The sequence below is a fragment of the Spongiibacter marinus genome, assembly GCF_016906995.1.
Taxonomy (GTDB): Bacteria; Pseudomonadota; Gammaproteobacteria; order Pseudomonadales; family Spongiibacteraceae; genus Spongiibacter; species Spongiibacter marinus.
This window is the reverse complement of the sequence record NZ_JAFBBD010000001.1, coordinates 283410-340322: the sequence shown is the minus strand read 5'-3', so window position 1 is coordinate 340322 and position 56913 is coordinate 283410. Positions and strand designations below refer to the sequence as shown.

At 55.5% G+C, this 56913-nt stretch carries 55 protein-coding genes (2 of these 55 running past the window's edge); 31 read left to right on the top strand and 24 right to left on the bottom strand.

The window, feature by feature from the left end:
• Nucleotides 1-1470 carry the 5' portion of a putative bifunctional diguanylate cyclase/phosphodiesterase gene (locus HNR64_RS01610; protein ID WP_204994862.1) on the bottom strand. The gene continues 348 nt to the left of window position 1, outside the view, so only the first 1470 of its 1818 coding nucleotides appear in the window; the start codon lies at nt 1468-1470; its stop codon lies off the left edge, out of view.
• 163 nt (nt 1471-1633) lie between these two features.
• Between HNR64_RS01610 and HNR64_RS01605 the strand changes: the two genes are divergently transcribed.
• Nucleotides 1634-2299, top strand: a complete 666-nt coding sequence (locus tag HNR64_RS01605) for a nitroreductase (RefSeq protein WP_204994861.1) — start codon at nt 1634-1636, stop codon at nt 2297-2299.
• Here the strand turns inward: HNR64_RS01605 and HNR64_RS01600 are convergent.
• On the bottom strand, nt 2296-2709 hold the full coding sequence (locus HNR64_RS01600) for a DUF805 domain-containing protein (protein WP_204994860.1): 414 nt from the start codon (nt 2707-2709) through the stop codon (nt 2296-2298). The two genes, HNR64_RS01605 and HNR64_RS01600, sit on opposite strands and share 4 nt — an antisense overlap.
• Before the next feature lie 92 nt (nt 2710-2801).
• The gene (locus HNR64_RS01595) at nt 2802-3866 is read right to left on the bottom strand and encodes an NAD(P)H-dependent flavin oxidoreductase (RefSeq protein WP_204994859.1); all 1065 of its coding nucleotides are present in this window, start codon (nt 3864-3866) and stop codon (nt 2802-2804) included.
• Nucleotides 3867-4536: 670 nt separating this feature from the next.
• On the opposite strand from HNR64_RS01595, the gene HNR64_RS01590 reads away from it, so the two are divergent.
• The 3 genes from HNR64_RS01590 (at nt 4537) to HNR64_RS01580 (ending at nt 6011) form a co-directional block, all read left to right on the top strand.
• Complete coding sequence (locus HNR64_RS01590; protein ID WP_275587295.1) at nt 4537-4821, top strand: SDR family oxidoreductase; 285 nt, start codon at nt 4537-4539, stop codon at nt 4819-4821.
• 164 nt (nt 4822-4985) lie between these two features.
• Nucleotides 4986-5786: a 23S rRNA pseudouridine(2604) synthase RluF gene (gene rluF / locus HNR64_RS01585; RefSeq protein ID WP_204994858.1), complete on the top strand. Its 801-nt coding sequence runs from the start codon at nt 4986-4988 to the stop codon at nt 5784-5786.
• A gap of 21 nt (nt 5787-5807) precedes the next feature.
• Entirely contained in the window at nt 5808-6011 is a 204-nt protein-coding gene (locus tag HNR64_RS01580) for a hypothetical protein (protein ID WP_204994857.1), read from the top strand.
• A gap of 51 nt (nt 6012-6062) precedes the next feature.
• Here the strand turns inward: HNR64_RS01580 and HNR64_RS01575 are convergent, their stop codons facing one another.
• From HNR64_RS01575 to HNR64_RS01550, 6 genes are all read right to left on the bottom strand, one after another.
• Nucleotides 6063-6473: a hypothetical protein gene (locus HNR64_RS01575; RefSeq protein ID WP_204994856.1), complete on the bottom strand. Its 411-nt coding sequence runs from the start codon at nt 6471-6473 to the stop codon at nt 6063-6065.
• Nucleotides 6463-7248: a methyltransferase family protein gene (locus HNR64_RS01570; protein ID WP_239547416.1), complete on the bottom strand. Its 786-nt coding sequence runs from the start codon at nt 7246-7248 to the stop codon at nt 6463-6465. Before HNR64_RS01570 ends, HNR64_RS01575 begins: the two co-directional genes overlap by 11 nt.
• A 104-nt stretch (nt 7249-7352) precedes the next feature.
• Nucleotides 7353-9242, bottom strand: coding sequence for a DNA topoisomerase IV subunit B (parE, locus tag HNR64_RS01565; protein ID WP_027873337.1), 1890 nt, complete (start codon nt 9240-9242; stop codon nt 7353-7355).
• A gap of 61 nt (nt 9243-9303) precedes the next feature.
• Complete coding sequence (locus tag HNR64_RS01560) at nt 9304-9891, bottom strand: YqiA/YcfP family alpha/beta fold hydrolase (protein WP_204994855.1); 588 nt, start codon at nt 9889-9891, stop codon at nt 9304-9306.
• The gene (cpdA, locus tag HNR64_RS01555) at nt 9888-10691 is read right to left on the bottom strand and encodes a 3',5'-cyclic-AMP phosphodiesterase (RefSeq protein WP_204994854.1); all 804 of its coding nucleotides are present in this window, start codon (nt 10689-10691) and stop codon (nt 9888-9890) included. The genes HNR64_RS01560 and cpdA overlap by 4 nt, the downstream gene beginning before the upstream one ends.
• A 122-nt stretch (nt 10692-10813) precedes the next feature.
• Nucleotides 10814-11275: a DUF1249 domain-containing protein gene (locus HNR64_RS01550; RefSeq protein WP_338061799.1), complete on the bottom strand. Its 462-nt coding sequence runs from the start codon at nt 11273-11275 to the stop codon at nt 10814-10816.
• Nucleotides 11276-11395: 120 nt separating this feature from the next.
• Between HNR64_RS01550 and HNR64_RS01545 the strand changes: the two genes are divergently transcribed.
• A complete protein-coding gene (locus HNR64_RS01545) occupies nt 11396-12832 on the top strand; it encodes a TolC family outer membrane protein (protein ID WP_204994853.1) in 1437 nt (478 codons plus the stop codon).
• Nucleotides 12833-12888: 56 nt separating this feature from the next.
• On the opposite strand, the gene waaA is transcribed toward HNR64_RS01545, so the two are convergent.
• Nucleotides 12889-14244, bottom strand: coding sequence for a lipid IV(A) 3-deoxy-D-manno-octulosonic acid transferase (gene waaA, locus HNR64_RS01540; protein ID WP_338061798.1), 1356 nt, complete (start codon nt 14242-14244; stop codon nt 12889-12891).
• Between the two features lie 65 nt (nt 14245-14309).
• On the opposite strand from waaA, the gene trxA reads away from it, so the two are divergent.
• The 6 genes from trxA to HNR64_RS01510 all read left to right on the top strand — a co-directional run bounded on the left by trxA (nt 14310) and on the right by HNR64_RS01510 (nt 20749).
• Nucleotides 14310-14636, top strand: coding sequence for a thioredoxin TrxA (gene trxA / locus HNR64_RS01535; protein ID WP_027873332.1), 327 nt, complete (start codon nt 14310-14312; stop codon nt 14634-14636).
• Between the two features lie 213 nt (nt 14637-14849).
• Nucleotides 14850-16118 (top strand): transcription termination factor Rho, encoded by a 1269-nt coding sequence (gene rho, locus HNR64_RS01530; protein WP_027873331.1) that lies wholly within the window; start codon nt 14850-14852, stop codon nt 16116-16118.
• Between the two features lie 76 nt (nt 16119-16194).
• Complete coding sequence (gene ubiD / locus HNR64_RS01525) at nt 16195-17661, top strand: 4-hydroxy-3-polyprenylbenzoate decarboxylase (protein WP_027873330.1); 1467 nt, start codon at nt 16195-16197, stop codon at nt 17659-17661.
• A complete protein-coding gene (gene hemW / locus HNR64_RS01520; RefSeq protein WP_204994852.1) occupies nt 17658-18809 on the top strand; it encodes a radical SAM family heme chaperone HemW in 1152 nt (383 codons plus the stop codon). The genes ubiD and hemW overlap by 4 nt, the downstream gene beginning before the upstream one ends.
• Before the next feature lie 210 nt (nt 18810-19019).
• Nucleotides 19020-20198 carry a Na+/H+ antiporter NhaA gene (gene nhaA / locus HNR64_RS01515; protein ID WP_204994851.1) on the top strand — a complete coding sequence of 393 codons (1179 nt, stop codon included), beginning with the start codon at nt 19020-19022 and terminating at the stop codon, nt 20196-20198.
• 65 nt (nt 20199-20263) lie between these two features.
• Entirely contained in the window at nt 20264-20749 is a 486-nt protein-coding gene (locus HNR64_RS01510) for an NUDIX domain-containing protein (protein WP_204994850.1), read from the top strand.
• On the opposite strand, the gene HNR64_RS01505 is transcribed toward HNR64_RS01510, so the two are convergent.
• Nucleotides 20750-21838: a mechanosensitive ion channel family protein gene (locus HNR64_RS01505; RefSeq protein ID WP_204994849.1), complete on the bottom strand. Its 1089-nt coding sequence runs from the start codon at nt 21836-21838 to the stop codon at nt 20750-20752.
• Nucleotides 21839-21999: 161 nt separating this feature from the next.
• On the opposite strand from HNR64_RS01505, the gene ilvD reads away from it, so the two are divergent.
• The 4 genes from ilvD (at nt 22000) to HNR64_RS01485 (ending at nt 25932) form a co-directional block, all read left to right on the top strand.
• Nucleotides 22000-23841 carry a dihydroxy-acid dehydratase gene (ilvD, locus tag HNR64_RS01500; protein WP_204994848.1) on the top strand — a complete coding sequence of 614 codons (1842 nt, stop codon included), beginning with the start codon at nt 22000-22002 and terminating at the stop codon, nt 23839-23841.
• Between the two features lie 82 nt (nt 23842-23923).
• Nucleotides 23924-24556 carry a DUF998 domain-containing protein gene (locus HNR64_RS01495; RefSeq protein WP_204994847.1) on the top strand — a complete coding sequence of 211 codons (633 nt, stop codon included), beginning with the start codon at nt 23924-23926 and terminating at the stop codon, nt 24554-24556.
• Nucleotides 24557-24590: 34 nt separating this feature from the next.
• On the top strand, nt 24591-25148 hold the full coding sequence (locus HNR64_RS01490) for a hypothetical protein (RefSeq protein WP_204994846.1): 558 nt from the start codon (nt 24591-24593) through the stop codon (nt 25146-25148).
• Between the two features lie 34 nt (nt 25149-25182).
• The gene (locus HNR64_RS01485; RefSeq protein ID WP_027873323.1) at nt 25183-25932 is read left to right on the top strand and encodes an SDR family NAD(P)-dependent oxidoreductase; all 750 of its coding nucleotides are present in this window, start codon (nt 25183-25185) and stop codon (nt 25930-25932) included.
• A 73-nt stretch (nt 25933-26005) separates the two neighbouring features.
• Here HNR64_RS01485 and HNR64_RS01480 read toward each other — a convergent pair whose 3' ends face one another.
• Nucleotides 26006-28351 carry a TonB-dependent receptor gene (locus tag HNR64_RS01480; protein WP_204994845.1) on the bottom strand — a complete coding sequence of 782 codons (2346 nt, stop codon included), beginning with the start codon at nt 28349-28351 and terminating at the stop codon, nt 26006-26008.
• Nucleotides 28352-28408: 57 nt separating this feature from the next.
• Entirely contained in the window at nt 28409-29581 is a 1173-nt protein-coding gene (locus HNR64_RS01475; protein ID WP_204994844.1) for a hydroxymethylglutaryl-CoA reductase, read from the bottom strand.
• Nucleotides 29582-29957: 376 nt separating this feature from the next.
• On the opposite strand from HNR64_RS01475, the gene HNR64_RS01470 reads away from it, so the two are divergent.
• The 3 genes from HNR64_RS01470 to HNR64_RS01460 all read left to right on the top strand — a co-directional run bounded on the left by HNR64_RS01470 (nt 29958) and on the right by HNR64_RS01460 (nt 34456).
• Nucleotides 29958-31130 (top strand): acyl-CoA dehydrogenase family protein, encoded by a 1173-nt coding sequence (locus HNR64_RS01470; protein ID WP_204994843.1) that lies wholly within the window; start codon nt 29958-29960, stop codon nt 31128-31130.
• 378 nt (nt 31131-31508) lie between these two features.
• The gene (locus HNR64_RS01465) at nt 31509-32687 is read left to right on the top strand and encodes an acetyl-CoA acetyltransferase (RefSeq protein WP_204994842.1); all 1179 of its coding nucleotides are present in this window, start codon (nt 31509-31511) and stop codon (nt 32685-32687) included.
• Between the two features lie 68 nt (nt 32688-32755).
• On the top strand, nt 32756-34456 hold the full coding sequence (locus HNR64_RS01460; protein WP_204994841.1) for an AMP-binding protein: 1701 nt from the start codon (nt 32756-32758) through the stop codon (nt 34454-34456).
• 21 nt (nt 34457-34477) lie between these two features.
• On the opposite strand, the gene HNR64_RS01455 is transcribed toward HNR64_RS01460, so the two are convergent.
• Nucleotides 34478-35407 carry an AraC family transcriptional regulator gene (locus tag HNR64_RS01455; RefSeq protein WP_204994840.1) on the bottom strand — a complete coding sequence of 310 codons (930 nt, stop codon included), beginning with the start codon at nt 35405-35407 and terminating at the stop codon, nt 34478-34480.
• 328 nt (nt 35408-35735) lie between these two features.
• Between HNR64_RS01455 and HNR64_RS01450 the strand changes: the two genes are divergently transcribed.
• The 4 genes from HNR64_RS01450 (at nt 35736) to HNR64_RS01435 (ending at nt 40073) form a co-directional block, all read left to right on the top strand.
• Entirely contained in the window at nt 35736-36968 is a 1233-nt protein-coding gene (locus HNR64_RS01450; RefSeq protein ID WP_204994839.1) for an alpha/beta fold hydrolase, read from the top strand.
• 154 nt (nt 36969-37122) lie between these two features.
• A complete protein-coding gene (locus HNR64_RS01445) occupies nt 37123-39402 on the top strand; it encodes a TonB-dependent receptor (RefSeq protein ID WP_204994838.1) in 2280 nt (759 codons plus the stop codon).
• A 132-nt stretch (nt 39403-39534) separates the two neighbouring features.
• Nucleotides 39535-39693: a YqaE/Pmp3 family membrane protein gene (locus tag HNR64_RS01440; RefSeq protein WP_036255757.1), complete on the top strand. Its 159-nt coding sequence runs from the start codon at nt 39535-39537 to the stop codon at nt 39691-39693.
• On the top strand, nt 39690-40073 hold the full coding sequence (locus HNR64_RS01435; RefSeq protein ID WP_027873322.1) for a DUF4112 domain-containing protein: 384 nt from the start codon (nt 39690-39692) through the stop codon (nt 40071-40073). Before HNR64_RS01440 ends, HNR64_RS01435 begins: the two co-directional genes overlap by 4 nt.
• Nucleotides 40074-40123: 50 nt before the next feature.
• Here HNR64_RS01435 and ahpF read toward each other — a convergent pair whose 3' ends face one another.
• Nucleotides 40124-41719 carry an alkyl hydroperoxide reductase subunit F gene (ahpF, locus tag HNR64_RS01430; protein ID WP_204994837.1) on the bottom strand — a complete coding sequence of 532 codons (1596 nt, stop codon included), beginning with the start codon at nt 41717-41719 and terminating at the stop codon, nt 40124-40126.
• A gap of 57 nt (nt 41720-41776) precedes the next feature.
• Nucleotides 41777-42346, bottom strand: a complete 570-nt coding sequence (gene ahpC / locus HNR64_RS01425; RefSeq protein WP_204994836.1) for an alkyl hydroperoxide reductase subunit C — start codon at nt 42344-42346, stop codon at nt 41777-41779.
• A 142-nt stretch (nt 42347-42488) separates the two neighbouring features.
• Here ahpC and oxyR point away from each other — a divergent pair, with 142 nt between their 5' ends.
• A complete protein-coding gene (gene oxyR, locus HNR64_RS01420) occupies nt 42489-43403 on the top strand; it encodes a DNA-binding transcriptional regulator OxyR (RefSeq protein WP_027873319.1) in 915 nt (304 codons plus the stop codon).
• Between the two features lie 65 nt (nt 43404-43468).
• Here the strand turns inward: oxyR and HNR64_RS01415 are convergent, their stop codons facing one another.
• On the bottom strand, nt 43469-44374 hold the full coding sequence (locus tag HNR64_RS01415; RefSeq protein WP_204994835.1) for a Dyp-type peroxidase: 906 nt from the start codon (nt 44372-44374) through the stop codon (nt 43469-43471).
• Between the two features lie 143 nt (nt 44375-44517).
• Between HNR64_RS01415 and gshA the strand changes: the two genes are divergently transcribed.
• From gshA to HNR64_RS01390, 5 genes are read left to right on the top strand one after another with little or no spacing between them, the layout of a single operon-like run.
• The gene (gene gshA, locus HNR64_RS01410) at nt 44518-46086 is read left to right on the top strand and encodes a glutamate--cysteine ligase (RefSeq protein WP_204994834.1); all 1569 of its coding nucleotides are present in this window, start codon (nt 44518-44520) and stop codon (nt 46084-46086) included.
• Complete coding sequence (locus HNR64_RS17440) at nt 46083-46712, top strand: ACP phosphodiesterase (RefSeq protein ID WP_204994833.1); 630 nt, start codon at nt 46083-46085, stop codon at nt 46710-46712. The genes gshA and HNR64_RS17440 overlap by 4 nt, the downstream gene beginning before the upstream one ends.
• 47 nt (nt 46713-46759) lie before the next feature.
• On the top strand, nt 46760-47254 hold the full coding sequence (locus HNR64_RS01400) for a disulfide bond formation protein B (protein WP_204994832.1): 495 nt from the start codon (nt 46760-46762) through the stop codon (nt 47252-47254).
• Nucleotides 47254-47622: a CidA/LrgA family protein gene (locus tag HNR64_RS01395; protein ID WP_204994831.1), complete on the top strand. Its 369-nt coding sequence runs from the start codon at nt 47254-47256 to the stop codon at nt 47620-47622. The genes HNR64_RS01400 and HNR64_RS01395 overlap by 1 nt, the downstream gene beginning before the upstream one ends.
• Nucleotides 47615-48310, top strand: coding sequence for an LrgB family protein (locus HNR64_RS01390; RefSeq protein WP_204994830.1), 696 nt, complete (start codon nt 47615-47617; stop codon nt 48308-48310). The genes HNR64_RS01395 and HNR64_RS01390 overlap by 8 nt, the downstream gene beginning before the upstream one ends.
• A gap of 19 nt (nt 48311-48329) precedes the next feature.
• On the opposite strand, the gene HNR64_RS01385 is transcribed toward HNR64_RS01390, so the two are convergent.
• From HNR64_RS01385 to moaA, 6 genes are all read right to left on the bottom strand, one after another.
• Nucleotides 48330-49790, bottom strand: coding sequence for a TrkH family potassium uptake protein (locus HNR64_RS01385; protein ID WP_204994829.1), 1461 nt, complete (start codon nt 49788-49790; stop codon nt 48330-48332).
• Nucleotides 49791-49798: 8 nt separating this feature from the next.
• Entirely contained in the window at nt 49799-50437 is a 639-nt protein-coding gene (locus HNR64_RS01380; protein WP_204994828.1) for a DUF502 domain-containing protein, read from the bottom strand.
• Nucleotides 50438-50538: 101 nt separating this feature from the next.
• Entirely contained in the window at nt 50539-51897 is a 1359-nt protein-coding gene (locus tag HNR64_RS17435) for a VWA domain-containing protein (protein ID WP_204994827.1), read from the bottom strand.
• 6 nt (nt 51898-51903) lie between these two features.
• Nucleotides 51904-52827: an AAA family ATPase gene (locus HNR64_RS01370; protein ID WP_204994826.1), complete on the bottom strand. Its 924-nt coding sequence runs from the start codon at nt 52825-52827 to the stop codon at nt 51904-51906.
• A 21-nt stretch (nt 52828-52848) separates the two neighbouring features.
• A complete protein-coding gene (locus tag HNR64_RS01365; protein ID WP_204994825.1) occupies nt 52849-53331 on the bottom strand; it encodes a cupin domain-containing protein in 483 nt (160 codons plus the stop codon).
• Between the two features lie 6 nt (nt 53332-53337).
• Nucleotides 53338-54330: a GTP 3',8-cyclase MoaA gene (moaA, locus tag HNR64_RS01360; protein ID WP_204994824.1), complete on the bottom strand. Its 993-nt coding sequence runs from the start codon at nt 54328-54330 to the stop codon at nt 53338-53340.
• 65 nt (nt 54331-54395) lie between these two features.
• Between moaA and HNR64_RS01355 the strand changes: the two genes are divergently transcribed.
• The 3 genes from HNR64_RS01355 (at nt 54396) to HNR64_RS01345 (ending at nt 56750) form a co-directional block, all read left to right on the top strand.
• The gene (locus tag HNR64_RS01355) at nt 54396-55103 is read left to right on the top strand and encodes a hypothetical protein (RefSeq protein WP_204994823.1); all 708 of its coding nucleotides are present in this window, start codon (nt 54396-54398) and stop codon (nt 55101-55103) included.
• Nucleotides 55104-55288: 185 nt separating this feature from the next.
• Nucleotides 55289-56302: an aromatic ring-hydroxylating oxygenase subunit alpha gene (locus HNR64_RS01350; RefSeq protein WP_204994822.1), complete on the top strand. Its 1014-nt coding sequence runs from the start codon at nt 55289-55291 to the stop codon at nt 56300-56302.
• A 109-nt stretch (nt 56303-56411) separates the two neighbouring features.
• Complete coding sequence (locus HNR64_RS01345; RefSeq protein ID WP_027873305.1) at nt 56412-56750, top strand: hypothetical protein; 339 nt, start codon at nt 56412-56414, stop codon at nt 56748-56750.
• Here HNR64_RS01345 and murI read toward each other — a convergent pair.
• On the bottom strand, nt 56737-56913 hold the 3' portion of the coding sequence (gene murI / locus HNR64_RS01340; protein WP_204994821.1) for a glutamate racemase. It continues 627 nt past the right edge of the window; 177 of the gene's 804 nt are visible here — the last part of the coding sequence; its start codon lies beyond the right edge, outside the window — the gene reads right to left on this strand; the stop codon is at nt 56737-56739. The genes HNR64_RS01345 and murI overlap by 14 nt on opposite strands.

The following is a 56913-nucleotide window of genomic DNA, read 5'->3' as shown; positions in this document are numbered from 1 at the left end:
CTCCAGCATCATCACGCTCTCGGTAATTTCCAACGCCAAGCGACGATTGCACGGCAGTTCGGCAACGGCATCGCGAAGGCTTGCCAGTAAGCGCGGGCTGGTAAATTGCGCCATCGATACGTTCACGGCAATGCAAAATGGCGCATCCCCGGGAATCTCAGCCAGGTGCCTGGCGGCTTGCTGAATCACCCAGTCTCCAAGGTCGTTGATCACCTCGCTCTGTTCTGCAATGGCAATAAACTCGTCGGGCGGTATTGGCCCAAGCTCGGGATGCTGCCAGCGCAACAGCGCTTCGGCACCGTTGATTGCGCCGTCGCGCAGTCGCTTTATAGGCTGAAAGTGCAGCGTTAGTTGCTCGTATAACGCAGCGCCTTGCAGTGCTGAGCGCAGACTGACATCGCGCTGCAGCCGATCCCATAATTCGGGGTGGTACTGGATGATCCGGCTGTGTGGGTTGCGCACGGCAGCCGCCAATTGTGCGTGGCGCAGGGCTTCTTCGGGCGTACCGGCTCCGGGGCTGCTGGCTATTGCCGCCAGACCGATGCCGATATCGAGGGCGATAAGGTGCTCCCCCCAGCTCATTTGTGCGCCGATCTGGCGAAGCAGGTGTCGGCTGCGTTTTTGCCAGAGCGTCGAGTCGGCAACGGCCAGCGGTAGAAAGAATTCGTTTTCGCCAACACGGCCAGTGAGCTTTTGCTGTTCGCTGACATAGCGCAGGCTGTTGGCGCAGTGTTGTAGCACCGCATCGCCAGCGCGATTGCCAAAAGCATCGCAGATGGCGCGATAGTTGTGCAGACGGCAAATAAGCGCGCCGCGCGTCTCTCCCGCCGCGCTTGCCAGAGCGGTAATGCAGGCTTCGCGGTTTAGCAGGCCGGTAAGTGGGTCGCGCTTAACCGCATCCAGGTGCTGTTGAGCCTCAGTGTGGCCGCGACACAGCAGGCTGAGGGTGCCCATGAGTAGCAGCCCCGCCACAAACCACAGTTGCCATGCAAAATCCTGACGCTCGGCCAGCAGCGCCAAAAACGGCAGGCCAAGCATCACAACATCCAGGCAAAACAGCGGGTAAAACCGCGCCAGCATGGGCATCGACATGGACAGAATCACAAACAAAAGCAGCATCACCAAAATCTGCTGCCACAGCGTTAAATGGTCGGCAAACGTCAAAAACAGGCAGCCCCAGGTCAGGTGCCCCAAGACGCTAAGCGCCCCGTAAGGCACCAGCCAGTTTTTTACGGTGTCAGTGCAGCCATAGTGGCGGAATAACATTGGGATCAAGGTTAGGCCGCCTTGGATACACAGCAGGGTGCTCAGCCAGCTGGTAATGAAATAGCGAGGAAGTTCCTGGCTCAGCAGGATCATCAGCGCCGTAGCACCCATTGCTGCCAGAATATGGATATAGCGCACATCCCTTAACAGGCGTGCGGCGGCAGCGTCGGAGTAGTAGTGGTTGAAAAAGCCGCGAAGGGCCATGGGTATGCTCCATAGTGCTGCTGCGGGTCTGCGCGAATTGCCTTTACTGTATTGTAGGAACAAGGTGCTGAACTGTCATAATGATTTTACCGGGCTGTGAACTCTTGCCCATTGTCGCGACTGGTTTAGACTAGGGCGTTTGAGCCAAAGACAGTGAGAGATTATGCGTGTAGCTGAAGCCGTAAAAGCCCGCCGTTCCATTCGGGGCTTTAAGCCCGACCCCGTGCCTGAAGAACTGTTGCGTGAAATTTTGGATATTGCCCGCCACGCCCCCTCAAACTGCAATACCCAGCCCTGGCATATCACGGTGGTGAGTGGCGAGGCGCGCAACAAGCTTGAAGATGCCATTGTCACAGAAATTCTCAGTGGCAAGGCACCCTCGCCCGCCTTTAAACCCGGCGATGCCGATCTAGACGGCGTGTATAAAGAGCGGCAATTCGACTGCGCGATGACCTACTACGGCACCATGGGCATTGAGCGCCACGAAAAAGACAAGCGTCAGGCCCTAATGTTGAAGAACTGGCAGTTCTTTGGCGCCCCGCACGTCGCGTTCATTTCTATGCCCACCGGCATGGGTTCGGTGAACGCGATCGATATTGGCATATACCTGCAGACGCTAATGTTACTGCTCGTCGATTACGGCCTGGCCAGCATTCCCCAGGGCGCGCTGGCCTTTTTCCCCGATCCGGTCAAAGAGATCGCCAATCTGCCTGAGGGGCATGGCATTATCTGCGGGCTGTCTTTCGGCTACGAGCAGCCCGGTGAGCAAATCAATAAGGTGATCATGGATCGCGCGCCGCTGGAGGATGTCGTCACGCTGATTTCCTAGCTAGCGGGGTCGTCAATGCCTTTGGGGTTGGGGCCAAAGGCATTGTCGCCGGGCTCGCTGTCGAGCACGGTAAACACCAAAATAACCAAGGGGCCCAGTAGCGGAATCACAATTAGCAGCAGCCACCATGCGCTGCGGCCGATATCGTGCAGTCGGCGCGCAGCGTAGCCTATTGATGGCAACAACACCGCCAAGCCATACAGGCCGCTAAACAGCCCAGCGCCAATTTCGGCATTGCCCAGGCCCAAAGCGCTGTCGATTATGCTTAGCGCCATGCTGATCAATATATTGAACAGCACAAAAAACCAATATTCGCGCCGCCGTGAGCGACCTCTAAAGTCCGCGTAATGTCGCCATGCGTTTATATAGCAGTCGAAGGGGCTGCGAAGGATAGCGCCTTGTGGCTCCATGGTTGTCTCCCTGACAAGTCTGATAGGCGGTTTGCCGTCAGTCCAATTGTGCAACGATCTGTGTTCGCTTTCCTAGCCTTGTTTGCGGCTCGTCAGCCCTGGAAAGTTTCCGCGACCAGCTGCTGAGTTACCTCTGCAGCGGACGTAACGCGACAGTCTTGCACAGAGGTCCCGGCCCATAGCGGCGAAAAGTCGCCCTTGTTTTGCGCTTCTGCTGCCGTGCGTAGCGGTGCAAGTAGGCCGCTGCAAAGTGGGAACGCCGGCAGGTCGTCGCGAAGTGCCCCCAGGGTTTGCATGAGCTGGTTGCTCAGCCCGCGTGCCGGTCGACCGGAGAATAAATTTGTCAGCTGGGTTGCCTCAGCCGTGGAGGCATCGGCTGCCGATGTCATGGCGCGGCGGTGAACCGCAGAGGTTTTTGCCTCTGGGCACAACAAATAGGCGGTGCCAGCCTGTACGGCAATGGCGCCCGAGGCAATGGCGAGGCGAACCGCAGGGGCGGTGCTAAGGCCGCCAGCCGCAATAAGTGGCAGCGAAATTTTATCTCGGCAAGCTTCCAATAGCTTCAGTGTGGGCATCTGCCCCGCCAGGTCGCCGCGCAGGAAGTGACCGCGGTGCCCTCCTGCCTCCAGCCCCTGCAAGATAATGGCGTCTACCCCTTCACTCTGCAGATACACTGCCTCATCGACGGTGCAGGCGGTTGAAATAACGGCGGTGCCCCAGCTTTTTATTTGGCGCAGCAAAGCGGCTTTTGGCAATCCGAAGTGGAAACTCACTACCGGTGGCCGATACGCGGCCAGCAACTCTGCCTGCGCTGCACTGTAGGGTTGGCGGCTCGCGGGTGTCATTGGGTTGGGTGGGGCGATTCCCCACGCTTCGTAAAAAGGTTGCAATAGCTGTTGCCAGTGCTGGAGTTTCTCGGCATTGCGAGTGAGCTCGGCTGCTGCTGCATCGTGGCAAAAGAAGTTGAGGTTATAGCTCTCCAAGCTCCGCAATACCTGGAGTTCCTGCTCCAGCTTATCGAGGCTTAGCATGGCACAGGGCAGCGAACCCAGCCCGCCGGCACGGCCGACAGCCAGCGCGAGTTCACTGTCTTGTGAACCCGCCATCGGTGCTTGAATCACTGGGTGGCGAAAATGCGCGTTACCTAGCTGGAGCATTGCGTTCTCTACTTTTTGGTGTGTTTGAGTGCCATATACATGATGGTCTGCGGTTCCGCTCTCGGATATATGCGGCTGTATTGTAAGATAGCGTATCCAGTGATGACAGCGAGTGCCTGTGGGTGCGAGTGAAAGTTTCTAACCCACTATTTTAGTGGTTTATTTCGCGTTGCTGGGCGAATTACTTTCTATTCTCTTGTTTAAACAATGCAACTTTTGGATTAAACGTCGCTTGGTAGGTAGGAGAGGGACATTTACGCTTTTTCTACGCAGGAGCGTGCCAGGGCGCGACTTGCAGCTTTATTCAGAAAGCTAGCTACTTGAATGAAATGAATTTGAATGCCGAAAATATTTAGTTAGCTTAAATAATACTTATAAAGTGGCCATGTCTGATCTTTTAGCGGCTGATATGACGGGGCGAAGGGCATAGAAAGCAGCAGATACTTTGCATTCAAAATGAGTAGAAACGGAATAAAAAAGTTAGCCAATTTGAGTTATTTTGTATTTTCTTAAGCAGTAATCAGCCAAACAAAAAGCCTCGGGAAAGCGGGGCTTGGTAGTTTTACGCTGGCAGGTGTGGGAAACCAGTTCGAGGAAGGGCTGTAGCAGTTTGCGATCGTCTTTGGGTGGCTCGGCAGTCGTGCGGCCATCCAGACCGTGAAAGCGCGCACTGACCAAGTCGCTGGCGCTGTATTGTGCCGATCGCGACTACGGTATTCGCGTGAACTCCCTTCACCCCGGTTATGTAGAAACGCCTCTGGTAAGCGGCGCGCTGGCCAAGCTGTCAGAGGACGACGCCAATGCCTTTGCTACGCGAGTGGTGGCCAGTATCCCGATGGGGCGTATGGCGCGGGCAGAGGAAATTGCCCAGGGTATTGTGTTTTTGCTTTCCGACGCGGCAAGTTATATGACCGGCTCGGAACTGGTTATGGACGGTGGCTATACCGGCCGTTAAGAATCCCCTCGGGGAGGGAGGTGGCCGGCGACCACCTCTTTTTTCTCCCTCGCCCCTGCTTTGCTCAGCGCTTGTAGTTCATCTCAATGATTTCTGTGTCAGACTTGTTATCCCGAGACCACCATCGGTAGCGGGCGTGAGTAGCAAGTAAAGAGAGATGCAGCGTGAGTAATGGTGAAGGACGGCGCTTAAATAAGTTTATCAGTGACTCGGGCTATTGCTCGCGTCGCGAAGCCGACAAGCTGATTTTGCAGAATCAAGTCAGTATCAATGGTAAACGCCCCGGTCTCGGCGCACAGGTGATGCCCGGCGATGTCGTGATGGTGGAAGGCAAACGCATTCGCACGGTAAACCCGGATAAAACCGACAGGGTGTATATCGCCTACCACAAGCCGGTGGGCATCACCTGTACCACCGAAGCCCATGTGCCGGGCAATATTATCGACGCCGTCGGCCACAAAAAGCGCATTTTTCCCGTGGGTCGCCTGGACAAAGATTCCGAGGGGCTGATTTTTCTGACCAGCGATGGCGACATCGTGAATAAAATTCTGCGTGCTGAAAATGCCCACGAAAAGGAATATATCGTCACCGTCGATAAGCCGTTGAGCGGACAGTTTGCCGAGCGAATGGCCAAAGGCGTGCCTATCCTTGGCACCGTTACCAAGCCCTGCAAGGTCATGATCCTCAGTCGCAATGTGTTCAAAATTATCTTGGTGCAGGGTATGAATCGCCAGATTCGGCGAATGTGCGAACACTTTGGCTATGAAGTAACGCGGCTCAAGCGCACGCGGATTATGAACGTCAAACTGGATGCGTTGAAGCTCGGTCAGTGGCGCAACCTCAGCGCTGAGGAAATGGCGGAGATCAATCAAGCCGTGGGCGGTTTGTCGGGCACCGCAGGGGCGGCTGGCAAGTCGCGTCCACGGCGACAGAATGGCCCCAAAACAGGCGGCCGCCGGCGCTAGCGACATTGTTGGAGTATGCGGATGAAACGTGTATCGGCGGTTGGCGCGCTGATTTTACTCAGCGGTTGTGCGAGCCGAGGCTTATACGAGAGTATTCAGGCGAGTAATCGTTTCGAGTGCGATAAGCTGCCGCCCTCTCAGTACGAGGCATGTATCGCGCAGACGGTGCAGCCCTACGATGACTATGATCGCGAGCGTCGGGCGATAGAGTCTGACGAGAATTAAAAAGGTGGAAGGCCCGGGGGCCCTCCACAAGCACTACGCGTGCGTTGAGCGCTAGCGCAATTGGCGCTGGCCCTCGTATCGGGCATGGTTGAGTAGGTACAGGCCGTAAAACACCGCAAAGGCGAGATCGGCGATCACAAAAATAGCGAAGGGCATCAGTGCCGGAAAGCTCAATGCATCCACCCAGGCCGCAACGAAGACCAGGGTTTTGCCGATGCAACCCATCCAGATAATGTCTTTGTGGTCTTTTGGGTTGCCGGCAATGCGCCAATAACCAAAGCCAAACACCAATACCAGCACGCCAAATTGATGGGCCCAGGGCAGTAGCTCGGGCACATAGAGGCTTTGCATTTGCAGCAGGGCAAAGAAGGCCTCAGTGGCAAATAGCAGCATAAACGCCGCCGCGAAGTTGAAGAATGCGGCGAAGCGATAAAAGCGCTTCCAGGAAGTTTCATTTTGCATTGATGCTGGCCTCCGGGTGCGAGGGGGATTGTTTTAGGCGGTCGGCAATAGCGGCACCGGTCAGTAAGCGCCAGGGTATCAGCAAGCCGGTTTGTTGTTTGTATTCCTGCCAGCCCGGGTGACGGGAAATGGCGTGATCTTTGTTCTTCATCCGCGCCAGGAAATAGCTGGCCATATACGCGTAGATTGCCCAGGCGATCCAGTGTTGGGCCAGCATTGGGTAGGCGGCGTACAGCATTAGCTCGCCGAGGTAATTCGGGTTGCGGGTGTAGCGGTAGACGCCGTCGGTAATCAGCCCCGGTTGTTGGCGGTATTTAAGTATCCAGTGGCGCTGGCCATCGGCGGCCATCATGGTGACAACGCCGAGGGTGTGAATGGCAATGGCGGCAAACACGACAGGGCCACTGGGCTCAATGAAGCGGGAAATCAGCAGCCATGGGGTGATCCAGTACCAGCCGATGAGAAAAACATAGAGGTTGATGGAGGCAAGTACGCTGATGCGGTCATTGAATTGGTGGTCGCGAAAGCCGAAGTCTTTTATCAGCCAGCAGTAACCATAAATGCCATGTAGGCCAAGGTAGACCCAGGCAGTGGTGGTGAAATTGTCGTAATAATTCATCATCGCGTAGATGATGAGCAAGGTAAAAATCTTGTGGAAGTCCACTGCCCAGGCAACGCGAATGCGCGGCTTGCCCGGTGCGTTCCAGATCAGTTTGTCGACGAGGGCGAGAAAAGCGCGCGCCCAGCCGGGAATTGGTTCCCGTTGCTGTTCCATGGTGCATTCCTGTTATTGTTAGTGTGTGCCTGCCGATACTACGCGGCGGCCACAATTAGTGAATGCTTGCTGGCGACGCTTTTACTGTGAGTTTATGACAGCCATCAAACGATGACGTCGGCCTCGTCACCGTTGCGCTCCAACCATTGCTTGCGGTCTGCGGCACGCTTTTTCCCGAGCAGCATATCCATCAGGGCATCGGTGTCATCGCCGGGTTCGATGCCCAAGCGCACCAGTCGGCGAGTATCCGGGTCCATAACAGTTTCGCGCAGTTGTAAGGGGTTCATTTCACCGAGGCCCTTAAAGCGCGTGACGGATACTTTGCCTTTGATTTTTTCCGCCTCTATGCGGTCGACAATGCCCTGCTTTTCGTCGTTGTCGAGGGCGTAAAACACCTCTTTGCCAACGTCGATGCGGTACAGCGGTGGCATGGCAATAAATACGTGGCCCTGTTCGACCATCGGGCGGAAGTGACGCAGGAACAGCGCGCACAATAGTGTGGCGATGTGGGCGCCGTCGGAGTCTGCATCGGCAAGAATACAGATCTTGCCGTAGCGCAGACCGCTTAAATCGTCGGAGTCGGGGTCTACCCCCAGTGCCACGGAGATGTCGTGAACTTCCTGCGAGGCAAGAATTTGCTGAGAGTCCACCTCCCAAGTATTCAGAATTTTACCGCGCAGCGGCAAGATGGCTTGAAACTGACGGTCGCGAGCCTGTTTAGCCGAGCCCCCCGCCGAGTCCCCTTCCACCAAGAACAATTCCGAACGCTCGCTCTCTACACCGGCACAGTCTGCCAGTTTGCCGGGCAGTGCCGGTCCGGCGGAGACTTTCTTGCGCACCACTTTTTTGGCTTTGCGCAGCCGGCTTTGGGCATTGCTAATGCACAGCTCGGCGAGTTTTTCGGCCTCTTCGGTATGCTGGTTTAGCCACAGGCTGAACGCATCTTTGGCCACGCCCGATACAAAGGCTGAGGCTTCGCGGGAACTGAGACGCTCTTTGGTCTGGCCAGAAAATTGTGGGTCGGCCAGCTTGGAAGACAGCACATAGCTGCACTTGTCCCAGATATCGTCTGGGGTCAATTTGACGCCGCGCGGGATCATGTTGCGGAACTCGCAGAACTCGCGCATGGCATCCAGCAAGCCGCTGCGCAGGCCGTTAACGTGGGTGCCACCCTGAGCGGTGGGGATCAGGTTAACGTAGGACTCGGCCAGCGGCTCGCCGCCTTCGGGCAGCCATTGCACAGCCCAGTCCACGCCTTCGGTGTTGCCACTGAAATGGCCGACAAAGGGTTGCGCGGGCAGGGTTTCGTATTCGCGAGTGTGGCTGGCCAGGTAGTCGGGCAGGCCATCTTCGTAGTACCACTCCTCACTCTCTTCGCCGGTTTCATCTTTGAAAATAACTTTCAGGCCCGGGCAGAGTACGGCTTTGGCACGCAACACATGCTTGAGGCGGCGCACCGAAAATTTGGCGCTGTCGAAGTATTGGGCATCTGGCCAAAAGCGCAGCAGGGTGCCGGTATTGCGCTTGCCGCAGCTGTCGATGACTTCCAGGTCGGAGGCTTTGTCGCCATTGGCAAAGCGCATTTGGTGAACCTGGCCGTCGCGTTTAATGGTGACTTCCAGTAGCGATGACAGAGCGTTGACCACCGATACCCCCACGCCGTGGAGGCCGCCGGAGAACTGATAGTTGTCGTTGGAGAATTTACCCCCGGCGTGCAGGGTGGAGAGAATCACTTCGACACCTGGCAGGCCCATCTCCGGGTGGATGTCTACCGGCATACCGCGGCCGTCGTCGGCGCAGCTTAGCGAACCATCGTTGTGCAGGGTGACGGTGATCTGACTGGCGTGGCCGGCCAGCGCTTCGTCGACGCTGTTGTCGATAATTTCCTGCGCCAGATGGTTGGGTCGGGCGGTGTCGGTGTACATGCCCGGACGCTTGCGCACAGGCTCAAGGCCGGTGAGAACTTCGATCGATTGTGAGGTGTATTGTGACATGCTCTACCACTGCGAGGCCGCATCGCGGCGCCGTGAATGAATCGGTTTGGGTGGGCTATTGTTAACCAGCCACGCCCAGAAATTCCACTATTGTGGGCAAATGCGCTTCGAAATTCACGAAGCTGTGGTCACCGCCGGGCTCAACGAGCTGCTTACAGTCGCGATAAGCCGCCACGGCGAGGCGGTAATCCAGCGTTTCGTCGCCCTCTTGCGCCATTAGCCAGTAGTGCTCGGGTGTAATGTCGGCTGGCGTTAGCGCGCGCAGGCAGGCGAGGTCTTCTTCTGTCACGCTGAAATGCTCGCCGGTATAGGGGTTGTCGTATTCGCCGATGAACTGCTCTCCCCACTCTCCCGGGGTAACTGCCGGGTTGACCAGCACGGCTTTTAGCTGGTGGCGCTCGGCCAGTACGGTCGAGAAGAAGCCGCCCAGCGAACTGCCGATAAGTGCCAGGGTGTCCGGTGCTGCGGCCAGTTCCTCTTCCACCACTTGCGCCAGTTTGGCAAAGGCCCCTGCCGGGTTGTTGGGCATGCTGGGAATACACAGCCTGACCGACGGGTGATGCTGCGCAAAGTAGTGTTTAACCAGTTGTGCTTTGTGTGATTGGGGGGAAGAGAGAAAGCCGTGTATATAAATGACTGTTGCGCTCATTCGTAGCCGTTTGCCGTTTTATCTACCGTAAATTCCACGCCGCTAACACGCTCCACGCCTGTCTGCCAGTTGCCGTCGGTGTTCAAGGTGAACCAGCGGTAGCCGGGGTTTAGGTCGTCTAGGGCAAAGTCGCGGCTGCCAGGCGCGAATTGTATACAGGTTGAAGGCGTCGTCAGCAAGCGTTGCTGGCGATGGCGCTGCTCCGAGGCTTGGTGTACGTGGCCGGATACAATGGCCGCCACGCCGGGTTTGTCGTCGAGAATATCGAACAGCGCATCGGCGTTATCGATCAATTGCTCGTCCAGCCATTCGGCACCGAGCTTATTCAGGTGGTGGTGGACAAAGATAAAGGTGTTGCTGTCGCAGGGGTGTTGGCGGCACAGCGCCAATTCACTTTCAGCGAGATGGCCGCCTACTTGGCCGCTAACCGCCGAGTTTAAAAATAACAGCTGCCAGTTACCGAGTGTTGCCTGCTTTGGCATCAACGCCTCGCCCGCACATTGGTGCATGGTAGCGGGGTCGTCGTGGTTGCCGGGTAGCCATACAATCGTGTCCGCCAGCCCATCGAGCTTGGGAAGCAGGCGCTGATACGCCGCGGCGCTGCTGTCACCAGAGAGGTCGCCAGAGACTACCAGCATGTCGATGTGCGGGTGCTGGCGTTGCACCAAAGCGAGCACTTCGTCGAGGCTGTGGTCGGTATCCATGCCCAACAGCGAGCTGCCCGGGCTGGCGCCCAGGTGGCAGTCGGTAATCTGCACTAAGCAGAACGCGGGAGTCGCTGTTGCGTTGGCGCTGTTCACAGTAAGCCTCGTTAATATCTTCGGCTTTTATACGGTATGGGTTGCCACAAATCCAGACGCAGTCCATCAGAGGGCGTTGCCCCACGACAATAAATGTGTGATTTGCGACTGCAGTCTCGCTGCTAAAATTGTGTGCCGGTCGCGCTGACCTTTTCTAATACGGTGCTGTCGTGCCGGTGACCGTGCCGCAAGCACTGGCTTAGCCATTCGCCAAGAAAGCGGTTTAGCTGGGCCTTTTCGTCGCGTTGGAACATTTTATTATTCGGGTAGTCGTAGCGTTGCCGCAGGGCATAGACCTGCTCGGCGCCGCTGACTTCGGCAAGCTTTGCGTCGTGATAGATGCGCACCTGCAAGCACATAGCGGCCCAGGCTTGTGTTTTTGCCTGGGCCAGCCGCAAGTCGAGAAAGCTGGTGTACGGCGCGCACTCGCGCACACGAATATTCAGCGCGTGATTGCCTACCCCAATGCAGAGCTCGTCACCGGCCTGAAGGGCGTCGGGCAGTAACTTCTGCAAACGCAGATAATTCATCTCACAGTCGGCGAGATGCGCGTTGAGGTCAACTTGGTAGTTCGGCGTCTTCACAAGGCTCCCGAATTTGCGTTCTAATTCAATAAGATTTTTTAATAATCATTCTCGCATAGGACGAGTCTGATACACTGCGGGCCTGACGCAGCCCCTCCGTTAGCAGAACAGGTTAACTCTATGATTGCCAAACGTCACTTTCTCAGTGCAGCTGTTGCACTGGCTTTGGGTATTCCCGGCGCCCATGCCGACACATTGCTAGATGTCTACGAGCTTGCGGTGAATAACGATCCGCAGTTAAAAGCCGCAGAGGCGACCTACCGCGCTGATCTGGAGTCTGAAAACCTTAGTCGTTCAGCGCTGCTGCCCCAGCTGAGTGGCCAAGCCTACTATCAGGATACAGAAACCGACTCGCAGTCAAAGAGTACGACTTTTACCGCTGGCGCTTTTGGCGGTGGATCGACGTCAATTATTGACCAGAAGGTGCATACCGGCTCGGAAACGGAAAATTACTCCTTGAGCCTGAGCCAGGCCATTTTCGATCTGCCGGCGTGGTTCAGCTTTAAGGCGGGCCAAAAAGTCACCGAGCGCGCCAAGGCGCAGTTGGCGTATGACCAGCAAGAGCTGATTGTGCGTGTATCCGAAGCGTATTTTGAAGTGCTAAAGGCGCGGGAAAATCTCGATGCCTCGCGTGCAGAAGAGCGCGCGGCCAAGCGCCAGCTTGAGCAAACGCAGCAGCGCTTTGATGTTGGCCTGATCGCGATTACCGACGTGCATGAGTCGCGCGCGGTATACGACTCTACCGTGGCTCAGCGCCTTGGTTTTGAGGGCGCACTGGCGATCGCCCGCGAGAACCTCACTACCCTTACAGGCAAAGATCACGGCAAGCTGTGGTCATTGAAAGAGAGTTTCCCTATCGATAATCCACTGCCTGCCAGTCGCGCAGCCTGGGTCGATATGGCTTTAAAGAACAACTACCAGCTCAAGGTGGCAGCGGCGGCGTCTGGTTCCGCCTATGAAAATGCCCGTGCGAAAAAGAGCGAGCACTTGCCAAAGATTAGCGGTAGCTTCAGCTACACCAAGGAAGACCTGGACGGCTCGCGGCGTTTCAACCCCAGCAGTTCCTTTGCTGTGCCGCCAGGCAGTGAGTATGAAACTGAGGCCCTGCGTGTCACGCTGACGGTGCCGCTGTTTACCGGTGGTGGCGTTAGTGCGGGTCGCCGCCAAGCCTACGAGCAATACAATTCGGCGCAGTACACCGCGCAGCTAACGCAGCGCCAGGTTATTGCCGGCACGCGCGCCCAGCACATTGCGGTGAATACTGCCGTGCAAACCGTGAAGGCGCGCAAACTGAATATTGTCTCTGCGCGTAGCGCCCTGGATGCGACCGAAGCCGGTTACGATGTCGGCACGCGCAACGTGGTTGATGTATTGGACGCCCAGCGCAAGTTATATGCGGCACTGCGTGACTACAGTAACGCCCGCTACGACTACGTTGTCGATATGCTCAAGCTCAAGCTGAACGCCGGCACTCTAAGCCCGGCGGATGTGCAGGGGCTTAATCAGTGGCTGCAGGAAGGTGATGCAGTATTGCTGAACGGCAATGGCAAACGCTGATATCCACGCCTGCTAACGCGGTTCCCGCCGCGTAATTTTCCCTTTCGGAGGGCGCACTAACGAGTTAGCGCGCCCTCAACTTCCTCAATCAGTTTTGCCAGTGCGCCACGGTTGGCCTCGACAACGGCCAGGGCGTTGCGTCCGCGGGTTTCTCTCATCTCGCTGTCGGCAAACAAGGCGATGAGTTCAGCGGCGATGCTTTCGGCACTGTCTAGCAGGCTCAGGCCGCCAGCGGTCTGCAATAATTCACTAATCTGTGCAAAGTTGAAGTCGCTGGGGCCGGCCAGTACCGGCAAGCCCCAGGCGGCAGCTTCCAAACTGTTGTGGCCGCCGCGCGGCACCAGGCTGCCACCGATAAAGGCAATATCTGCGGTGCCCAAAAGCAGCAGTAGTTCACCCATGGTATCGCCCAGCAGAACTTGAGTGTCGGGGGATATAGCGCTCTCGGTACTGCGACGCCGGCAGGGCAGGCCCTTGGCGGCGACCAACTTGGCGACGGCGTCAAAGCGTTCGGGGTGCCTGGGCACCAATACCAACAGGGCATCGGGTTGTTGTTTGAGTACGCGCTGGTGGGCGTCCAGTAATATGCTGTCTTCGCCGTCGTGGGTGCTGGCGGCGATCCACACGGGACGGTCCTGGCCAAATTGCTCACGCGTCTGCCGCGCGTGTTGGCGCAGGGTATCGGGAATGGCGACATCAAACTTTATGCTGCCGGAAACGCGCAGTTGATCGGCGTGGGCGCCAATGCTCAGAAAGCGTTCGGCGTCGTCCTGGCCCTGGGCGACGATCCGGCTAAAGGCTTTTATCACCGGCCGGCTCAGTCCGGATAGGCGTTGGTAGCCTCTGGCTGAGCGCGCGGAAAGACGGGCGTTAGCGAGCACAACAGGAATGCCGCGCTTCGCTGTCATTTGCACCATATTTGGCCAGATCTCGGTTTCCATAATGACCGCCGCGCGCGGCTGGGTGCGGCGCAGGAAGCGGGCTACGGCACCAGGCAGGTCGTAGGGGGCGTAGACATGGTGCACCTGTTGGCCAAACATGGCGCGAATCCGGCTGGAGCCGGTGGGTGTCATGCAGGTGACGACAATGGGCAGTTCTGGGTGTCGGTCCAGCATATGTTGTATCAGCGGCGCAGCAGCGATGCTTTCGCCAACGGAAACCGCGTGTACCCACAGCCCCCCTGTTTGCTCGGGCACTGAGACAAAGCCAAAGCGCTCGCCGATGCGGCGGCGGTAGTCGGGCGCGCGCAGTGCTCGGTAGCCTAGCCGCAACAGGACCAGTGGTAAAATCAGGTAGAAGAACAGGCTGTAGAGTAGGCGCGGCATGGCGTTAAGCTTAGTCAGTGATACGGCGGCTAGCATAGCGGTCGCTGGCGACGCTGGCCAGCGCAGGCCGATGTTGATGGCTTTCACATCGCGTCTAGAGCTGTGTTATCATCCGCGATTCCGTTATCACGATATCAACTTGGAGAACCAAGATGAGCGACAACATCGTTCACGTCACCGACAGCAGCTTTGAAGAAGAAGTGCTGAAGTCCGATCTGCCAGTACTGGTAGACTTCTGGGCGGAGTGGTGTGGCCCCTGTAAAATGATCGCGCCGGTCCTTGATGAGATCTCTGGCGATTACGCTGGCAAGATCAAGATCTGCAAGATCGACGTTGACGCCAATTCAGAAACCCCTGCCAAATTCAGTGTTCGTGGCATTCCAACGCTAATGATCTTCAAAGGCGGTAATGCTGAAGCCACCAAAGTAGGCGCCTTGTCCAAGTCGCAGCTGTGCGACTTCGTTGACAGCGCACTGTAATAGCAAGGGCCTCGCCTAACGCGGGGCCTTTTCTTTTCTGCTTTACGGACCTGCCATTCGGTGATAGAGTTCGACCAATCCCCAAAATATTCAAAAATAACACCTTAATTTTTTTCATATCTGCTTAATACGTCGAGCACGCGCCGGCCGCGACTTTGCCGTTCCTGCGTATCGTCCAAGCCTTATCAAATCGAAGCCAACAACCCAAAACCTATGAACCTTACTGACCTAAAAACTAAGTCCGCCCAAGAACTGCTCGACATCGCCAAAGAGATCGGCCTCGACAATATTGCCCGCTCTCGCAAACAAGACATCATTTTCTCGATTCTGAAGCGTCACGCTAAAAGTGGTGAAGACATTCACGGCGATGGTGTACTGGAGATCTTGCAAGACGGCTTTGGTTTCCTGCGCAGCGCCGACTGTTCTTACCTCGCTGGCCCTGACGATATCTACGTATCACCCAGCCAGATTCGTCGCTTCAATCTGCGCACGGGCGACAGCATTGCCGGTAAGATTCGGCCGCCGAAAGAAGGTGAGCGCTATTTTGCTCTGTTGAAGGTTGATGAGGTTAACTTCACGCGTCCAGAGCAGTCCAAGAACAAAGTTCTGTTTGAAAACCTCACGCCTCTGTTTCCCAATGAGCGCCTAACCTTAGAGCTGGGTAACGGCTCTACTGAAGACTTAACCGGTCGTATTATCGACCTGGCTGCGCCCATTGGTAAGGGACAACGCGGCTTGATTGTGGCGCCGCCAAAGGCCGGTAAAACGCTGATGTTGCAGAACATCGCGCAGAGTATTATCCGCAACAACCCCGAGTGCTACGTCATTGTATTGCTGATCGACGAGCGTCCGGAAGAAGTAACCGAGATGCAGCGCTCGGTGGGTGCTCGCGGGGCTGAAGTGGTGGCGTCGACCTTCGACGAGCCGCCGGCGCGTCACGTGCAGGTGGCGGAGATGGTCATCGAAAAGGCCAAGCGCCTCGTAGAGCACAAGAAGGATGTTGTGGTTCTGCTGGACTCAATTACCCGCCTGGCTCGCGCCTACAACACGATCGTACCGAGCTCGGGCAAAGTGTTGACCGGTGGTGTTGACGCTCATGCACTGGAGCGCCCAAAGCGTTTCTTTGGTGCGGCGCGTAACGTTGAGGAAGGCGGCAGCTTGTCCATTATCGCGACCGCACTGATCGACACCGGCTCGAAGATGGACGAGGTCATCTACGAGGAATTCAAAGGCACGGGCAACAACGAACTGCATCTGGATCGTAAGATTGCCGAGAAGCGCGTTTACCCCGCGATCAATATTCGCCGCTCCGGCACCCGCCGCGAAGAGCTGCTAACCAGCGAAGACGAGCTGCAGCGTATGTGGATTCTGCGCAAACTGTTGCACGGTATGGAAGACACGCCGGCGATCGAATTCCTGATCGACAAACTGAAAGACACCAAAACCAACGCTGAATTTTTCGATTCAATGAAGCGTAAATAAGGCCGCTGTCGGGGTTTCGCCGCAGTGGCGAAACCCCGACCCCGCCCGCCGGGCGCCGGATATCGGACACCGGATTATGAAGCACAAAGACCTCCGCGATTTTCTCAACTACCTTGAGCAGCAAGGCGAGTTGAAGCGTATTAGCTATCCTGTAGACCCCAACCTTGAAATGACCGAAATCTGCGACCGCGTATTGCGAGCAGGTGGACCGGCATTGCTGTTTGAAAACCCCAAGGGTTACTCCGTACCGGTGCTGGCAAATTTATTCGGCACTGAAAAGCGTGTGGCCATGGGGATGGGCCAAAAAGATATCGAGGCGCTGCAAGAGGTGGGCGAGCTGTTGGCATTTTTACGCCAGCCTGATCCCCCGAAAGGTCTGCGCGATGCCTGGAGTAAGCTGCCGATCTTCAAGCAAGTGCTCAATATGGGCCCGAAGATGGTGTCCAAGGCGGTGTGCCAGCAAAAGGTGATTCAGGGCGACGCCGTCAACTTACACTTGCTGCCTATTCAAACCTGCTGGCCGGAAGACGCCGCGCCGCTGATTACCTGGCCGCTGGTCATTACCCGCGGTCCCAACAAAGAGCGACAAAATCTGGGCATTTATCGCATGCAGGTGATCGGCAAAAACAAGCTGATTATGCGTTGGTTATCTCACCGCGGCGGCGCACTGGATTTTCAGGAGTTCAAACAGCAGCACCCGGGTGAGCGTTTTCCCGTTTCTGTTGCGCTGGGGGCCGACCCCGCGACGACCCTTGGCGCGGTGACGCCGGTGCCCGACACACTCAGCGAATACGCCTTTGCCGGTTTGCTGCGCGGTGAAAAAACCGAGTTGGTGAAGAGCCTCAGCAACGACCTGCAGGTGCCCGCCAATTGTGAGTTTATCCTCGAAGGTTACATCGACCCGGAAGAGATGGCCGACGAAGGCCCCTATGGCGATCACACCGGTTATTACAACGAAGTCGACCGCTTCCCTGTGTTCACCGTGACGCATATTAGCCACCGTGAAAACCCGATTTATCACAGCACCTACACCGGGCGCCCGCCTGATGAACCAGCGGTGCTGGGTGTCGCCTTGAACGAGGTATTGGTGCCCTTGCTGCGCCGGCAGTTCCCGGAAATTGTCGATTTCTATCTGCCGCCGGAGGGCTGCTCCTATCGCATGGCGGTGGTCACGATTAAAAAGCAGTATCCGGGACACGCCAAGCGCGTGATGTTTGGTGTTTGGTCGTTCCTGCGCCAGTTTATGTACACCAAGTTTGTCATTGTCTGCGATGACGATGTCAACGCCCGTGACTGGAACGATGTGATTTGGGCGATCACCACCCGCATGGATCCACAGCGCGATACGGTGATGGTAGAGCATACACCGATCGACTATCTGGATTTCGCCTCGCCGGTCTCTGGCCTCGGCTCTAAAATGGGTATGGACGCCACGAATAAATGGCAGGGCGAAACTGACAGGGAGTGGGGTCGACCAATTGTTAAGGACCCCGACGTGGTGAAGAAAGTCGACGATATTTGGTCGGAGCTGGGCCTGGAATGAGTAGCGTCGGGGCGCAGCTGCCGCCTCTGTCGCTGTATATTCATATTCCCTGGTGTGTGCGGAAGTGCCCCTACTGCGACTTTAACTCCCACGCCCAGCGTGGCGACCTGCCGGAGGCGGCATACATTGCCGCCATGCTCGAAGACCTCGATCAAGACCTCGACTACATTCAGGGCCGTGAGTTGGCCTCTATCTTTATCGGCGGCGGTACGCCCAGTCTATTCTCGGCCAACGCGTATGCGCAACTCTTTGAGGGCCTGCGCCAGCGCCTGAGATTCTCCCGCGATATTGAAATTACCCTTGAAGCGAACCCCGGCACGCTTGAGCAGGGTCGCTTTGCCGCCTATCGCGAGCTGGGTATCAACCGCTTGTCGATTGGGGTGCAAAGTTTTGATGCCGAGCAGCTGGAAAAGCTCGGCCGCATTCACAGCGCCGGCGACGCCCTGGCGGCCATTGCCAGCGCGCGCGACGCGGGTTACGACAACTTCAATATTGATCTGATGCACGGGCTAAGTGACCAGACTGAAGCCGATGCACTCAATGATCTGCGCATCGCGATCGACAGCGGCGCGCCACATATCAGCTGGTATCAGCTCACCATCGAGGCGAATACAGAATTCTACAAGCGCCCGCCCGAGCTACCCCAAGAGAGCGCATTAATGACCATGCAGCGAGCTGGCTTTGCGCTGCTGTCAGACGCTGGCCTGACGCGCTATGAAGTGTCGGCCTTCGCCCGCGACGGTCGCCGCGCTCGCCACAATCTAAACTATTGGCGCTTTGGCGACTATTTGGCGCTGGGCGCTGGTGCTCACGGCAAAGTGACTTTGGCTAGCGGCGTGCGACGCTACCAAAAAACCCGCAAGCCAGAGGACTATTTGAGCCGCTCTCCGTCGCGAACCAGTCAATCGCAAGGCGTTATCGATGCGGACTTGCCGTTTGAGTTTATGATGAATGCACTGCGCCTGCGCGGGGGTGTTGAGAGTGCGCTTTACTCACAGCGCACCGGCCTGCCTCTTGCGGCTATTGCGCCGACCCTCGAGCGCCTGCAGGCTCGCGGCCTGTTAATTGACGATCCTCAGCGTATCGCCTGTAGCGAGCGCGGCTTCGCCTTTATCGATAGCATCCTCAGTGAATTCCTTGAGGGCTAGTCGGTCATCTACACAGTCAATTTTCGTCGAAAATCGCCTTTCCCGGCACATAGCAATCCATGACGGCTTGGTGCGATGTCGCTGAGTGTTCGCTGGGGGCGAGTGCCGGTTTTTGCTGACAGCGGGCGACGGCTGATGCAATATTAGCGTCGAGTGTTTTGTTTATGGGGTGTCAACACTCCGCGACTACGCCCTTTCAGAAGGAGACTTATGGCGAATACCAACGGTTCATTTATCGTTAATTTCTTTAAACAAGAGTCCTCCGGCGGATTGCTACTCATGTTTTCTGCCTTGTTGGCAATCATCTTTGCCAACACAGCCCTCTCCCCCTATTACGAATTACTCCTTACCACACCCGTAGAAGTCCGCGTCGGCGCGCTGGAAATAGCCAAACCGCTGTTATTGTGGATTAACGACGGCCTGATGGCTGTGTTCTTTTTCCTGGTGGGTTTGGAGTTAAAGCGCGAACTTGTTGAGGGCGAGTTGTCTGACCCCCGCAATATTATATTGCCGGGTATCGGGGCCGTCGGTGGTATGGCGGTACCGGCGCTGTTTTATACCTATTTTAATGCTGGAAACCCTGTTGCCATGCAGGGGTGGGCGATCCCCGCCGCAACAGACATTGCTTTCGCGCTGGGCGTCTTAAGCCTGCTGGGCTCACGGGTGCCGGTGAGCTTAAAGATCTTTCTAACCTCGCTGGCAATTTTTGATGATATCGGGGCGATTGTTATCATCGCGGTGTTTTATACCGCCAATATTTCCATTGCGGCGCTGGTGATTGCCGCTAGCTGTATTCCCGCATTAATTGTTCTCAATCGCCGCGGCGTGAGTGCCAACAGTCCATACATACTGCTTGGTACCATTATGTGGGTGGCTTTGTTGAAGTCGGGGGTGCACGCCACCCTGGCCGGGGTAGTGATGGCGATGTTCATTCCCCTGCGCAGTAACGACCCGGATAATCCATCGCCATTAAAAAGTCTGGAGCACGACCTGCACTCGGTGGTGGCGTTTTTTGTGCTACCGGTGTTCGCCTTTGCCAATGCCGGTATCAATCTAAGCGGTGTGGGCGTTGAGCAATTGATGCACGGCGTGCCAATGGGTATTGCCGCAGGCTTATTCCTGGGTAAGCAGATAGGTATATTCGGGTTGTGCTACCTGGCCATAAAACTGCGTTTGGCCGAGATGCCCTCAGGTATGAATACCATGAGCTTGTACGGTACGGCAGCACTGTGCGGTATCGGCTTTACCATGAGTTTATTTATCGGGTCGCTCGCCTTCGAGGAGACCGGGGTAAACCAACTGTTTGACGAACGCTTGGGGATTATTGTCGGCTCGTTGATGTCCGGTGTGTTGGGTTATTTCCTACTGCGCCGTGCGCTACCTAAATAGTTTATCGTGAATAATTATCGTGGCGTCGGGGCTTTCACCCCGCCCCATCGTTTAAGGAAAAAACCATGAATTACTGCCCGCAGTGCGCCAGTCCTATGGGCGATGTTTTGGTGGACAACGAAATTCGCAGTGGCTGCCCGGACAGGGGCTGCGGCTACGTCCATTTCAACAACCCGGTGCCCGTTGTGGCGATGATTGTCGAAGTGGACGGCGGCGTGGTCCTGGCACACAATGTGGCATGGCCCAAAGCTTTCTACTCAATTATTACGGGCTTTCTTGAGGCGGGCGAAGACCCTCTGGAGTGCGCTCGCCGCGAAACCATGGAAGAGCTTAATCTGCACGCCCTGGAAACTGATTTAGTGGGGGTTTACCCCTTTGCTCAGCAAAACCAAGTGATCATCGCCTACCATGTGAAAGCGGCCGGAGAGATTCGCCTGAATCACGAGTTGGACGACTATAAAATCATTCCTGTTGAGCAGCTTAAAGGGTGGGATATGGGGACTGGCCTGGCGATCAATGACTGGCTGGCGCAGCAGCGTCGCGACGCCTGATTATTCCTCCTCGCTGGCAGTGCCGCGATCTTTCTCCGCTTCATTTTTTGCCAGCAGGCGAGCGGCTTCGAGCTCTTCTGTAAGCGCGCCGAGTTCGGCTTTCACCGCTTCCCGGGCCTCGCCTTCCAGGGGCTCTTCCTCGTTTTTCAGCTGGGTTTTCAGTGCGTTAATTTTATTTTCCAGTGCGGTAACGGCACTGCTCAATTCCGCTTTATTAAATAAAACCTCTTCGGCGTGACCATCGTTGTGAGTCTCACGGTAATAGCGGCGCTTAACCGGAATAATAGGTTCGTCGGCATTGAGTACGCGCTGGTTCATAAAGTTTGGCGAGACGATTTCGATACCGGCATCATGAAGTGCATCGAGCATGCGTCCGCGTAATTTGGAGCGCGTGCTAACCAGCAGAGAGGCTTCTTTCAGCCATCCACTGGCGCGGTAGAGCACCGAGAAATCGCCCAGTTCGCGAATTTGCACAAAGCCGTTTTCCAGCTCGGCTTTATTGAGGGCACTTAACAGTGCGGCCTCAATATCGCGGCGGTCAACGTCGTAACCCAGCGATACGTCCGCCGACACCACGGTGCCAGAGGAGCGCACCACATTGTAGGGTTCCTGCACCAGCAACAGGTTGGGTACGGTGACCAATTCGCTGGTTTCGTTTTGGATTTCCACATGCAATAAGCCGAGTTGGCTCACCCGCCCCAATTCATTGCGAAACTCTATGTAGTCGCCCGCTTTGAAGCTGTTGACGGTGCGCAGCATAAAACCCGCCATCAGGTTGCCCATAACCGAGGTTGACGACAGCGCGATTGCCGCAGAGGCGAGCAGACCGACCAGCGAAAACAGCTGTCCGCGTAATTCGCTGTCCATGGGTAAGGTGGCTATCAGCGCAACCAGGCCGAGCAGCCGAAACACCAGGCGCATGCCCTGCTCGCGGTAGCGGATGTCGGCGCCGTGCTCTTTCTGAACGCTGAAGAGCTTGCGGGTAATCAGCCAGCCAATGACGATCAGCAGCAGGGCAACAAGCGCTGGCACCCAGAGCCCAAGCCAGGTAGGTAAAATGCCCTGTGCTGCGTCTATCGCTTGTTCCATACGTTTTTGCCTTACCTTCGCCGAGTTTCCGAGCTTTGATGGTGCTCAGTGTAGTCTGCTCGCTGTGTCGCGGATAGTCCTGTGCAGGCATAGGGTGAGTGCCCGGCGCTGTGTTAAACTGGCTGGCTCAAATGGAGAGTCGATTTAACAAAGAGGTCAGCATGCCTGCATACCGTTCCAAAACCTCCACCGCCGGCCGCAATATGGCAGGTGCCCGAGCGCTGTGGCGCGCCACGGGTATGAAAGATGATGACTTTAATAAACCCATCATCGCTGTTGCCAACTCCTTTACCCAGTTTGTGCCGGGCCATGTCCATCTCAAGGACATGGGGCAACTGGTTGCCCGCGAAATTGAGAAAGCGGGTGGTGTGGCAAAAGAGTTCAATACCATTGCTGTAGATGACGGTATTGCCATGGGCCACGACGGCATGCTGTATAGCCTGCCGAGCCGGGACATCATCGCCGACTCCGTTGAGTACATGGTCAACGCCCACTGCGCCGATGCCATTGTCTGTATTTCCAACTGCGACAAGATTACTCCGGGAATGTTGATGGCGGCGATGCGTCTGAATATTCCGGTTATCTTTGTCTCTGGCGGCCCGATGGAGGCCGGAAAAACCAAGCTGTCGGAAAACAAACTGGATCTGGTTGATGCCATGGTGATTGCTGTGGATGAAAATGCGGACGATGAGACCGTGGCGGAATATGAGCGCTCAGCTTGCCCAACCTGTGGCAGCTGTTCCGGGATGTTTACCGCGAACTCCATGAACTGCTTGACCGAAGCGCTGGGTCTGTCGCTGCCGGGTAACGGCTCGTTGCTGGCCACTCACGCCGACCGCGAAAAACTGTTTCTGGAAGCCGGCCGCCGAATCGTTGAGCTTGCCAAGCGCTACTACGAAGAGGACGACGACAGCGTACTGCCGCGCAACATTGCCAGTCGTGAGGCGTTCAATAATGCGATGGCACTCGATATTGCCATGGGCGGCTCAACGAACACGATTCTTCACTTGCTTGCCGCCGCTCAGGAAGCGGAGCTGGACTTTGGCATGAAGGACATCGACGAATTGTCTCGCCGCGTGCCTCAGCTCTGTAAGGTTGCACCGAATACACCGCTCTACCATATGGAAGACGTGCACCGCGCTGGCGGTGTTATGGGTATTCTCGGTGAGTTGGCGCGCGCTGACCTGCTCAACACCGGCCTGCCTACCGTGCATGCCAGCAGTGTGGCCTCGGCCCTGCAAACCTGGGACATCATGGTGACCGACAACGACGCGGTGAAAACCTTTTACAAGGCTGGCCCCGCAGGGATTCCGACGCAAACCGCCTTTAGCCAGGACACGCGCTGGTCGTCACTGGATGCCGACCGCGAAAATGGCTGCATTCGCTCGCTGGAGCACGCTTTCTCGGAAGAAGGTGGTTTGGCGGTGCTGCATGGCAACATCGCCGAGGACGGCTGTGTTGTAAAAACCTCGGGCGTGGATGAAAGCATCCTGGTCTTTGAAGGCCCGGCGCATATCTGCGAGAGCCAAGAAGATGCGGTTGATGACATCCTCAATGACCGTGTAAAAGCCGGTGACGTGGTGATTGTGCGCTATGAAGGCCCCAAAGGTGGCCCGGGTATGCAAGAGATGTTGTATCCCACCAGCTACATCAAGTCGAAAGGCTTGGGCAAGGCCTGTGCGCTGCTGACCGATGGCCGCTTCTCGGGCGGTACATCTGGCTTGTCGATCGGCCACGCCTCACCAGAGGCCGCAGCGGGCGGCGCCATTGGTTTGGTAGAGCAGGGCGATATCATTCGCATTGATATTCCTGCGCGCACCATTAATGTGCTGCTCGATGATGCTGAATTGGCTAAGCGCCGCAAGGCGATGGATGCCAAAGGCAGCGAGGCCTGGAAGCCACTAAAAGAGCGTCCGCGCAAGGTTTCTGCAGCGCTCAAAGCCTATGCCAAAATGGCAACCAGTGCAGATAAAGGCGCTGTAAGGGACATCAGTCAGCTGTAATGCACGCTGCGCCGCCGGAGCACACAGCGCTTCGGCGGCGCGCTAGCCTGTATGGCCAGCGGTGACACCAAGGAATGAGTGTATGGCGAAAGATTGGCGCCGGCTGGGATATATCGCCGGTATTGTAATTCCTCTTTGGCTGCTAGTTGGGGTGATGCTCGCCGCATCGTTCTACCCTGGCTATAGCCATCGCCACCAAGCGCTGAGTGAATTGGGCGCGACTGGGGCGCCGACCGATGTGCTGTCACCACTGATCAATAATTTCCCGTTGGGCGGGCTGTTTCTAATGTTCGCCTATGCGGTTTTCAAAACCTTCCCTCACTCCCGGTTGGCAAAGTTTAGCGCCGTGCTCATAGGCGTACATGGCGTGGCCAGTATCGGAGCTGGCCTGTTTTCCTGCGACATGGGTTGTAATCCGCCGTCTCCTTCTGTTGATCAGCAGCTGCACAATCTTTTTGGGGCGGTGATGTTTTTGAGTTTACTGATAGCGAGCGCACTGTGGGGTAGCCTCAGCTGGCGCGTGCTGCAGTGTCGCTGGCTGGCTGTGCTGTCAGCCGCTTGCTGCGCATTGGCAATTCTGACCTTGTGGCCCATGGCTGCAGCCATCGAGTCAGGGGAAAACTTTGGCGTATACCAGCGCCTTAACTACGGCGTGGCGGTACTTTGGTTGAGCGCACTGGCGGGTCAGCTTTATTGGCTGCAGGGCCGTCGATAAGGTCGGCGATGAACACTTAAAGGGATCATATATTATGGAAGAATCCTCGTCGCTAGAGCAGGAGTCAGCGGCCAATCAAGGTGCAGAATTCCCCGGTTACTTTGCGGTATCAACGACAAAGTTCATTGTCATGTCGGTGTGCACGCTGGGGCTGTATGAGGTGTTTTGGTTTTATAAAAACTGGCAGCGCGTGAAAGAAAAAACCGGCGCACAGATGATGCCATTTTGGCGAGCCGTGTTCGCGCCGCTGTGGGCCTATGTATTGTTTGATCATTTGCGCGACCAGCTTAAAGAATGGTACATAGCAAGCACGCTTGTCGCCGGCGCGTGGGCGCTCCTCTATCTTGCCTTTCAGGTGCTGTCGCAATTTGAAGCGCCAGTGGGCCTGTTGGCGATACTGTCTTTTAGTGCCCTGCTGCCGGCAAATGCCGCGATGAGCCGTATCAACGCTGTTCAGCAACCCCCTGTAGAGCTGAATGATAAAATACAGGGTTGGAATTGGCTGGCAGTGGCGCTAGGCGGCGTGTTTTATTTGATGTTGGCGCTGGCGTTGCTCGGGCCGGGTGACATGGCGCCGGCCCAGCGAATTTAACAGGGCAGAGTGCTGAGTTAGGGAGAATAATTATATGCAAAGACATAAGGGTAGTGTTGCGCTGGTTACTGGCGCGGCGTCGGGTATCGGGCGCGCTACGGCGATTCGGCTGGCGCAAGAGGGCGCAAGCGTTATGCTCTGCGATGTGAATATGAGCGGTCTAGAGGAAACGCTCAGCCTGATGCCGCCGTCTGCCCGAGTACAGTGCCAAGAGCTGGACGTGACTAATATTGACAGCTGCCAGCAAGCAGTTGCCCAATGCATGATCGATTTCGGGCGGCTGGATGTGCTGTGCAATATTGCCGGCATATCGCTGTGTCGCAACCTTGCTGACATTACCGCAGAGGAATGGCAGCGGATCGTTGCGATCAATCTAAACGGGGTGTTTTACATGTGCCAGGCGGCAATGCCCCACTTGGTGGAGACCCGGGGGAACATCGTTAATATGGCGTCGACGGCGGGCCTGGAGGGCTTGGCCTACAACGCGGGCTATTGCGCAACCAAGGGCGCGGTAGTGATGTTAAGCAAGTCGCTGGCAATGGAGTTCTCGGGCAAGGGCGTACGCGTGAATGCCGTCTGTCCCGGCGCGGTGGAAACGCCGCTGAGTGCTAAATTTGAAATGCCGGAAGGGGCCGACCCCGCGCTTTTGGGGCGTATGTTCCCCCTGTTGGAAATGAGTCAGCCCGAGGAAATTGCCGCCGCCGTGGCCTATTTGGCGTCGCAGGAGGCGCGCTTTGTTACCGGTGTCGCGTTTGCCATTGATGGCGGTCAGACGGCTGGCTGATGTAGTCGGAGAGCATAAAAAAGGCTACTTGACGTCGCCAAGTAGCCTTTTCAGTCACCGATACCGGTGTGGATTAGAAGTGATAAATCGCTTCTACACCAAAGGTTGTGGGCTCGCCGCGCTGGGTAGTCAATACGCCGGCAACAGCATTTACCGATGCGCTGATATAGCTGCGGTAGCTCTCATCCAATAGGTTCTTACCCCATACACCGACTTCCCATTTCCGCTCGGGGCTGTAGTAGGACACACGCGCATTCAGCAAGCCGTAGGCTTCTTGTTCGTTGTCGCTATCAGAATAGGGGTCTGTGACCTGCGTTGGTCGCTGATAGTGCTCATCCTGGTAGGTGTAGGTCATATTGGCTCGAAGCTCGCCCATGTCAGCCATTTCTACCGAGTAATCCAAAGAGAGTGTTGCCGCGAGCTCGGGCGACCATGTGCGTGAGGTGCCCTCTTCTATACGAAGCAGGCCCTGCGCGTCGCGCACGTCTTCGGTGTACTCGGCATTCAAAGCCAATACGTTGGCGCTGATAGTCAGGCGCTCAGTGGCCAGGTAGGTAAGTTCAGTTTCCCAGCCTTTTCCGGTTACTTCTGCAGCGTTTACAGTACGTGCAACTGGCGAATTGCCGTCGGCGAGTAGGGTCTGCAAATCCTTGTAGACGTACATGAAGATAGATGAGTTGAATCGTAACCGTCGATCAAACAGGTCGGATTTAATACCCACTTCGTAATTGATGTTAGTTTCTTCATCAAACGGGTCTGTGGCGAAGTCTGGTGTGGTGAAGCCGTTTACCGGATCGCCTTCTACGGTTAGGCGGGTGTTGAAACCACCGGACTTGTAACCCTGACTAATGGTCGCGTACAACAGGATATTTTCGTCAAGCGCGTAGTCGGCACCGATACGTCCGGAAACATTACTCCAGTTGTCGTCCCATGAACTTACCGATGGGTCGGCAAGCTGTGAATGGTTTGGGTAGAGAATGCCGCCATTGTTGTAGCTGGTGTTCTGTGGGTCGGCGTAGTCAAAGGTCTTCTTGTCGTAGGAGTAGCGAATCCCCGCAGTAAGATTGAGGGCCTCTGTTACATGCCATGTGGCATCAGAGAACAGTGAGTAGCTTTCTGTTTCGTTATCGCCGCCACTGGACTCGGTTACGTTGTTTGCGGCACCGGCAGGCCCGATGCGGTTTAGGCCGATTAGGGAGCTTAGATAGGTGGTGTTCCACTCTTCACGGTCTTGTTTGTAGTAGTTAAAACCGACAAGCCAATCTAAGCTTTCGGTCATGCCATTCAGGCGAAGCTCCTGGTTGATCTCTTTGGTGCTGCCGGTCTTCCATGAATTTGCAAGCCCGAGGTTACTGCCGTCGAGATCACTGCCAACACGGGCGTCCACTTCCCTAAGTGAGCTGATTGATGTCAGTGTAAGATCTGAGTTGATATCCCAGGTTAGTTTCACTGCGTCGCCAGTGATCTTCCGGTTCTGAACAATATCAGGTGCCGCCGCTGCAGGTCTTACTGGGAGGCCGCCGCCGATGGGGAGGATAAAGCCGGCGTTGCCACTGGCATTGTCGTTGTTTTTCTCATTGTAGAAGCTTGCCGGATGAGCCTGGGACCATACCGCCGCCCAGATAGGAGAGCTGGGGTTGATGGCATTGACGCTGGTGTAACCGCTGTGGTCATCTTGCTTAGACCAGTCGCGGCTATATTCTACTTCCAGGCTATCGGCGGCGACCCATAGAGCGCGTACAAAGCCAGACATGCGATCCTGGCCTGATCCATCTTTCTTGCCAGTGATTACATTTGTCTGCCAGCCATCTCGGTCACGAGTGGAAATGCCGCCTCGCACCATTAGGGTGTTGTCGATAATGGGAACGTTGACGAGGGCGCGGCGTGTTAGCAGGCCATAGTTGCCAACGCCAAGGCTAACCTCTGCCTCAAGTTCATCGCTGGGTTTATTGGTAATAACGTTTACGGCACCGCCTGACGCGTTGCGGCCGAATAGTGTGCCTTGGGGGCCTTTCAACACTTCTACTTGGCGTATATCGAGCAAGTCACCGAGCATTTCAAAGCCGTTGCCAAGGTATATGCCATCGAGATAGAACGGAATACTTTCTTCCACACCGAAGCCGAAGCCGTAACTGTTGACTCCCCGAAGTGCAGATACCTTGAAGGTGCTCTGTGTATCGGCGATCTTGAACCCTGGCGATATTGATGACATGTCGCTCAACGTGCTGATACCGTTTTGGCGCATCGTGTCTGCAGTCACGGCCTGCACGGCGATAGGTACGTCCTGAAGGCTCTGACTGCGCTTTTGTGCCGTGACAACGACCTCCTCAACGGCTAACGGTTTTGCATCATTGGCATAGGCAGTGACACAGCTAACTGCAATCGCGGACGACAGAATACTGCGTTTGAAGTTATTCATTATTTTTTACCTTTGTAAATCGTAGTGAATTAAATGAAGAGCAGGTAGATGAAAGCGCTACCTGTTCCGTCCGTAGGTTTCGTGAGCATTGACAAATTCACCCGCCGCAATTGCATTTGCGATAGAGATATCTCCAGCGGCGACCACAGAGGCGGCGATTTCCGCTAGCTTTTTTGCTTTGCCTTTACCGAAGCAATCCATCATTTCTAAACATTCCCGCTGAGTGGCAAGTGAGGTGCCACCGCCATAGCTAGCGACAATGATTGAGGGCAGCGTCCACGACCAGTAGAGGTCGCCATTCTCCATTACCTCGGTAAATGTTTGCCCTGCATGGGACTCAACAACATTGGCTTCATCTTGCCCGGTCGCAATGAAAAATGACGCTATCGCGTTGGCAGATTGTCCGCCTGTATAGGACGCACCCGCGAGCAAGCTGCCTTGATGAGATATATCTCGCAGACGTTGTATCGTTTTTGCGTCTGTTCGAAGTAGCGTTGCCATAACCTCTTTTTTTAGGACAAGCTCCGCAACAACGCGTTTTCCGCGACTACTAAAATTATTGATATGTGAGTGCTTCTTGTCGGTGTCTAAGCCGCCACTGAAGGCATAGAATACGATCTCGCCTGGGTAATTGCTGAGTATCCAGCGGCAAGCATGGTCGGTTGCGCGGGAAACCATATTTTGACCTGCAGCGTCGCCCGTCGAGAAATTCCAGCGCATATACAGGATATTGTGAATTGACCATTTCTGAATAAACGCCAGTTTGGCTACAGAGCTGGTTGACTCTGCCTCGCGTTTAATTTCCTCGATGTGTGTTTCCATCCAAAGAAGAAACTGCTTTACATCGCGGGCGCTTCTGAACTTGAATGCCGGTGCGCGCTGCATATAGTCGTCGAAGACCGTAGTGGTAATGCCGCCGCTTGCAGTGATTGCTTTCATACCGCGGTTGAAGCTCGCAACAAGCGTGCCTTCAGTGGTTGCCAAGGGGATGAAGAAATCCCCTGACGCGTGCTCGCCATTAATTCGTAAAGGGCCGGCAACACCGATGGGCAGCTGGCAGGTGCCGAGAAGGTTCTCGCAATTTCCTGATACAGTTTCTGGATCAAAGGAAAAGGCAGAAGTATGGGGGAGCGATGCGCCGCTAGCCGCTTCAATGAACTGACGTCGTGCTTTTATAGCTGCTAACGAATAGTCGCCGTCAGGCTGTCGGGGTATTTTCCGATCTGTCATCTTCCCTTCCCTCGTTCTGTGCTTATTGTTATTTCGGCCTCATTTCATGTAAACGAAATACCATGACCGGTTTACATAGTAGGAGCCTGTTCCGTTCTCAGACAATTGCGACACCGCTCATAGATATAGCTCTGGCGCTCACGAGTTCCTTCGGTACAGGTAGCCGATCACCAATTAAAGTGTCTTTCATCGGGTATGGGGGCGGTTAGTGTTGTGACCTTAGCGCTGGATTTCTTATCTCCCTGCCTGGCTCAATATCATTTTGAGCGGAGCAGACAGTATTCTGAAACGCCGTGCCAGTGAATTCCTCGAGCTACACCATTAACTTGTTAACACGTTATCTGCCCTACAACATAAAATTAAAGAGAACTGTGTTATGTCACTTTCATTTGATTCAAGCAGGCTAAAAAATCCGGATTTAACGGAAGAGCATGAGGCATGGCGCGACCATTTGCGCCGCTTTATCGATAAAGAAATTACGCCAAATGTTGATGATTGGGATGAGCAGGGAGAATTGCCTCCGGAGTTGTGGGAAAAAGCGGCGGCCGTAGGAATGATGGGGATGGGTTACCCCGAGGAATACGGTGGCACCTCAGAAGGAATCGATATTCACTACAGAAATATTTTGAGTGAAGAGCTGGCGAGAACAAGCTTGGGTGGGCTGCCGAGTACGTTGCTATCTCACGGTATTGGCTTGCCGCCGGTTCTGGCATTTGGCAGTAGTGAGATCAAGAGTGAGCTGATTCCGCCAATTCTGGCTGGGAAAAAGCGCATCTCGCTGGCTATTACTGAGCCCTCAGGCGGCTCCGATGTTGCTAACCTGAAAACCACCGCCGTGCGCGATGGTGATTACTATATTGTTAATGGTAGTAAGACCTTCATATCTGGTGGTATGGGCGCTGATTGGTTTACGACAGGCGTTCGTACGGGCGGAGATGGCGTTGGTGGAATTTCAGTGCTTGTGATTCCCGCCGATGCTGAGGGTGTGAGTCGTACACCGTTGGATAAAAAACAGGGTTGGTGGTGCAGCGATACCGCAACTATTTACTTCGATAATGTCCGGGTGCCGATCGCTAACCGCTTGGGAGAGGAGAATGCCGGATTCTTTGTTATCGCGCATAACTTCAATGCTGAGCGGCTTTCAATGTCGGTGATGGCAGAGGCAAGTGCTCGAGTGTGTCTTGAAGAAGCCGTGAACTGGGCGCAAGATCGGAAAACCTTTGGCAAGCGTTTGGCTGACCACCAAGTAATTCGTCATAAAATTGCTGAAATGAAGCAGAGAATAAATTGTTGTCAGGCCTACATACAGCACTGTACACGCGAGGTGTTAGCGGGTACGGCGGTATTCGGTGATATTGCTCTGCTAAAGGTGCAGTGTAGCCAGACCATGGAGTTCTGTGCGCGAGAAGCCATGCAAATATTGGGTGGCATCGGTTATATGCGCGGGAACCGTGTAGAGCGTATCTATCGCGAAGTTCGCGTAAATGCGATTGGCGGTGGCTCTGAGGAAATCATGCGCGATCTTGCTGCGCGTCAGTTTCAGCTATAAAACACGGTCATCGATAGGAGTGTTGTGACGATGATCGACCCGAAAAGCCCGGTTCTGATCGGCATTAGTCAGCATACGTGGCGGGATTGCGACGCAGGTCGCACCCCCACAGACGCGCTAGAACAGGTTTCGCGCCGAGCAATGCTCGATAGCGGTGTTGACGATATTTGCCAGCATATAGACTGTATTGCAAGCGTACGATTTATTGCTGATACCAATCCAGCAATAGCGGGGTTGTTTCCACGCAATCCGGGCTTGGAGGTTGCGCGGCGTTTGAGCATTCCGGCCCCTCAGTTGTTGGCAGGGCCGATCGGAGGAAATTCGCCCCAGTATATTGTTAACCGCTTGGCTGAGCGATTGCACCGGGGGGAGTGTTCAATGGCGCTGCTTCAAGGTGCTGAGCTGTTTGCAACTTTTTTTGCAGCGATGAAGTCGGGTGATTCGCTGGCGCATTGGGCAGATGGTGAAACTCTGCCCGAAATTCTCGGCGACGGTGACCGCGACGGTACGAGCGCAGCCGAAAAGGCATGCGGCCTCTACGAACCCATTAACACCTACCCTCTGTTTGAAAATGCGCTTCAGCATGGTAAAAAAAATAGCCGCTCTGTTCATCAGCAATTGTTGGGAGAGCTGTCCAGCCGTATGTCTGCCGTTGCGGCGGGGAATCCTCACGCCTGGCGGCAAGAGCGATATTCTGCAGACCAAATTTCCACGGTTTCTGATGAGAATCGGATTATTGGATTTCCCTATACCAAATTAATGAATGCCGTCTTGGCGGTGGATATGGCTTCGGCAGTGCTAATGACTACTGCAGGCAAGGCGATTGAAATCGGTATTGACCCATCGCGGTTGGTATATCTCCGGGCAGGGACGGATATTAATGAAATATGGAATATCACGGAGCGAGAAGATTTAACGCGTTCTCCTGGTCTGGGTAAAGCCGTTCGCGCAGTGCTCGATCATGCCGACATTGCTTTGGATTCTATCGATCGATTCGATTTATACAGCTGTTTCCCCAGTGCTGTACAAATCGCCTGTAATGAAATTGGTTTATCACCGTTTGATGAGCGTGGCGTCACCGTAACGGGCGGACTGCCGTTCTTTGGTGGCCCTGGTAATAACTATTCGCTACATGCCATAGCTGAAATGGTGAGGCTGATACGCGAAGGGGAAGCCAGAAACGGGTTGGTTACCGCAAATGGCCTGTATTTGACCAAGCATTCGGTCGGTGTTTATTCATCCTCGCCGCAAGATGGTGAGTGGCAGGCTATCGATGCTCTACCGCTGCAAAATGAAGTGGATAGCGGGCCTCGAGTTCAGCTAAGTGAGGACTATCAGGGTGAGGTGGTTGTAGAAACCTACACCATTTCGTTCGATCGCAATGGCCCCAAGCGCGGCATTGTCGTAGCTAAGACGCCGTCAGGACTGCGCGCAATTGCCAATATTGATGATCACATTACTCTGCAGAGCCTTCTCGATATGGATGCGGTTATTGGTGTTAAGGGACGCATACATACTCAGGGTGAAAGCAGGTTCTTTGAAATAGTAACTGACTAATCAGCGCTCACTGACAGGACTGTGATTAGTCGTCCCTCGCGGACATATAGCAAAGTGGATGTTTGGATATGAGCGATAACAATAAGCCAAGAACTCTCTCTGTATTAGAGGCTTTCTACCAACGCGAAGCCGAGCAGGCAACTGATATCTGTTTTATACAGCCAGTGTCGGCTGACGAGGTCGTGGAGTACTCGTGGCGTGAAACCGCAGATCAGGCCCGGCGTGTTGCTGCGTTCCTGCGCTCGCTTAACCTGGAAGCCGGGAGTCGTATCGCATTGATGTCGACGAACTGTGCAAACTGGATAATGGCTGATCTTGCTATCTGGATGGCGGGCCATATTTCTGTGCCGATATACCCTGTGCTAACGGGCGGAAGTGTTCGACAGATACTGGATCATTCCGGTGCAAAAGTGATGTTTGCCGGCAAGCTAGAAAAGTGGCCGGAGATCGCGACTGGCATTGATGAAGATATTCAGCTAATTAGTTTTCCGCTTGCGTCTTCCGTGCCTGATGATATCGGCAAACGCTGGAACGACATATTGGTGGAATTTGAGCCGATAGCGGACAATCCAATACCAGATCTTGATGAGTTGGCAACGATTATTTACACCTCGGGTACAACGGGCATGCCTAAAGGAGTCATGCACTCGTTTAAGAACCTGGCAACAGTTGGCACTGCCTCCGGGCAGATGTACGGCATCAGCACACAGGATCGCAAGCTTTCCTATTTGCCTTTGGCGCATGTCGGCGAAAGAGCCTCGGTGGAGGTTAACCATATTTATTACGGCTATCGTGTGTTTTTCTCATACTCTCTTGCAACGTTTGGTGAGGACCTGCGTCGCGCCCGGCCTACACTCTTTTTTGCCGTGCCGAGAATATGGCAGAAGTTTCAGCAGCAGGTAAATGCAAAAATCCCTAATAAGCGTTTACAGCGACTGTTGAAGCTGCCATTTATCGGTAAACGCGTCCGCAAAAAAGTCTTGGAAGGCATGGGGATGGATGCCATGCGCATAGCAATAAGTGGTGCGGCGCCACTATCAACGTCGCTGATAAATTGGTATCGCTCACTGGGCATTGAGATTCTGGAAGGATATGGCATGAGCGAAAACTTTGCTTTTTCTCACGCTACCAGAAGTGGCGAGTCTCGCGTTGGCTATGTCGGCACGCCCTCTACGGGTGTTGAGTGTCGTATTGCTGAGTCAGGAGAAATTCTAGTCAAGACGCCCGCAGCGACGCTCGGTTACTACAAAGAGCCAGAGCTTAGTGCAGAACTATTTGATGATGACGGTTTTATTCGTACCGGTGATCGCGGTGAGATAGATGCGCAGGGCAGGCTTCGAATCACTGGTCGTATTAAGGAAATTTTTAAAACAAGCAAAGGGAAATATGTTGCGCCAGCACCAATTGAAGACATGCTGAGTCAAAGTGATGATATAGAGCTCGTATGTGTTACCGGCGCGAACATGCCGCAACCTCTGGCATTGGTTGTGTTGACAGAAGAAAGTAAAGAGTTGAGCAAAACGGAAGGCGGAATGCGTGAACTTGCCAAGCGTTTACTTCAGACATTGTCAGACACCAACGGCAAACTTGATAAGCATGAAAATATATCGCATATCGTGATTGTTGGTGATGAATGGACGCTGGAGGCAGGCCTGATAACACCAACCTTAAAAGTGAAGCGGGCCCAGTTGGAAGAACGCTATAGCGGGCACTTTGCTAATTGGCAGCGTCAGTCACAGGCTGTTGTTTGGGCCGAGCCAGTATTGTAATACCGGGTAGTTGGGTATGACTTAGGAGATATAGGCTTTGGGTGTTGTGCCGGTCCAGCGCTTAAAGGCGCGGAAGAAAGATGTCGGTTCGCTGAAGCCCGAGGCGTAGGCCGCTGCTTTTACGTTGCCTTCTCGGAGAAGGACGTTGATAGCGAAATCCCGACGAATATCGTCTTTTAGGTCTTGGTATGTCGTACCTTCCTCGCGAAGGCGTCGGCGCAGCGTTGCAACGCTAAGATTGAAGCGCTCTGCCACGTCTTCCAGGCTGGGAAAATCGCCGACGGCGCTATCTTCCAGTAGCTTTCTGATTTCGTAGTTAAGACTGTGTCGTACACCTCTGCCGGACATCAGATAGTAGGCTGGGGCTTTTAAAAATTGCTCCATGCTCTCTCGGTCTTGCAAGATCGGGCGATCGAGATATTCGGCTGGGAAGCAAAGCTGATTTCTCTCCTGCTCATAATTAATGGAGAAATTCAGTAAATAATCATAGTCGCGTGCTCGCCGGTTTTTCTTCCCAATAATATCCACGGAATTAATTGGGATATAGTCACGAATTGTCCAGCAGCTAACGCGATGAGCTAACGCTAACAAAATAATCGTGATGTGCTGACCTAAAGAGCTCCTATTCTGCGTTGGTGTTTTTACCTCGTAATAAGCATTTTCGCCGTCTTGGCGGAGATCCATTTGAATGTCGCTATTGATTAGTGCCAGCGTCTTAATGCGGCGACGAAGAAAGTGTCCCAGAGTTTTGCAGTCCATGCAGCTTTGGCACAATAGAACGAAAGAACCGGGTTTTACTGGCGTCGGCAGCATTCCGCAGCTCTCATCGTCCATCTCTACCATCAAGGTGTTCGCCAGAGCGATAAAGTTTCGCAGTGGCACAGGGGCAGTTTTGCTTTCCAGTACGCTGGCGGGAATTTGTGCGCCACTGAGCAAGTCATCCCGAGACAATCCGCGTGACTCTGCGAGTGCGAGCAATGTTAGGACGTGTTGCCCGGGTACGGTTGATATTTCCACCTGTTCTACTTATTGCCTCGTGTGAGTAGATTCATCATTGGATCAAGTATAACCGCGACGGGTAGGAATCCAACATCTTGCTCGCATGTGCGAGGTGTTTGGCTGACCCTGAATGGCTATTTGATACCGCTTCGTGAGCGATTGGGCTACTAACCTGCAGCTTTCTGCGATTGTTCTATTTATCGTCGACGCATACCCTTGCAAAGAAATAATCAGCTATCGGGTTGGTGTACATAGCTGTGCCATAACAAAGGTGACGACGATGATATTACTACGCATAGCCCGCAGGGCAATTAATAGATGGATGCTGCTTGTCTTACTTGCCAGTGTGGTAATGCCCCTGAATGCCGCTTCGCCAGCGATCGCTCCACCCTTGGGTGATATGGCCCTGAGTGATTTTTATCTGTACAAAGGGGCACATCCGGGCAAGGCGGGAGTTCTGCTTCGTCAGGAGCCGCTGGCCAAGCATCAGTCATTGATGCGCGCTGGAGAAAATCTCCGACTCTTGTATTCATCGAAAGATGGGCTTTTTGGCGAGCAAGATATTGTGGTTTCCGGAGCGCTTTACCTGCCGAAAGGTGATGCGCCAAAAGGGGGATGGCCTCTTATTGCATGGGCTCATGGCACGGTGGGTATCGCGGATGCATGTGCGCCGTCATGGAACGGTCGTCGAGATCGCGATAATACTTATCTAAATTTCTGGTTGGCGAATGGTTATGCCGTTGTTGCCAGCGATTACCAAGGTCTGGGTACCCCTGGTACTCATCCGTATTTGGCTACGCGTCCGGCGGCATACAGCAACATCGATATTATCCGCGCTGTGCAGAACGCCAATTTCCCCGTGTCGAAGTCCGTTGTGATTATCGGTCAGTCACAGGGTGCTGGTGCGGCGCTCGCGACAGTGGGCTACGCGCCGCAATACGGGCCAGAAATCGACGTGCGGGGTGCTGTGCTGACGGGGGCACCCTATTTTTCTGCAGAGGGTTTGGCTGCCGTCCAGGCATCTCGCCCAAAGGATGTGGTCGACCCGATGTTGGCCTATAACTTTCTGGCCCTATCCATGCTCGGGTTGATCAATCCTGAATTTCGCCTTGAGGACTACGTGCGGCCGTCGGCGTTAGTAGTGGCAAAAGCCGTTAACGACACTTGCTATGGTGATTTGCGTGACAAGGTGGATGCTGCGGCACTCACCTACAACAAGGCATTCAAGAAAAGCCCGGGTGCGGTTCTGCAGGCGGCCTTCAAAAGAATGGAGTATGCGACGCTCAAGCTAGATGTTCCTGTGTTTATGGGAATCAGTGGTAAAGATTTGAGTACCCCGGTGCGTATGCAAATGGCTCTTAAGAAGAGTTTGTGCGCGGCGGGCACCACAGTCGAGTCGCATTTCTACCCTCGTGCGACACACGGTAGTGTTGTGAATGGTTCAACCAATGACTCGTCGGTTTTCGTGGAAAAGGTTTTTGCAGGTCAAAAAATTCAAGCTCGCTGCGAGTAAATTCGTTTCCTCCGTTTTGGGTCCGGGTGAGCAACTATTCAGTTCCTCGGGCCCTTTTTTGTGTCCGGCCGCCACTAATGTACAGTTTTTGATAATGGTGTAATACTAAGAGTCGCTAAGCATCGCATCAATAACTATAAAAGCGAGATTGACTATGCACAAAGCCTTGTCTGGCGCGCTCACGGCGAGTGCGCTAATGGTTACCCCCCTGCCCGGCTCTGCGGAATCAGAGCCTGCAAAGCAACTCAAGCTGGAAGAAGTGATCGTGACCGCGCAGAAGCGCGCGGAGTCTTTGTCGGATGTGCCGGTTTCAGTAACCGCACTGGACGGTGACAAGCTTAAGAAAGCCGGTATTGAAAACCTGAGCGACCTTTCCGATTACACGCCGAATTTTAAATTGGTGGAAGGCGGCTTACTTCCCAATGTGTATATGCGCGGCGTGGGCTCCGGTTCAAACCAGGGCTTTGAGCTGTCGGTGGGCATATTCTCAGATGGCGTTCACCTGGGGCGCCCCCACCAAACTCGTGGCGCCTTCATGGATTTAGAGCGAGTGGAGGTGCTGCGCGGCCCGCAGTCTATCCTGTTTGGCAAAAATGCGATTGCCGGTGCACTGAGTTTGATTGCCGCCAAGCCCGGCGACGAGCTGGAGGCGAACTTTAGCGCGCTGCGTGGTGGCCCCGATGGCCAGCGGGAAATCTCTGCAATGTTGTCGATGCCGCTCAGCGATACCTTTGGCATTCGTGCGGCGGTGAGAACGCGAGACGAAGATGGTTATATGACCAATGAAAATCCCGCCGTCGATCGCGATGAACCGGGCGTCGAGGAATTCTCAGGCCGTATCACCTTTGGTTGGCTGCCCAGCGATGACATCACGACCAGCCTGAAGCTTGAAAAAACCAATCGCAAGCAGGATGGTCGTCAGTTTGAAATTACGCACGAGAGCGCACTGACAGGTTGTAGCGGTGAAAATGTCACCTTGGACGGCATTAAAAATACCGACGCCGAAGAGTACGCCGAAATCGATAATTACAACGCCACACTCAACGTCGATATCGATTTTGAGAAGGGAACGTTTAGCTCGGTAACCGCGGCGACCGGCTTCGAGTCAGAGGACTTGTTTGACGGCGATTCCAGCAGTTTTGATACCGTGCCGCTGTTGGGTATTGAAGAGTACGACCAACGCAGCCAGGAGTTCCGTTTTACCTCTCCAGGTGGAGAGTTTATCGACTACATTGTCGGCGCCTTCTATCAGGAGGGCGAGATGACCTTCTACGAGTCTACGCCCTTGAAGGTGCGCAATGGCGCACTGGCAGATGCGGGCCGCAATCCGGTGGGCTGCCTGATCAATACACAGACCAACGTGGCTGCGGACCTTGAGAAAGACTTCTACATGGACAGCGAGGCGTGGTCGACCTTTGCCCAGGTAACCTTCAACTGGACGGACTCTTTGAGAACGACGCTGGGCCTGCGTTACGTGAACGAGAAAAAAACCGGCTTCCGTGAATTATTCCTCTATCAGTCGGGGACGAAAAATCCCGTTGATCCGGTGACTGCGACCGTACTGGGTGCGCTGAACATTGAGGAGCATGAGATCGAGGGTGACCGCGAGGTGGGTGTCACCCTGCCGTCGGTCAATGTTCAGTGGGATCTCAATGAAGACATTATGACCTACGCCACCGTTACCCGCGGGGCGAAGTCAGGCAGTTTTGACGCGCGCAACAACAATGCCAAAGATGGGCCGGGCGGTGGTGGCGAGAACTTTGAGTTTGAAGACGAAGTGGCCGATGCCATAGAAATAGGCAGTAAAATGCAGCTGGCTGATGGCGCGGCGGAACTGAATATTGCCGTGTATCACGTTGAGTACGAAGACATGCAGGTCAGTGTCTTTGATGGCGTAGCCGGTTTTGTGGTGTCCAATGCAGGTAGTGCATTGACGAAAGGTGTAGAGCTGGATGGGCGCTGGCTAATGAGTGAATGGTTTATGCTCAGCGGCTCGCTTGCCTACTTGGATTTTGAGTGGCTCGAATACAAAGAGGGGCCTTGTGTGGCCACTGCCGACGAGGATATATGCGACCTCAGCGGCAAAGAAAATCAACAAACGCCGGAGTGGACGGCCACGCTATCGGGTGCGGTGAGTATTCCCATGCCAGCCGATTTAATGCTCGACTTCACCGCTGACGCCTCATTTAAAGATACCCATTTTACCTCGGGTGACCTCGACCCTCGCGGCATTCAGGGTGCCTACACCAAGTTCAATGCGCGCTTGGCGCTCGGCGACAGCAATGGCGACTGGTCCCTGGCCTTGGTGGGTAAGAATATTACCGACGAGCTGACGATTGGTATTGGCTCGCCCACGGTGTTGGATGTTGGCGGGTATCGCGGCACCCTGGAGCCACGCCGATCTTATTATCTAGAGGGCCGCGTGCAGTTCTAGGGGCTGTTAACGCCCCCATACCGCAGAGATTTGCGCTTCCTCCATTTGCGCCGGTGCCTTACCGAGGTTCACGGCGCTTTTTTTTCTGTGCTACCTTAAGTTACTCAACAGCTTGTTTATCAGGGATTTTTTATGGATATCATCCGCATCATCTTTGCCATTTTGCTGCCGCCCCTCGGTGTATTCCTGCAGGTGGGCATTGGCAAACACTTCTGGATTAACATCATCCTTACGCTGTTCGGCTACCTTCCCGGCATTATCCACGCGGTTTATATCATTGCCAAAAAATGACGGATGACAACATCGCACTGCGGGTGCGTCGAAGCCGTCAGTGGGCGACGCTACTCGACGGCGCTTGGGGAATTCCGTTTACCCGTTGGCGTATCGGTATTGACCCTTTGCTGGGTCTACTTCCTGTGGCCGGTGACGTGGTCGGGGCGCTGCTCGGCTTGGGCATTGTCTGGCAGGCCCACAAAGCATCGGCGCCGCGGGCACTGAAGGTAAAAATGCTTGGCAATATCGCCCTGGACTTTGCCCTGGGCGCGGTACCGATCGTCGGTGACATTGCCGACATAGCCTTTCGTAAAAATGATCGCAATGCCAAGCTGCTTGAAGACTGGGCAAATCAGTTGGACCACAGAGCCGAAGCGCGTACGACGTCGCGCCACTAAAAAAGCCCCGATACCGGGGCAAGCATGGGGTGTCGCACAGGGTGGGAGAATCAGGCAGCTTGGTGTTGGTCGCCGTCGGCTTGCGCATCGCTTACCGATTGGCGAATCAAGTAGTCGAATGCACCGAGAGCGGCGTTGGCACCGTCCCCCATGGCAATAACAATCTGCTTGTAGGGGGTGGTGGTTGCGTCGCCAGCCGCGAACACGCCGGGCATTGAGGTCTCGCCACGGTCGCCAGTGATCACTTCGCCGCGTTCGCTGAGCGCCACGCTGTCCTGCAGGAATTCCGTGTTGGGCACTAAACCGATCTGAACAAAAATGCCCGACAGTGCAAGCTCTCGCGACGCGCCGGAATTGCGGTCGGTATATCGAAGGCCGGTTACACGTTCGCCATCGCCGAGTACCTCGGTGGTTTGCGCGTTCAGGATAAATTCGATATTCGCCATGGAGTTGGCTTTGCGCTGCAGCACCTCGTCGGCGCGCAGGGTAGTGTCAAACTCCAACACCGTGACATGCTCGACAATGCCAGCCAGGTCAATGGCTGCTTCAACGCCGGAGTTGCCACCACCGATTACGGCTACCGACTTACCCTTGAACAAGGGGCCATCGCAGTGTGGGCAGTAGGCCACACCTTTGCCCCGGTACTGTTGTTCGCCGGGAACATTCATTTCACGCCAGCGGGCACCCGTGGCGAGCATCACCGATTTGCTGCGCAGCGCCATGCCGTCGCCGATATCAACGCGGATAAGACCTTGCTGGTCGGTGCTGAGGCCGCGGGCACGCTGTCCCTCCATAATATCGACGTCGTAACTACTGACGTGCGCTTCCAGGTTCGCCGCCAATTTTGGCCCCTCGGTTTTTGACACCGAGACAAAGTTCTCAATACCGACGGTATCCATCAGCTGGCCGCCAAATCGCTCGGCCAGAATTCCCGTGCGGATGCCTTTGCGCGCCGCATAGATGGCTGCCGATGCACCGGCGGGGCCACCGCCGATAACCAGCATGTCGAAGGCATCTTTATCGGCCAGCTGGGCGCGGCGACGTTCTCCGGCATTGCTGTCGACCTTCTGCAAAATATCTTGAAGGCTGATCCTGCCCTGTGAAAACGGCGCGCCATTTAACAACACCGAGGGCACGGCCATGATGTTGCGCTCGCTGACCTCATCTTGAAAAAGTGCGCCGTCGATCATCTCGTGGCGGATGTTGGGGTTGATGGCCGCCATCATGTTCAGCGCTTGAACCACATCGGGGCAGTTTTGGCAGCTCAGTGAAATATAGGTTTCGAAGTGCAGCTCGCCGTCCAGGTCGCGGATTTGCTCAATCAGCGCCGGGTCAATTTTCATTGGGTGGCCGCCGCTGTGAAGAATGGCCAGCACAAGCGAGGTGAACTCGTGCCCCAGAGGTAAACCGGCAAAGCGAATTTCGGTGTCGCCGGCTGCTGGGCGCACGCCCATGGCAGGGCGGCGGACGTCGGTACGGGTATCGCGACGAACACGAATATCGCTGGAAAGACTATCAATATCTTGAATCAGTGCCTCCAGTTGCAGGGAGGCCTCGCCTTGGCCGGGGTAGGCGACCAGCTCTACCGGCGTTTTCAGGTTTTCCAAGTAGTTTGCCAGTTGCTGTTTCATTTTCAGGTCTAACATAGTGGCTCCCTGTAGATTGCGTAGCTAAGAGCGGCCCCGTTTGGGGCCGGTGTGGCCTTAAATTTTGCCGACAAGGTCCAGCGACGGTGACAGCGTATCTTCGCCAGGCTGCCAAGCTGCTGGGCAGACTTCGCCGTCGTGTTCGGCGACGTACTGTGCTGCCTGCACCTTGCGAACCAGCTCTTTGGCTGATCGCCCGATACCCAGGTCATGCAGTTCGGCGACCTTGATTTCTCCCTCGGGGTTAATTACGAAGGTGCCGCGCAGGGCCAGGCCGTCCTCTTCGATCATTACGCCGAAGTTGCGCGAGATCTTGCCAGTGGGGTCGCCGATCATCGGGAATTGGATTTTGCCGATGGTGTCGGAGCTGTCGTGCCACGCTTTGTGGGTGAAGTGTGTGTCTGTGGACACGGAGTAAACCTCAACACCCATTTCTTGCAGCTGCGAGTAGTGGTCAGCCATATCGCCCAGTTCGGTGGGGCAGACAAAGGTGAAGTCGGCCGGGTAGAACATCACGACCGACCATTTGCCTTTCAGGTCGGCATCGCTAACGTCGATGAAGTCACCCTGGTGGAAGGCGGTCGCCGTGAAGGGCTGTACTTTGCTGTTGATAATCGTTGGGAACATAGTGCTCTCCTGTATTGTTTGGCGTCGAAAATGTGAAGACAGGAGTGAGTCTACGCAGGGATTTAGATGCGATCTAATCGATCGTAATAATTATTTCAATAGATAATTCCTATGGTATGCTGCGCTAAAGCAAGGAGGAGCCATGGTTAAACTTCGCGATTTGCAGTACCTCGATGCAGTGGCGCGCCACCAGCATTTTGGCCGTGCGGCCGAGGCGTGTTTTGTCAGTCAGCCGACGCTGAGCGGGCAAATTATGAAACTGGAAGAGCAGATCGGCTTGGTGCTGATTGAACGCCACCGTAAGCGAGTGATGCTGACGCCCGCGGGCGAGGCCTTGATTGGGCGCGCGAGGGCCGTTCTGCGCGCTGCTGAAGACTTTGAGGACAGTGCGCGGGCACTGTCGGCACCGCTGTCGGGTGACTTCCACCTGGGCCTGATCCCCACCGTGGCACCCTACTTACTGCCCCATATTATGGGGCCACTGGGGCGGGACTTGCCGGAGGTGAATTTTTATCTCCACGAAGACCAGACGCATGTTCTGTTGCAACAGTTGGATGACGGCAAACTCGATGTGGTGATCTTGTCGTGGCTGGACAGCATCGAAAATGTGGAGCGCTACAACCTCTACCGTGAGCCCTTGGTGTTGGCGGCGCCAAACCATACGCCGCTGGCAAAACTGGATCGCGCTGCGCTCTCTGATCTGGATGGTCAGTTAGTGCTTACTTTGGAAGATGGTCACTGCCTGCGTGATGAAACCTTAGACTATTGCTTTTCAGCAGGAGCGAAAGAGGACCAACGCTTTCAGGCTACCAGCCTGGAAACCCTGCGCTATATGGTCGCCAGTGGTCTGGGTATTACCTTGATGCCACAGCTCGCTGTGCGCCCCGCCGACGAAGATCAGGGGCTGCATTACGTACCTTTTGGTACGCCGCCGCCGAGTAGGGAAATCTGCCTGTTGGTCAGGCCGAACTATTCGCGTATGGAGGCGGTGCGGGCGATGGTCGCCAGTATCCGCGGGGCAATGGCGGGGGCGTTGTCAGAGGCTGAGGGGGTTTAGCAGGCAAAAAAAGGGGCGCCGCTTGGGGCGCCCTAATCATACCTAGAGTAGGAGACTTCGTAATCTTAGTCAGACGCCAAATCAGAAAGTTCCGCCGCCGACGGTGCAAACCAGTAACTGCCGCTTAGCGGCGTCGAAAAATCATTCAAGCGATCCACGATGCCATCGTCGGCTTTGCCAAACATGCTCGCTAAAATGTGGTCATATCGCTCGATATCGCAGCTAAAAGACAGGAAGTAAAGACCGTGCTTAGAGACTCCGCCATAGGGAACGCTGCGTCGATATAATTTTTGTGCCACGCCATCGATCTTCACATCGCTGCGACTCACGTGTGAGTCGTCCGGCATGGCATCTCCTTTCAGCTCGACACTGTCGGGCTTGGTGCGACCGATCACTTTTTCCTGCTCGTGTTGTGGCATTGCGCGAAAGTGCTTCAAATTGTGCTGCCACTGCTGCGAGAGCACAAAGCTACCGCCGGCGCCGGGTCGGCCCTCGGGGATCAGTGCAACTTTGCGCTGGCCCTCTCCTTTCGGGTTTTCGGTACCATCGATAAAGCCACTCAGGTCGCGGGAGTCTTTGTACAGAAAGCCGTTTATCTCAAGGGAAACGGCAGCCACGTCCGCCAGTAATTCGCTGGCTTTCATGGCGGCGTCAAACAATGCGCTGTATTCGTCGCCATTGAGCCAAAGTAAAATACTGCGCTGTGTGGCGGGGGCGGCGACGGCGCCATTGCCGACCGCGCTGAAGGGTTTTAGCCCGGCGGGTTGAGAGCGGCCCAGCCGCTGCCAGCAGTCTGCGCCGAAGGCCCAAACGACGTTGAGCTGGCGGCCGTCGAGGTCTTGAAGGGCGCCTATGGCGTTTGCCAACGATGCCTGTAACGCCGCGTCACTGGTTGCGTCTAACAATTCAAATTCGAGAAAGATATGACGATGACTGCCTTCGACAAAAATGCCGGCTTGGGGAAGACTCATGCGGTGTTCTCTTTTGGTGTGCGAAAAGTCATTTTTTAACAGGCCGCTGCGGGGCTGGCAATCCCGTTTGCGGCAAAGCTTGTTCACAATAGGTGGCGGAATTACACTGTTTGGCCTTTTCGCGCCCCGCCGAGGATAGAGTATTGGCTACACGTTTTGAGCAAAGGCTGGCTTTTCTTGCCGAGCCTGCGCAGCACAGTCTACTGAGAGCGATCCGTCGCGGTATCGAAAAGGAAAGCCTGAGAATGGATGGCGACGGCCTGTTATCGCGCAGCGCTCATCCCGAGGCCTTTGGTTCACCGCTCTGCCATCCGTCAATCACGACGGACTTTTCCGAAGCGCTGCTGGAATTCATCACGCCGGTGAGCGAGAGCATAGAGGAAACACTGGCTGAGTTAGACAGCATTCATCGCTTTGCCAGCGGCAGTCTTGGCGACGAGATGTTGTGGAATGCCAGCATGCCCTGCCGTCTGCCAGCCAGCGTCGCGATTCCCGTTGCACAATACGGCAGCAGCCATTCCGCAACTATGAAAACCCGCTACCGCCTTGGTTTGGGCCATCGCTACGGCCGGAAAATGCAAACTATCGCGGGTATCCACTACAACTTCTCGCTGCCGCCAGCGCTGTGGGATGCGCTCTTTCAGCTTCAGGGCGGTGAGGGAAAAGCCGACAAGGACTTTATTACCGACAGCTATTTTGCGCTGATTCGTAATTTTCGCCGCTACTCCTGGTTGTTGATCTATTTGTTTGGCGCCGCCCCGGCGGTGTCTAAGTGTTTTGTGAATGGCCAGAGCCACAATCTCCAGGAGTGGGGGGAGCACACGCTGTATGCGCCGTATGCGACCTCGCTGCGAATGGGAGATCTGGGTTACCAGAGTAATGCCCAGAAGAACCTCGATATCTGCTACAACCACCTCGATTTTTACATCGACACACTGCGCAACGCCATTACCACCTCGCACGCAGATTACGAACGCATCCCCGCCGATGAACAGCTGAGCAGTGGTCTGCTGCAAATCGAAAACGAGTTTTACAGCCCCATTCGGCCCAAGCGGGTGACCGACAGCGGCGAGATTCCGCTGGGTGCGTTGCGTCGCGGTGGCGTGGAATACATCGAGGTTCGCTGCTTGGATGTGAACCCGCTACTGCCTCTGGGTATCGATGCGCAGCAGGTGCGCTTTATCGATGCTTTCCTGCTGTTCTGCCTGTGCCAAAACAGCGACCTGTGTGACGATGACGCCAATGCGGCGATCACCGATAACCTGTTAAAAGTGGTTAACGAGGGGCGCAAGCCCGGCCTGACTTTGACCGGCGAGGCGGGTGAACAACGTTTATTGGTCGAGTGGGGAGAATCCCTGCTCGATGATATTGACGCGCTTGCCGAGCAGCTTGACCGGGCGCACGGTGAAACACACTACCGGGAAAGCTGTGCCGCGCAGCGAGCCAAGCTGCGCAACCCTGCGCTAACGCCTTCAGCGCGTATTCTCGATGAAATCCAGCAGCGCGATGGCAGCTTCTTCCACTTTGCTTTACGCCAGTCCCAGGAGCACGCTGAGCGCTTTAAGCAGTCCCCACTGCTGCCCTCCGATGTTAGCCGTTTCGCTGGCCTTAAAGTGGAGTCGCAGGCCCAGCAGGCTGAGATTGAGGCGGAGAATAGTGGCAGTTTCGAGGATTATCTGGCGCGTTTCTATCAGCAATATAAAGCCCTGTGAACTTCCTTGCCCACTTCCATATTGCCGACGTCATCCGTCGTCGACGTGGAGAGGCCGATCACGGCCTGCTAGTGGGTGCACTGTTAGGGGATCATGTTAAAGGGCCGCTGAAGGGCGAATATCCCAGTCACTGGGAACAGGGGATTCGCCTGCATCGGCGCATTGATGCGCTCACCGATAGCGACCCAGCCACGCGTCAGTGCCTGCGTGCCTTCCCCGCCCACTTTCGACGCTACGGCGGCATTGCCCTGGACGTGTGCTACGACCACTTCTTGAGTCGCCATTGGCAGGCTGACTGGCTGGATACAGCGCCCCAGGCGCTGGCGGCGTTCAGCGAGCAGTGTTACCAACAATTGCAGGCAGACAGTCGGCACTTCCCTCAGGCCGCGCGACGCCAGAGCCGTTTTCTGGCCGAATACAATGTTCTGTGCTCGCTGCAAGACTGGCATAATATTGAGCGTACGCTAGCGCGCATTGCCCGCCGTTTGCAGCGGGACAATCCGCTCAGTGACTGCGGGGCGATCCTGACGCCTATGCAGGGTGAGATCGAAGTCAGTTTTCTGGCCTTGTACCCGCGCCTGCTCGCTCAGCTCAGCGACGAATTTGCCAACGGAGCTACCGCCTGACTTGCCGAGCGGAACCGGCGGCAGCTAACCACAACAAGGGAATTATCATGGCCATCAGCTCACGCTGGATTTACTTTTTTATCTTTGCTTGTTGCACCGGTTTACTGGCCTACGCGCTGTACACCCAGTACGTTGATGGCCTGCACCCCTGCCCTCTGTGCATTACCCAGCGGGCCTTCTTTGTTTTCACCGGCGTTGTTGCGGTGATGGCGCTGATCTTCCATCCACAACAACTGGGTCGTTATATTGCCGGTGGCCTTATGTTTGCCAGCTGTGCCGCGGGCGGCGGTTTTGCCTATAGGCAAATCTGGCTGCAAGGGTTGCCACCGGAGCAAGTACCGGCGTGTGGTCCGAGTTTGGAATACATGTTTGAGAATCTACCAATGAGCGAGGCGTTCAACACACTGCTGATGGGTGATGGCAACTGCGCAGAAGTGGTCTGGACCATGTTCGGCATGAGCATGCCAACCTGGTCGTTGATCGCCTTTGTCGGTTTAGCCTTGGCCGCCGTGGCGAGCGCCCTGCCCTGGGTACGCCGTTAATGCTGGCGGGATTTCTCACCTTATTTGCCTGCCAATTAGCCGGTGAATGGCTGCAGCGGGTATTGGGCTTGCCCTTGCCGGGGCAGGTGCTGGGCATGTTCTTGCTGTTTATCCTACTGTGTGTGCGCGGCGCGCTGCGCGACGACGCGGTGCCCGAGGGCTTGAGTCAAGGTAGTCAGCGGTTGATTGAGTTGCTGCCGATGCTGTTGATGGCGCCGGCGGCCGGCGTGTTCTTCCTTGGCGCTGGCTTTGCGGATCAATGGCCGGGTTTTATTGCCGCGGTGAGTGTTGGCACCGTGCTGACGATGATTGCCTGCGGCCTGTTATTGAAAATGCTAACGCGCGGTCGGAAGCAAGGCCATGACTGAGCTGATGCACACCCCGCTGTTTGGGCTGACATTAACGCTGCTGGCCTATCAATGCGCAATGTGGGCCTACACCCGCAGTGGCAAAATGGCGATGTTGCACCCGACGATTAGCGGGGCCGTGTTGATTGCTATCGCCTTAAAAGCCCTGCAGCTTGATTACTTTGCCTACTATCAGGATATTAACTGGCTTAACTTTTTGCTGGGGCCCGCCACGGTTGCATTGGCAGTGCCGCTGTATCGGCAATTACCCCTGCTCCGCGAGCTTGCTGGCCCCTTATTGGTCACTCTGTTTTTTGGGGCGACGTTTGCGTGCGCCTCGGCGTTGTTGTTAGCGTGGTGGCTCGGGGCGACACAGGAAACGCTGCTGTCGCTGATGACCAAGTCGATCACCACGCCGATCGCGATTACAGTGACTGAAGAGATTGGCGGTATTACGTCGGTTGCCGTTGGATCAGTGATTCTCACCGGGGTGGCGGGTATCACCACAATCAGCTGGTTGTTTGAGCGGCTAAATATCCGTGATGACCGTTTGTGGGGCTTCTGCCTGGGATTGGCCGCCCACGCCATTGGTACTTCGCGCGCCTTCGAGCGCAGCCCGGTGGCCGGTGCCTTTGCCAGTTTGGCGCTGTGCCTGACGGGCGCGTTCACAGCCCTGTTTGTGCCATTGGCAGTGAGTTGGTTCGCCTGAGTTTTGGCTGCGGTGAAACTTAACTGCGCCAGAAGGCCGGGGTAAACAGCACCAACACAGTAATAAATTCCAAGCGTCCGAGCAGCATTCCCACGCTTAAAATCCACTTGCTGGTATCGCTCAGGCTGGCGAAGTTGCCCGCTGGCCCGATCAATTCCCCCAGCCCTGGGCCGACATTCATCAGTGCGGTGCTGGCGCCCGTGAGCGCAGTATCGAAGTCGACGCCACTGAAGCTGAGCAATAAGGTAATCAGCATCAGGCTGATCAGCATGACAAATAAGTAGGCAACGGATGACAGAAGAATCGCGTCGTCTACCTTGTGGCCATTGTAGCGCCTCGGCACGACCGCCCGGGGGTGCAGGGCCCGCGAAAGCGATTCCTTCAGACTAATGGCGAGCAGCTGGAAGCGAAACATTTTCACCCCGCCGCTGGTCGAGCCCGAGCAGCCACCCATAAACGTCGCGAAGAAAAACAGTGCGGCGGCAAATGGCCCCCAGTGACTGTAGTCACCGCTGGCGAAGCCGGTCGTACTGATTACCGAGATAAGGTTAAAGCTGGACAGTGTCAGGGCGCGCAGCGGCGCCTGATGATTCACCAGTATTTGGTAGAGGCTGAGGATTAAACAGGCAGCGATGACGATCAATACGAAGCCGCGCAGCTGCTGATCTTTCCACAATAGCCAGCGCCGTTGTGACAGCGATTGCACATAAAGGGTGAACGGCAGCGCACCGATCATCATAAACACAATCGCCACCCAGTGGCTTCCCAGGTCGTCGAACTGAGCGAAGGAATTGTCCGAGGTGGAAAAGCCGCCCGTCGATAGCGTGGTCATCGCGTGGTTAATGGCGTGGAAGCTGTCCATTCCGGCCAGCATATAAGCGCCGGTACACAGCGCGGTGAGTACCAGGTAAAAATAGATGATCCGGCTGATCATCGTTTTGGCGCGCGGCAGCGCTTTGTCTGACCAGTCGGAGGACTCTGTTTGAAAAAGGCGCATCCCGCCAACGCGTAAGAATGGCAGTATCGCCACGGCCATGGCAATAACGCCGAGGCCGCCTATCCATTGCAACATGGAGCGCCACAGCAGGATGTCGGCGGGCAGATTGTCCAGGCCGGTAAGCACCGTTGAACCGGTTGTCGTCAGCCCTGAAGTCGACTCGAAAACGGCATCGCTAAGGCTGAACACCGTGTCTGTTAATAGCAGCGGTAAGGCACCAAGCAGGGACATCAGCAGCCAGCTCACGCTGGTAATTAAGAACATATGGCGCGGCGTGAGCGCGTGAATCTGGTAATTCCAGGTGGCTATGGCGCCAGCCAGTGCCAGGCTTTCGCAGACGAGCAGCACCAGTGTGTAGGCCGCGGCGTTGTCACTGCTGTAAATCCATGCGGTGGCCAGCGGCAGCATCAGGCTCAGGCCGAAGACGGCGATGGTAAAGCTGCAGACCTTGACGACGGGCATCATCAGGCGCTGGGGGCTCATGCTGGGTCCTACTCTGCGCTGCGTGGTAAGTCGTTATTGCGGCACACGCCCAATTCAGCGGAACCGGCGCCACAGGCAATAATGGATTTAAATGCCGCGTCGAGTTTTATATCCGGCCGCAAGGTAACGCAATCACCGGGCAGGTGATATACAAAGCCCGAGGTGGGGTTGGGGCCTGTGGGAACGAATACGCTAAACCAGCCATTGTCGTGGCGACTGGTGACGATGGCGGTGGCTTGGGTGGGAACGTCGCGGCCGTACAGCTGAACGATGGCGACCTCGCCGCGGGTAAAGGGCGAGTTGCTGTCGTTGCCAAACATTTGCTGAAGGATGTCGCGGATCAGCCGGTAGCCGGGGGCGAAACGTGACAGGTGACGGTCGACAAAGCCCTGAGCGAAGCGACCCGCACTGGTGGCGACCAAGGTCCCCACCACAAAGCAGGCGAATAAAATCAGTGCAATAACAACAACATCAATCAAAGCAGGTGGCGCACCGCTAATTTTCACCAGTGGCTCGGTGAGCGGCGCGATCAAACTTTGCACGGCATTTACCGCCCAGCGCAATGCCAGTAACAGGATAACAATCGGGGCGATAACAAGGATGCCGCCAATAAATGACTGGCCGATAAAGTGCTTGAACTTATTCATGATGACTCGCGGATTCCTGCTTGTCGGCGGGGCTAATAGTAAACAGTTTGTTCGCGCTCGGCACGACCGCTTGCGAAACCAATGGCAATATTTGCCGTTTTTTATCGAATCAGTGTCAGCAGCTCGTCCAGCAAGCGCTCGAGCTTGCGCAGTGAACCGCATTCCGCCACGTAGTGACACGCCGTCTGGTAGCGGCGTATTTCCGAGTCACCTGTATTCCAGCGGCCCTGGGATTCTGGATTGAACCACAGCACCAGGCGGGCGCGGTGGTAGAGTTCTCGCAGTGCGGCAATGCCGGTGTTGCCGCCGTTGCCCCGGCCGTCGCCGAGAATAATGATGGTACTGCGACGATTGACGCGCTCTTCAACTAACTGGCGAAAGCTGTTCAGCGCGCGGCCGTAATCGCTGCTGCCCATGCCGTGGCGCTGCTGAATAATCGCGAGGGCCTCGTCGGCATCGTGCTGGCGGAATAGCTCGCTGACTTCAACGCTTTCGCCACAGAAAACAAAGCTGCGTGTGTTGGGGAGTACGTCGGCCAGGGCCTGCATAAACAGCATTAGCACTTGCGACCAACTGCTAACTGAGCCACTGAGGTCGCACAGCACAAAAATTTCGCTTTTTTCGCGGCGGGTGCTTTTCCAGTAGCGATGGAAGGGAACCCCTCCGAGTGCGATGTTGCGGCGCAAGGTCTTGCCGAGGTCTAAGCGGCCGCGTTTGGCGCGCCGATAACGCTGCCGGTGCTTGGCGGCGAGTTTTTTGGCTAGCTTGCGTATCAGCGGCGGCAGGCGGTCGCGATAGTAGGTGTCCAATGCCGACAGCTGGCTATCGCGCATTAAGGTTTCTTGAAACTCGCGGGTAGCGGCATTGTTGTTGAGCAATAACTGTCGGTCTAGCAATTCGCTGAGTTGTGCCAGTTGCGTTTCCCGCTCGCGTTCCAGCCACCGAGCCTGTTGTTGCTCTGGTGGGCTGCCACTGGCCAATTGGGCGATACGCTCGCGGCGGCCGCTGTCATTGAGGGCGTCGAGGATGCGCCGGCGGAATATGCCGCGTTGGGTGGGGTATTGCATTGCGGCCAGGTCGACGTCGCCTGCGGCGCGCATCAGCTCCGCGCGCAGTGCATCGCTGCCCATGCCGCCACCGCCACCCTGCCCTTGGCCCTCGCCCTCGCCCGCGGTTTCGCCGTCGTCGGCACTGCGGTCTTGTGGGATCTCTGGGTCGACGGTGTGTGTGGTGTCGTTGGGTGTTTCTGCCAGGTCAAAGAATTGGGCGAAGCAGCGGCTGAACAACTGACGTTGTTCCTCTGACTTCGCTAGGCAGCTCGCCAAGCCGTCGTGTAAAAGCTGGCGATCACCATAGCCAAGGCTGACAGCAACTTGCATGGCGTCTAGCGTTTCTGCGGTGGAAATACCGACTCCAGCATGACGTAGGTGGCGAATAAACTGCAGTAAGGTGGCTTCCACGTTGTTTCAGTAACGCTGGCTGAGTAGGCGGGTGATTTCAGGCCGCACGATGTTGATATCTTCCTCGTATTTCAGCAGCACATTCAGGCTGTCATCAACCAGTGCGGCGGACAGGCTGTCGGCATGCAGCAGTAGTAGGCTGCGCGCCCAGTCGATCGTTTCGCTGATGGCCGGCTGTTTTTTCAGGTCGAGCTGACGAACCCCGTGCACAAAAGTGACCAGCTGTTGGCGCAGGCTGTCGGCGACGTCTGGCACCCGGCTTTGCACGATGCGGCTCTCTAGCTCTGCTTCGGGAAAGGGGATGTACAGGTGCAGGCAGCGTCGCTTGAGCGCATCGCTGAGGTCGCGGGTATTGTTACTGGTCAAAAGCACCAGCGGCTTGTGTTTGGCACGCAGGGTGCCAATTTCCGGCAGGGTGACCGCGAAGTCGGCGAGGATTTCCAGCAGCAGCGACTCAAATTCGTAGTCGGCTTTGTCGATTTCATCGATCAACAGTACGGCGCCGTCATCGCTTTGCAGCGCGCTGAGCAGAGGGCGAGGTTCCAGAAACCGCTCTGAGTAGAAAATATCATCGAAGTTGTGCAGGCGTTCCACGGCTGCGGACAGGTCGTTGGCGCCGCCAAGAATGCCTTGTAGCTGCTCTTTTAACACTTGCACATAGAGCAGTTGCTTGCTGTATTTCCAGTCGTACAGTGCCTTGCTTTCGTCTAAACCTTCGTAGCACTGCAGTCGAAACAGCGGTAACTTGAGCATCGCCGCACTGGCGTTGGCGAGCTCGGTCTTGCCAACGCCGGGCGGCCCCTCAATCAGGATAGGGCGCTGGAGCGCGCGGGCAAGGTGCAGGGTGGTAGCGATTTGCTCGCTGGCGATGTAGCCCTGCTCGGCCAGCTGTGAAATCAGTTCATCGATGGCTTGTCTCGCCGTATTCATACAGAGTCCTGTGTTCGCTGCCTAGGGCCGCACTAGTTGCTGCAGAGCTTGCCAGTGCCGTGGGTAGCCTGCCTGAATATCGTCGGCGTTGGCAAATTCATGGTCGCGGTAGTCGAAGCCCGGGCTAACCGCTTCGGAGATCAAGCCGTAGTCGCCTTCTTTGAGCTGGGAGGCTTTCCACCATCCGCCGGGCACATAGAGCTGCAGATGCTGCCCCTTTTCGAGGTCTGGCCCCATGACGAGGTGCTCAACATCGCCGTTTTCTTTCAAGAGAGTGTAGTGAAGGGGGGAGCCGCCCTGCCAAAAATGCAGGATGCCGCTGCGATTGCGGTGCAGGTAGCCAGTGGCGCTGTCGGCGGTGAGCAAATAATAGATGCTGCTCATCAGCGGGCGCTGCGCACTGCCGTCGCCAGTGGTTTGTGGGTGGGTAAAGCTGCGCCTGAAATAGCCGCCCTCGGGGTGGGCTTCCAGTTTAAGCTGCTTGATAATTTGCTGCGCTTGCATGGCGCCTTAGCCGCCAGTGGTATTCATAAAGCGCACGATCTGAGGCTCATCATTCAGGTCGAAGTGGTGGCGCTCAGGTTTGATGTCCATGGCGTCGATAATACGTTGCTGAAGCTGCTCTGGCTGGTTTTCCAGCACGCTTTTGAGGTCGACGGAGTATTCATTGCCCAGGCAAAGCAATAAACGCCCCTCAACGGTCAGTCTCACGCGATTGCAGAGATGGCAGAAGTTGTGGCTGTGGGGCGAGATCAAACCAACCCGGCTTGCGCTGTCAGCCATACGGTAATAGCGCGACGGACCGCCGCTGGTTTCCGCGCTGGCGGTAAGTGGGTAGCGCGCGTGTATGCGCCGATGAATTTCATCGCTGCTACAGAAGCTGAGGGCCCGGTCGTGCTCGCTGATATGGCCGAGGGGCATTTCTTCAATAAAGCTGATATCGACGTTGCGGTCGCGGGCGAAATCCACCAAGTCCAGGATCTCGTCGTCGTTGCGGCCGTTCATAATGACCGCATTCAATTTAATCCGCTCAAAGCCGGCGGCTTTGGCGGCGTCGATGCCGGCCAATACCTTGCTCAGTTCGCCTACGCGCGTCAGCTCTTTAAAGCGATCTTCGCGGAGGCTGTCCAGGCTGATATTGATGCCGGTTAAGCCTGCGCGATACAGGGGCTCAGCATAGCGATCCAGCTGGGCGCCATTGCTGGTCATATTTAATTGTTCGAGGCCGTCCAGCGACGCTAAGCGCTCCACCAGCGACAGCACATTGCGGCGCACCAGCGGTTCGCCGCCGGTCAAACGAATTTTTGTGACACCCAATTGCACAAATGCGGCGCCAATGTCGTAGAGTTGTTCCAGACTAAGGATGTCGCGCCGGGGTAGAAAGGTCATGTCCTCGGCCATGCAGTAGACGCAGCGAAAATCGCAGCGGTCGGTAACGGAGAGGCGCAGGTAGTCTACCTGGCGACCAAATCGATCTTGCAGTGGCGGAGTGGCTGTAGTCATCCGTCGATATTATCACAGCCTGCGGGCGGGTAGCCTGTAAGCAATAACATGTTGAGAGAGTGTTTATGAAATACAGCCTGGCGATTGTAATGCTGCTTGCCTGCGCAAGCCTTGTGCAAGCTGAACCCGGAAATGGCAATGCTTACGGCAAGGCCCATGCGCCCGGCCAGAATAAAGCACCGGGAGAGCCCGCACAGGGGCATGCTCACGGTAAAAACACGCAAAAAACTGGCGATACCTACGCCGCCAAGGGCAACGCAGGTGGTGCCCAGGCGCGTGCCGATTGGCGGGTCTACGACCGCTTTGGTCAGGCGATATCGGCCAGCGCATTAGCAGATGCCGTCGCTGTAGAGGCGGCGGTCAAAAAAGCGGGTGTCGACCCCTATTCGCAAGAGGCGGCGATGATTCGCATAAGCATGGGGCAATCGCCAGAAATTGCGGATAAGCCCAACGACGGTGCTTATAATGCGCACGGTGAAGCGATATCACACCGCCAGGCCAGTGAGCGTTTTGCTGCCATAGCGGTGATGGAGCGTGCGGGGATAGATCCAGACAGTGAGCAGGCGGCGCAGATCCGTGCGGCGGCCGAGGGGCGTATTGAAACGGCTGACGGCGAAGAGGTGGACCAGCAAACACTGGAAGATGTCGCCAAGGAAATCGCTGTACAAGAAGCCATTATTTACACCGGTGCCAAGCCCGGTTCTGCTGATGAGTCGCTAATTCGCATGGGCGCCGATGTGTTCATGGAGAAGCTTCGCAGCTGGCGCCAGTAGTGAAGAGACCGTTTTTTATTGGCCTTAGAATCCCCCACTGTCGTATTTTGCCAGTGGGATGTCTCATTTTGTCATTGTCTGGCTGCTGGCAACGTTTACTCTGGAAACCGTGAATAGGCCTTCTTTTTATAGGGTTTTTAGCCGCCTTGCGGCGATCTTAATGCGTTAGAGCTGAGGACAAGCCAATGACTAGCACAACAACTACCGTAAAACGCTACCCAATGCCCATGCCGTATGGTTGGTTTGCGGTTTCTTTTTCTGACGAACTGGCTCCCAGCGAGTCCCGCGCTGTGCATTACTTCGGCCAAGAGCTGGTGTTGTTTCGTACAGAAGCCGGTCGCGCGGTATTGATGGAAGCGTACTGTCCCCACCTCGGTGCTCACCTGGGCCACGGTATTCACGAGCGTTCGGGCACCGGTGGTGGTCGTATAGAAGGTAACAATATTGTCTGCCCTTTCCACTCGTGGAAGTTTAGCCCGGAAGGTGAATGTGTTGAGGTTCCTTACGCGAAGAATATGCCGCCTAAAGTGAAGGGCCAGAAGTGTTTGAAGTCTTTCCCGGTGCGTGAAATTAACCAAGTTATTTGGGCGTGGTACCACCCAGAAGGCGAAGCGCCGAAGTGGGAAGTTATTGAGCACGACGAGGCAAACTCTGACGATTGGTCACCGCTGGATCGCTACGAATGGATTCTGAATACTCACGCTCAGGAAATGGCAGAAAATGCGGCTGACCCTGCTCACTTTAAATATGTCCACGGTACGGCGTCGTTCCCCGAGTGGGAAACCACCTACGACGGCCCTATGGTGCGCGGTTTGCAGCAGGCCAACATGCCGACGCCACGCGGTGAGGTACGCGGCTCAATCCGTACTGGTAGCGCTGGCCCCGGCCAGGGTTTCACTAAGTTTGAAGGTATCGCCGATACCTTCTTGATGGGGCTAACTACGCCGATTGACGATGACACGGTGCATGTCCGCTTTGCCTTCACCCAGCCCAAGGTTAACGGTGAAGTACAGAAAGGTGGTGTGAACGCGGCGATTATCGCCAATATCGTTGGCCAGCTTGAGGAAGATAAGCCCATCTGGGAAAACAAGATCTATCGCCCACTGCCAATTTTGTGTGACGGCGACGGCCCTATCGCGAAATTCCGCAAATGGTATTCTCAGTTCTATGCCGGTGGCTTCGACCCACGCTCGCTGTAAGGGCAAGTGTGAATCTGGTCAGATAAATGAAAAGGGCGTCCAACTGGGCGCCCTTTTTTGTATGGCTAGCGGCTATACTAGTGCGCAACCTACTCTTTCTGGAGATGCAATGAAGCGCGCAGTCATCCTGCTTTGGATCGTTTGCCTGATGCCCCTATCCAGCTGGGCGGCCTGCAAACTGCCTGCGCCGCCCAAGCAGTTCCCCGATGGCGAGGCGGCAAGCCGCGACGAGATGCAACAGCTGCGCCAGCAACTCGAGCGTTATGTCGACGAGCAAGGCCGTTACCTAAAGTGCCTGGACGCCATGGAAAAAACCGCCAAGGGAACCGGGTATGACACGGCGCAACGCCGGTTAGAGCGCATCGCTCGTTACAATACTGCGATGGCGGAGATGTCGGCGGCGGTGGAGCGTTATAACCGCGAGGCTGAGCGCTTTAATCTGCGATGAGTTCAATGCCGCGGGTGGCGAGCTTATCGCCCAGAGTCTGGCTGGCCGCTTCTGCCCCGAGAATACACGCGCGTTGGCGCCCCTTGCCTTCGCGAATGTAGCGATTATTTTCAAGCAAATCTTTCACTCTCCGCGCAATGGCTTCACCAGAATCTATCCAATT

Coding starts and splice junctions, on each gene's coding strand:
- HNR64_RS01605 (WP_204994861.1), top strand. CDS start 1,634: ATGCGTGTAGCTGAAGCCGTAAAAGCCCGCCGTTCCATTCGGGGCTTT.
- HNR64_RS01600 (WP_204994860.1), bottom strand. CDS start 2,709: ATGGAGCCACAAGGCGCTATCCTTCGCAGCCCCTTCGACTGCTATATA.
- HNR64_RS01595 (WP_204994859.1), bottom strand. CDS start 3,866: ATGCTCCAGCTAGGTAACGCGCATTTTCGCCACCCAGTGATTCAAGCA.
- HNR64_RS01580 (WP_204994857.1), top strand. CDS start 5,808: ATGAAACGTGTATCGGCGGTTGGCGCGCTGATTTTACTCAGCGGTTGT.
- HNR64_RS01575 (WP_204994856.1), bottom strand. CDS start 6,473: ATGCAAAATGAAACTTCCTGGAAGCGCTTTTATCGCTTCGCCGCATTC.
- HNR64_RS01570 (WP_239547416.1), bottom strand. CDS start 7,248: ATGGAACAGCAACGGGAACCAATTCCCGGCTGGGCGCGCGCTTTTCTC.
- parE (WP_027873337.1), bottom strand. CDS start 9,242: ATGTCACAATACACCTCACAATCGATCGAAGTTCTCACCGGCCTTGAG.
- HNR64_RS01560 (WP_204994855.1), bottom strand. CDS start 9,891: ATGAGCGCAACAGTCATTTATATACACGGCTTTCTCTCTTCCCCCCAA.
- HNR64_RS01545 (WP_204994853.1), top strand. CDS start 11,396: ATGATTGCCAAACGTCACTTTCTCAGTGCAGCTGTTGCACTGGCTTTG.
- trxA (WP_027873332.1), top strand. CDS start 14,310: ATGAGCGACAACATCGTTCACGTCACCGACAGCAGCTTTGAAGAAGAA.
- rho (WP_027873331.1), top strand. CDS start 14,850: ATGAACCTTACTGACCTAAAAACTAAGTCCGCCCAAGAACTGCTCGAC.
- ubiD (WP_027873330.1), top strand. CDS start 16,195: ATGAAGCACAAAGACCTCCGCGATTTTCTCAACTACCTTGAGCAGCAA.
- hemW (WP_204994852.1), top strand. CDS start 17,658: ATGAGTAGCGTCGGGGCGCAGCTGCCGCCTCTGTCGCTGTATATTCAT.
- nhaA (WP_204994851.1), top strand. CDS start 19,020: ATGGCGAATACCAACGGTTCATTTATCGTTAATTTCTTTAAACAAGAG.
- HNR64_RS01510 (WP_204994850.1), top strand. CDS start 20,264: ATGAATTACTGCCCGCAGTGCGCCAGTCCTATGGGCGATGTTTTGGTG.
- HNR64_RS01505 (WP_204994849.1), bottom strand. CDS start 21,838: ATGGAACAAGCGATAGACGCAGCACAGGGCATTTTACCTACCTGGCTT.
- ilvD (WP_204994848.1), top strand. CDS start 22,000: ATGCCTGCATACCGTTCCAAAACCTCCACCGCCGGCCGCAATATGGCA.
- HNR64_RS01495 (WP_204994847.1), top strand. CDS start 23,924: ATGGCGAAAGATTGGCGCCGGCTGGGATATATCGCCGGTATTGTAATT.
- HNR64_RS01490 (WP_204994846.1), top strand. CDS start 24,591: ATGGAAGAATCCTCGTCGCTAGAGCAGGAGTCAGCGGCCAATCAAGGT.
- HNR64_RS01485 (WP_027873323.1), top strand. CDS start 25,183: ATGCAAAGACATAAGGGTAGTGTTGCGCTGGTTACTGGCGCGGCGTCG.
- HNR64_RS01480 (WP_204994845.1), bottom strand. CDS start 28,351: ATGAATAACTTCAAACGCAGTATTCTGTCGTCCGCGATTGCAGTTAGC.
- HNR64_RS01475 (WP_204994844.1), bottom strand. CDS start 29,581: ATGACAGATCGGAAAATACCCCGACAGCCTGACGGCGACTATTCGTTA.
- HNR64_RS01470 (WP_204994843.1), top strand. CDS start 29,958: ATGTCACTTTCATTTGATTCAAGCAGGCTAAAAAATCCGGATTTAACG.
- HNR64_RS01465 (WP_204994842.1), top strand. CDS start 31,509: ATGGCGCTGCTTCAAGGTGCTGAGCTGTTTGCAACTTTTTTTGCAGCG.
- HNR64_RS01460 (WP_204994841.1), top strand. CDS start 32,756: ATGAGCGATAACAATAAGCCAAGAACTCTCTCTGTATTAGAGGCTTTC.
- HNR64_RS01450 (WP_204994839.1), top strand. CDS start 35,736: ATGATATTACTACGCATAGCCCGCAGGGCAATTAATAGATGGATGCTG.
- HNR64_RS01445 (WP_204994838.1), top strand. CDS start 37,123: ATGCACAAAGCCTTGTCTGGCGCGCTCACGGCGAGTGCGCTAATGGTT.
- HNR64_RS01440 (WP_036255757.1), top strand. CDS start 39,535: ATGGATATCATCCGCATCATCTTTGCCATTTTGCTGCCGCCCCTCGGT.
- HNR64_RS01435 (WP_027873322.1), top strand. CDS start 39,690: ATGACGGATGACAACATCGCACTGCGGGTGCGTCGAAGCCGTCAGTGG.
- ahpF (WP_204994837.1), bottom strand. CDS start 41,719: ATGTTAGACCTGAAAATGAAACAGCAACTGGCAAACTACTTGGAAAAC.
- ahpC (WP_204994836.1), bottom strand. CDS start 42,346: ATGTTCCCAACGATTATCAACAGCAAAGTACAGCCCTTCACGGCGACC.
- oxyR (WP_027873319.1), top strand. CDS start 42,489: ATGGTTAAACTTCGCGATTTGCAGTACCTCGATGCAGTGGCGCGCCAC.
- HNR64_RS01415 (WP_204994835.1), bottom strand. CDS start 44,374: ATGAGTCTTCCCCAAGCCGGCATTTTTGTCGAAGGCAGTCATCGTCAT.
- HNR64_RS01400 (WP_204994832.1), top strand. CDS start 46,760: ATGGCCATCAGCTCACGCTGGATTTACTTTTTTATCTTTGCTTGTTGC.
- HNR64_RS01395 (WP_204994831.1), top strand. CDS start 47,254: ATGCTGGCGGGATTTCTCACCTTATTTGCCTGCCAATTAGCCGGTGAA.
- HNR64_RS01390 (WP_204994830.1), top strand. CDS start 47,615: ATGACTGAGCTGATGCACACCCCGCTGTTTGGGCTGACATTAACGCTG.
- HNR64_RS01385 (WP_204994829.1), bottom strand. CDS start 49,790: ATGAGCCCCCAGCGCCTGATGATGCCCGTCGTCAAGGTCTGCAGCTTT.
- HNR64_RS01380 (WP_204994828.1), bottom strand. CDS start 50,437: ATGAATAAGTTCAAGCACTTTATCGGCCAGTCATTTATTGGCGGCATC.
- HNR64_RS01370 (WP_204994826.1), bottom strand. CDS start 52,827: ATGAATACGGCGAGACAAGCCATCGATGAACTGATTTCACAGCTGGCC.
- HNR64_RS01365 (WP_204994825.1), bottom strand. CDS start 53,331: ATGCAAGCGCAGCAAATTATCAAGCAGCTTAAACTGGAAGCCCACCCC.
- moaA (WP_204994824.1), bottom strand. CDS start 54,330: ATGACTACAGCCACTCCGCCACTGCAAGATCGATTTGGTCGCCAGGTA.
- HNR64_RS01355 (WP_204994823.1), top strand. CDS start 54,396: ATGAAATACAGCCTGGCGATTGTAATGCTGCTTGCCTGCGCAAGCCTT.
- HNR64_RS01350 (WP_204994822.1), top strand. CDS start 55,289: ATGACTAGCACAACAACTACCGTAAAACGCTACCCAATGCCCATGCCG.
- HNR64_RS01345 (WP_027873305.1), top strand. CDS start 56,412: ATGAAGCGCGCAGTCATCCTGCTTTGGATCGTTTGCCTGATGCCCCTA.